Origin of the sequence: Alteromonas confluentis (assembly GCF_001757105.1) — a bacterium.
Lineage (GTDB): Bacteria > Pseudomonadota > Gammaproteobacteria > Enterobacterales > Alteromonadaceae > Alteromonas > Alteromonas confluentis.
Genome location: NZ_MDHN01000028.1, coordinates 115,343 through 173,013, shown reverse-complemented (window position 1 = coordinate 173,013; position 57,671 = coordinate 115,343). Strand labels below are relative to the sequence as shown.

At 47.6% G+C, this 57,671-nt stretch carries 55 protein-coding genes (2 of these 55 running past the window's edge); 25 read left to right on the top strand and 30 right to left on the bottom strand.

Going from position 1 to position 57,671, the window contains the following annotated elements; genetic code table 11:
* From hisS to rlmN, 5 genes are all read right to left on the bottom strand, one after another.
* On the bottom strand, window positions 1-475 hold the start of the coding sequence (gene hisS, locus BFC18_RS11630; RefSeq protein ID WP_083273039.1) for a histidine--tRNA ligase. It extends 797 nt beyond the left edge of the window; 475 of the gene's 1,272 nt are visible here — the first part of the coding sequence; the start codon lies at window positions 473-475; its stop codon lies beyond the left edge, outside the window.
* A 99-nt stretch (window positions 476-574) separates the two neighbouring features.
* Window positions 575-1,696, bottom strand: coding sequence for a flavodoxin-dependent (E)-4-hydroxy-3-methylbut-2-enyl-diphosphate synthase (gene ispG, locus BFC18_RS11625; protein WP_070125716.1), 1,122 nt, complete (start codon window positions 1,694-1,696; stop codon window positions 575-577).
* Window positions 1,697-1,698: 2 nt separating this feature from the next.
* On the bottom strand, window positions 1,699-2,688 hold the full coding sequence (rodZ, locus tag BFC18_RS11620) for a cytoskeleton protein RodZ (RefSeq protein WP_070125715.1): 990 nt from the start codon (window positions 2,686-2,688) through the stop codon (window positions 1,699-1,701).
* A gap of 17 nt (window positions 2,689-2,705) precedes the next feature.
* On the bottom strand, window positions 2,706-3,803 hold the full coding sequence (pilW, locus tag BFC18_RS11615) for a type IV pilus biogenesis/stability protein PilW (protein ID WP_070125714.1): 1,098 nt from the start codon (window positions 3,801-3,803) through the stop codon (window positions 2,706-2,708).
* Between the two features lie 27 nt (window positions 3,804-3,830).
* Window positions 3,831-4,949, bottom strand: coding sequence for a dual-specificity RNA methyltransferase RlmN (gene rlmN / locus BFC18_RS11610; RefSeq protein WP_070125713.1), 1,119 nt, complete (start codon window positions 4,947-4,949; stop codon window positions 3,831-3,833).
* A gap of 407 nt (window positions 4,950-5,356) precedes the next feature.
* On the opposite strand from rlmN, the gene BFC18_RS11605 reads away from it, so the two are divergent.
* Window positions 5,357-7,495 carry a M3 family metallopeptidase gene (locus tag BFC18_RS11605; protein WP_070125712.1) on the top strand — a complete coding sequence of 713 codons (2,139 nt, stop codon included), beginning with the start codon at window positions 5,357-5,359 and terminating at the stop codon, window positions 7,493-7,495.
* 211 nt (window positions 7,496-7,706) lie between these two features.
* The gene (locus BFC18_RS11600; protein WP_070125711.1) at window positions 7,707-8,708 is read left to right on the top strand and encodes an NADP-dependent oxidoreductase; all 1,002 of its coding nucleotides are present in this window, start codon (window positions 7,707-7,709) and stop codon (window positions 8,706-8,708) included.
* A 132-nt stretch (window positions 8,709-8,840) separates the two neighbouring features.
* On the opposite strand, the gene ndk is transcribed toward BFC18_RS11600, so the two are convergent.
* The 12 genes from ndk to trmJ form a co-directional block, all read right to left on the bottom strand.
* Complete coding sequence (ndk, locus tag BFC18_RS11595; RefSeq protein ID WP_070125710.1) at window positions 8,841-9,272, bottom strand: nucleoside-diphosphate kinase; 432 nt, start codon at window positions 9,270-9,272, stop codon at window positions 8,841-8,843.
* 165 nt (window positions 9,273-9,437) lie between these two features.
* Entirely contained in the window at window positions 9,438-9,851 is a 414-nt protein-coding gene (locus tag BFC18_RS11590) for a SufE family protein (protein ID WP_070125736.1), read from the bottom strand.
* Between the two features lie 22 nt (window positions 9,852-9,873).
* Window positions 9,874-10,395, bottom strand: a complete 522-nt coding sequence (gene sufT, locus BFC18_RS11585) for a putative Fe-S cluster assembly protein SufT (protein WP_070125709.1) — start codon at window positions 10,393-10,395, stop codon at window positions 9,874-9,876.
* Window positions 10,396-10,419: 24 nt separating this feature from the next.
* Window positions 10,420-10,776: a HesB/IscA family protein gene (locus BFC18_RS11580; RefSeq protein ID WP_070125708.1), complete on the bottom strand. Its 357-nt coding sequence runs from the start codon at window positions 10,774-10,776 to the stop codon at window positions 10,420-10,422.
* Window positions 10,777-10,788: 12 nt separating this feature from the next.
* On the bottom strand, window positions 10,789-12,006 hold the full coding sequence (locus tag BFC18_RS11575) for an aminotransferase class V-fold PLP-dependent enzyme (RefSeq protein WP_070125707.1): 1,218 nt from the start codon (window positions 12,004-12,006) through the stop codon (window positions 10,789-10,791).
* Entirely contained in the window at window positions 12,003-13,262 is a 1,260-nt protein-coding gene (gene sufD, locus BFC18_RS11570; protein WP_070125706.1) for a Fe-S cluster assembly protein SufD, read from the bottom strand. Before sufD ends, BFC18_RS11575 begins: the two co-directional genes overlap by 4 nt.
* Window positions 13,259-14,020: a Fe-S cluster assembly ATPase SufC gene (gene sufC / locus BFC18_RS11565; protein ID WP_070125705.1), complete on the bottom strand. Its 762-nt coding sequence runs from the start codon at window positions 14,018-14,020 to the stop codon at window positions 13,259-13,261. Before sufC ends, sufD begins: the two co-directional genes overlap by 4 nt.
* 2 nt (window positions 14,021-14,022) lie before the next feature.
* On the bottom strand, window positions 14,023-15,459 hold the full coding sequence (gene sufB, locus BFC18_RS11560) for a Fe-S cluster assembly protein SufB (RefSeq protein ID WP_070125704.1): 1,437 nt from the start codon (window positions 15,457-15,459) through the stop codon (window positions 14,023-14,025).
* 298 nt (window positions 15,460-15,757) lie between these two features.
* Window positions 15,758-16,921, bottom strand: coding sequence for an IscS subfamily cysteine desulfurase (locus BFC18_RS11555; protein WP_070125703.1), 1,164 nt, complete (start codon window positions 16,919-16,921; stop codon window positions 15,758-15,760).
* On the bottom strand, window positions 16,918-17,406 hold the full coding sequence (gene iscR, locus BFC18_RS11550) for a Fe-S cluster assembly transcriptional regulator IscR (protein ID WP_070125702.1): 489 nt from the start codon (window positions 17,404-17,406) through the stop codon (window positions 16,918-16,920). Before iscR ends, BFC18_RS11555 begins: the two co-directional genes overlap by 4 nt.
* A gap of 102 nt (window positions 17,407-17,508) precedes the next feature.
* Window positions 17,509-18,330, bottom strand: coding sequence for a serine O-acetyltransferase (gene cysE, locus BFC18_RS11545; RefSeq protein ID WP_070125701.1), 822 nt, complete (start codon window positions 18,328-18,330; stop codon window positions 17,509-17,511).
* 10 nt (window positions 18,331-18,340) lie between these two features.
* Window positions 18,341-19,054, bottom strand: a complete 714-nt coding sequence (trmJ, locus tag BFC18_RS11540; protein WP_070125700.1) for a tRNA (cytosine(32)/uridine(32)-2'-O)-methyltransferase TrmJ — start codon at window positions 19,052-19,054, stop codon at window positions 18,341-18,343.
* Window positions 19,055-19,262: 208 nt separating this feature from the next.
* Between trmJ and suhB the strand changes: the two genes are divergently transcribed.
* Window positions 19,263-20,042 carry an inositol-1-monophosphatase gene (gene suhB, locus BFC18_RS11535; RefSeq protein ID WP_070125699.1) on the top strand — a complete coding sequence of 260 codons (780 nt, stop codon included), beginning with the start codon at window positions 19,263-19,265 and terminating at the stop codon, window positions 20,040-20,042.
* Window positions 20,043-20,351: 309 nt separating this feature from the next.
* Here the strand turns inward: suhB and secF are convergent, their stop codons facing one another.
* From secF to BFC18_RS11505, 6 genes are all read right to left on the bottom strand, one after another.
* Window positions 20,352-21,293, bottom strand: a complete 942-nt coding sequence (secF, locus tag BFC18_RS11530; protein WP_070125698.1) for a protein translocase subunit SecF — start codon at window positions 21,291-21,293, stop codon at window positions 20,352-20,354.
* A gap of 12 nt (window positions 21,294-21,305) precedes the next feature.
* Window positions 21,306-23,150 (bottom strand): protein translocase subunit SecD, encoded by a 1,845-nt coding sequence (gene secD, locus BFC18_RS11525; RefSeq protein ID WP_070125697.1) that lies wholly within the window; start codon window positions 23,148-23,150, stop codon window positions 21,306-21,308.
* Window positions 23,151-23,203: 53 nt separating this feature from the next.
* The gene (gene yajC / locus BFC18_RS11520) at window positions 23,204-23,542 is read right to left on the bottom strand and encodes a preprotein translocase subunit YajC (protein WP_070125696.1); all 339 of its coding nucleotides are present in this window, start codon (window positions 23,540-23,542) and stop codon (window positions 23,204-23,206) included.
* A gap of 24 nt (window positions 23,543-23,566) precedes the next feature.
* Window positions 23,567-24,679, bottom strand: coding sequence for a tRNA guanosine(34) transglycosylase Tgt (gene tgt, locus BFC18_RS11515; RefSeq protein ID WP_070125695.1), 1,113 nt, complete (start codon window positions 24,677-24,679; stop codon window positions 23,567-23,569).
* A gap of 155 nt (window positions 24,680-24,834) precedes the next feature.
* Window positions 24,835-25,872, bottom strand: coding sequence for a tRNA preQ1(34) S-adenosylmethionine ribosyltransferase-isomerase QueA (gene queA, locus BFC18_RS11510; protein ID WP_070125694.1), 1,038 nt, complete (start codon window positions 25,870-25,872; stop codon window positions 24,835-24,837).
* Between the two features lie 278 nt (window positions 25,873-26,150).
* Entirely contained in the window at window positions 26,151-26,414 is a 264-nt protein-coding gene (locus BFC18_RS11505) for a DUF6471 domain-containing protein (protein ID WP_070125693.1), read from the bottom strand.
* Window positions 26,415-26,599: 185 nt separating this feature from the next.
* On the opposite strand from BFC18_RS11505, the gene BFC18_RS11500 reads away from it, so the two are divergent.
* The 9 genes from BFC18_RS11500 to BFC18_RS11460 all read left to right on the top strand — a co-directional run bounded on the left by BFC18_RS11500 (window position 26,600) and on the right by BFC18_RS11460 (window position 33,111).
* Window positions 26,600-26,989, top strand: a complete 390-nt coding sequence (locus BFC18_RS11500) for a DUF2170 family protein (RefSeq protein ID WP_070125692.1) — start codon at window positions 26,600-26,602, stop codon at window positions 26,987-26,989.
* Window positions 26,990-27,007: 18 nt separating this feature from the next.
* Window positions 27,008-27,688 carry a PspA/IM30 family protein gene (locus BFC18_RS11495; protein ID WP_070125691.1) on the top strand — a complete coding sequence of 227 codons (681 nt, stop codon included), beginning with the start codon at window positions 27,008-27,010 and terminating at the stop codon, window positions 27,686-27,688.
* Between the two features lie 133 nt (window positions 27,689-27,821).
* On the top strand, window positions 27,822-28,874 hold the full coding sequence (locus BFC18_RS11490; protein WP_070125690.1) for a potassium channel family protein: 1,053 nt from the start codon (window positions 27,822-27,824) through the stop codon (window positions 28,872-28,874).
* A gap of 3 nt (window positions 28,875-28,877) precedes the next feature.
* Window positions 28,878-29,528, top strand: a complete 651-nt coding sequence (locus BFC18_RS11485) for a YjfK family protein (RefSeq protein ID WP_070125689.1) — start codon at window positions 28,878-28,880, stop codon at window positions 29,526-29,528.
* A gap of 14 nt (window positions 29,529-29,542) precedes the next feature.
* The gene (locus BFC18_RS11480) at window positions 29,543-29,959 is read left to right on the top strand and encodes a DUF350 domain-containing protein (protein WP_070125688.1); all 417 of its coding nucleotides are present in this window, start codon (window positions 29,543-29,545) and stop codon (window positions 29,957-29,959) included.
* Between the two features lie 13 nt (window positions 29,960-29,972).
* Entirely contained in the window at window positions 29,973-30,584 is a 612-nt protein-coding gene (locus tag BFC18_RS11475; protein WP_070125687.1) for a DUF1190 family protein, read from the top strand.
* Between the two features lie 4 nt (window positions 30,585-30,588).
* Window positions 30,589-31,752, top strand: a complete 1,164-nt coding sequence (locus BFC18_RS11470) for a glutathionylspermidine synthase family protein (RefSeq protein ID WP_070125686.1) — start codon at window positions 30,589-30,591, stop codon at window positions 31,750-31,752.
* Window positions 31,753-31,822: 70 nt separating this feature from the next.
* Window positions 31,823-32,362, top strand: coding sequence for a rhomboid family intramembrane serine protease (locus tag BFC18_RS11465; protein ID WP_070125685.1), 540 nt, complete (start codon window positions 31,823-31,825; stop codon window positions 32,360-32,362).
* A gap of 44 nt (window positions 32,363-32,406) precedes the next feature.
* Window positions 32,407-33,111: a VC0807 family protein gene (locus BFC18_RS11460; RefSeq protein WP_070125735.1), complete on the top strand. Its 705-nt coding sequence runs from the start codon at window positions 32,407-32,409 to the stop codon at window positions 33,109-33,111.
* Window positions 33,112-33,205: 94 nt separating this feature from the next.
* On the opposite strand, the gene BFC18_RS11455 is transcribed toward BFC18_RS11460, so the two are convergent.
* Both BFC18_RS11455 and BFC18_RS11450 read right to left on the bottom strand, forming a co-directional pair.
* The gene (locus tag BFC18_RS11455; protein WP_083273042.1) at window positions 33,206-34,552 is read right to left on the bottom strand and encodes an alkaline phosphatase; all 1,347 of its coding nucleotides are present in this window, start codon (window positions 34,550-34,552) and stop codon (window positions 33,206-33,208) included.
* Window positions 34,553-34,674: 122 nt separating this feature from the next.
* Window positions 34,675-35,625, bottom strand: a complete 951-nt coding sequence (locus BFC18_RS11450) for a chemotaxis protein CheV (RefSeq protein WP_070125684.1) — start codon at window positions 35,623-35,625, stop codon at window positions 34,675-34,677.
* Between the two features lie 262 nt (window positions 35,626-35,887).
* Between BFC18_RS11450 and BFC18_RS11445 the strand changes: the two genes are divergently transcribed.
* The 4 genes from BFC18_RS11445 to BFC18_RS11430 all read left to right on the top strand — a co-directional run bounded on the left by BFC18_RS11445 (window position 35,888) and on the right by BFC18_RS11430 (window position 42,141).
* The gene (locus BFC18_RS11445) at window positions 35,888-37,483 is read left to right on the top strand and encodes an isocitrate lyase (RefSeq protein WP_070125683.1); all 1,596 of its coding nucleotides are present in this window, start codon (window positions 35,888-35,890) and stop codon (window positions 37,481-37,483) included.
* A gap of 247 nt (window positions 37,484-37,730) precedes the next feature.
* Window positions 37,731-38,678, top strand: coding sequence for a LysR family transcriptional regulator (locus BFC18_RS11440; RefSeq protein WP_070125682.1), 948 nt, complete (start codon window positions 37,731-37,733; stop codon window positions 38,676-38,678).
* Between the two features lie 109 nt (window positions 38,679-38,787).
* Complete coding sequence (locus BFC18_RS11435; protein WP_070125681.1) at window positions 38,788-40,959, top strand: malate synthase G; 2,172 nt, start codon at window positions 38,788-38,790, stop codon at window positions 40,957-40,959.
* Window positions 40,960-41,274: 315 nt separating this feature from the next.
* A complete protein-coding gene (locus tag BFC18_RS11430) occupies window positions 41,275-42,141 on the top strand; it encodes a PEP-CTERM/exosortase system-associated acyltransferase (RefSeq protein WP_070125680.1) in 867 nt (288 codons plus the stop codon).
* Between the two features lie 22 nt (window positions 42,142-42,163).
* Here the strand turns inward: BFC18_RS11430 and BFC18_RS11425 are convergent, their stop codons facing one another.
* Both BFC18_RS11425 and BFC18_RS11420 read right to left on the bottom strand, forming a co-directional pair.
* Window positions 42,164-43,180, bottom strand: coding sequence for an NAD-dependent epimerase (locus tag BFC18_RS11425; protein ID WP_070125679.1), 1,017 nt, complete (start codon window positions 43,178-43,180; stop codon window positions 42,164-42,166).
* A 123-nt stretch (window positions 43,181-43,303) separates the two neighbouring features.
* Window positions 43,304-44,068, bottom strand: coding sequence for a S1 family peptidase (locus BFC18_RS11420; protein ID WP_139139003.1), 765 nt, complete (start codon window positions 44,066-44,068; stop codon window positions 43,304-43,306).
* Window positions 44,069-44,189: 121 nt separating this feature from the next.
* Here BFC18_RS11420 and BFC18_RS11415 point away from each other — a divergent pair, with 121 nt between their 5' ends.
* The 9 genes from BFC18_RS11415 (at window position 44,190) to BFC18_RS11375 (ending at window position 54,823) form a co-directional block, all read left to right on the top strand.
* On the top strand, window positions 44,190-45,050 hold the full coding sequence (locus tag BFC18_RS11415; RefSeq protein ID WP_070125677.1) for a ThiF family adenylyltransferase: 861 nt from the start codon (window positions 44,190-44,192) through the stop codon (window positions 45,048-45,050).
* A gap of 154 nt (window positions 45,051-45,204) precedes the next feature.
* Window positions 45,205-45,960 carry a flocculation-associated PEP-CTERM protein PepA gene (gene pepA / locus BFC18_RS11410; protein WP_070125676.1) on the top strand — a complete coding sequence of 252 codons (756 nt, stop codon included), beginning with the start codon at window positions 45,205-45,207 and terminating at the stop codon, window positions 45,958-45,960.
* A gap of 171 nt (window positions 45,961-46,131) precedes the next feature.
* A complete protein-coding gene (locus BFC18_RS11405) occupies window positions 46,132-48,738 on the top strand; it encodes a tetratricopeptide repeat protein (RefSeq protein WP_070125675.1) in 2,607 nt (868 codons plus the stop codon).
* A gap of 68 nt (window positions 48,739-48,806) precedes the next feature.
* Window positions 48,807-49,310 carry a serine O-acetyltransferase gene (locus BFC18_RS11400; RefSeq protein ID WP_139139002.1) on the top strand — a complete coding sequence of 168 codons (504 nt, stop codon included), beginning with the start codon at window positions 48,807-48,809 and terminating at the stop codon, window positions 49,308-49,310.
* The gene (locus tag BFC18_RS11395; RefSeq protein WP_070125674.1) at window positions 49,307-50,494 is read left to right on the top strand and encodes a glycosyltransferase family 2 protein; all 1,188 of its coding nucleotides are present in this window, start codon (window positions 49,307-49,309) and stop codon (window positions 50,492-50,494) included. Before BFC18_RS11400 ends, BFC18_RS11395 begins: the two co-directional genes overlap by 4 nt.
* A complete protein-coding gene (locus tag BFC18_RS11390) occupies window positions 50,494-51,669 on the top strand; it encodes a hypothetical protein (RefSeq protein WP_083273036.1) in 1,176 nt (391 codons plus the stop codon). The genes BFC18_RS11395 and BFC18_RS11390 overlap by 1 nt, the downstream gene beginning before the upstream one ends.
* Window position 51,670: 1 nt before the next feature.
* Entirely contained in the window at window positions 51,671-52,654 is a 984-nt protein-coding gene (locus tag BFC18_RS11385) for a polysaccharide deacetylase family protein (protein WP_070125673.1), read from the top strand.
* Between the two features lies 1 nt (window position 52,655).
* Window positions 52,656-53,708, top strand: a complete 1,053-nt coding sequence (locus BFC18_RS11380) for a glycosyltransferase family 4 protein (protein WP_070125672.1) — start codon at window positions 52,656-52,658, stop codon at window positions 53,706-53,708.
* On the top strand, window positions 53,705-54,823 hold the full coding sequence (locus tag BFC18_RS11375) for a glycosyltransferase (RefSeq protein ID WP_070125671.1): 1,119 nt from the start codon (window positions 53,705-53,707) through the stop codon (window positions 54,821-54,823). Before BFC18_RS11380 ends, BFC18_RS11375 begins: the two co-directional genes overlap by 4 nt.
* A gap of 38 nt (window positions 54,824-54,861) precedes the next feature.
* Here the strand turns inward: BFC18_RS11375 and BFC18_RS11370 are convergent, their stop codons facing one another.
* The 3 genes from BFC18_RS11370 to BFC18_RS11360 all read right to left on the bottom strand — a co-directional run.
* Window positions 54,862-55,653 carry a GNAT family N-acetyltransferase gene (locus BFC18_RS11370; protein WP_170826598.1) on the bottom strand — a complete coding sequence of 264 codons (792 nt, stop codon included), beginning with the start codon at window positions 55,651-55,653 and terminating at the stop codon, window positions 54,862-54,864.
* Window positions 55,654-55,960: 307 nt separating this feature from the next.
* Window positions 55,961-57,388, bottom strand: coding sequence for an exosortase (gene xrt / locus BFC18_RS11365; protein ID WP_170826597.1), 1,428 nt, complete (start codon window positions 57,386-57,388; stop codon window positions 55,961-55,963).
* Window positions 57,389-57,460: 72 nt separating this feature from the next.
* Window positions 57,461-57,671: the end of a TIGR03013 family XrtA/PEP-CTERM system glycosyltransferase gene (locus BFC18_RS11360; protein WP_070125668.1), read on the bottom strand. 1,202 nt of this gene lie beyond the right edge of the window; the window shows 211 of its 1,413 coding nt (coding positions 1,203-1,413); its start codon lies beyond the right edge, outside the window — the gene reads right to left on this strand; it ends in the stop codon at window positions 57,461-57,463.

The following is a 57,671-nucleotide window of genomic DNA, read 5'->3' as shown; positions in this document are numbered from 1 at the left end:
CACTGATACCAAATGCTTTCCAGATACGCGCGCTGAGTAAAATCACTTCCACGTCGATATCTGGCCCGTCGATGCCGTAGGTTTCTACACCAAACTGGTGAAACTGACGATAGCGACCTTTTTGTGGGCGTTCATGGCGGAACATGGGGCCCATATACCATAAACGTTGTTGCTGGTTGTACAACAGACCATGCTCATTACCGGCACGCACGGTGCTGGCGGTGCCTTCTGGACGCAGAGTCAGGCTATCGCCGTTTCTGTCCTCGAAGGTATACATCTCTTTCTCTACGATATCAGTGACTTCACCGATAGAGCGCTTAAATAAATCCGTACTTTCCACAATAGGGGTACGAATTTCCTGATAACCGTAGTTCGCCACAACCTGGCGCAGGGTGGATTCCACTCGCTGCCATGTACCAGACACTTCTGGCAGGCAGTCATTCATTCCACGGATTGCCTGAATAGTTTTAGCCACCTGAAATTCTCATCAAACTGATAGTTAAAAGCCCCGCATTATAGGGGCTTTAACCTGAAACAACAATCTTCGCCGAAACCAGTGTCGACGATACTTCTTTTACGATTCTTTTACTGACACATCGATACGGTTGGCTTCATCCAATCGCGCCGCTTTGGCGCGAATGCGACGCTCTAGTTGGTCAACCAGGTCATCGTTTGCCAGACGTTCGCGCTGACGCTGTCCGTCTTCGTAGAAACCACTCATGTTACGGGCGCCAGTTAAGCCAAGGTCAGACACTTCAGCCTCACCCGGACCGTTCACAACGCAGCCGATAATAGACACATCCATCGGCGTGAGAATATCCTCAACACGCTGCTCTAACGCATTCACCGTGCTGATCACATCAAATTCCTGACGGGAGCAGCTCGGACAGGCAATAAAGTTGATACCACGAGAGCGAATGCGCAGGGATTTAAGGATATCGAAACCCACTTTGATTTCTTCCACGGGATCAGCCGCCAAAGACACCCGTAATGTATCGCCAATCCCCTCAGCCAGCAGCATACCAAGCCCAACCGCACTTTTTACTGCACCCGCTCGCTGACCACCGGCTTCCGTTATGCCGAGATGTAGTGGCTGTTCAATTTGCTTCGCCAGTAAGCGATAAGCTCCCACGGCCAGGAACACATCAGACGCTTTAACACTTACTTTGAACTGGTCAAAATTCAGCTTATCAAGAATGTCCACGTGGCGCATGGCGGACTCCACCAACGCTTCTGGTGTTGGCTCGCCGTATTTTTCCTGCAGATCACGTTCCAGTGAACCACCGTTTACACCAATACGAATTGGAATACTCTTGTCTCGGGCACAATCGACAACCGACTTCACCCGCTCCAGATTACCAATATTGCCCGGGTTAATACGCAGACAATCTACACCGTACTCCGCCACTTTCAGGGCGATTCGATAATCAAAGTGGATATCAGCTACCAGGGGAACCGTCACTTGCTTACGGATTTCTTTAAAGGCTTCTGCGGCATCCATGGTCGGTACAGACACACGAACAATTTCGCCACCTACCGCAATAATACGATTAATTTGCGCAACGGTCGCTGCCACATCCGTGGTTTGCGTATTGGTCATTGACTGCACGGCAATTGGCGCACCATCGCCAATGGGCACATTCCCCACATTTATCCGAATGGACTTTCTGCGTTTGATGGGACTTTCAGTAAACATGATTAATCCTGCATTGGTAACGAGAAGCGCGCAATCCTGCCATTCTGGAATGCGGAAATATCTACGGCTTCTCCATCAAAGGTTATACTTACACCTTCAGGTGCACCTAAGGTCACTTTAAACGGTGCCTGCCCGCTCACCGGCATCACCCGGCCTGCAGCTTTTACCCCATAGGCAATGGCTTCGCCTGTGGCGTCTTCAATATTAATCCAGCAATCTTCGTCGAAGGTAAACACCAGGTCGACCACGTCGCTGTATGTTTCGTTTAGTGTTTCGACGGCGACTTCCTGGCTCTGGGTCACAGCGTCACTGACAGCGGTTTCGTTTGTATCGATGCTGTCGGCCGCATCTTGTTCAGGGGCATCCGTTTCTGCACTATTTGCTTGTGCCGCGGCAGGTTGATTAACCGTGTCAAAAGATGCCGACTCGGTAGAAATGGCGGGCTCAGTAGAAGACGATTCAGGTTCAGTGGGCGCATTTGCAGCAACTTCAGGCATATTACGCTGCTGCGACGGCATAACCACCGTATTCTGTGTCTCTTCTGTAGTGTCATTATCGAGTACAGAACCGATATCCGATTGCTGATACCACCAGGTCACAAACGCAGCTAACAGTAAAAAGAGAATGACCCAGGTCACCATCATCCACCGATCATCATGGGCCTGTTTTGCCACCCGTTTTGAGAAACTTTGTAGCTTCGCTGGCGGTTTAGTGGTGGTATGAATACGATTAAACTCTGCCAGCACGACGTTTTCATCCAGCCCCAGCTGTTTGGCATACATGCGAACGTAGCCTTTTGCGAAGGTCGCTGACATTGTGTCGTCGAGATGATCGTTTTCAATATCCTTAATATTTTTCAGTTTCAGAAATATCTTGTCGGCCATTTTCTGCTGAGAAAGCCCCGCTTTTTCACGGGCATTGCGCAACATTTCTCCCGGCGTGGGGCGGCTTTCAGTATTCTGTTCGTCAACCTGACTTTCTTTTGAACTCATTAGAAACCCTGTCAGTGTTACTGGCGTGGAGACAAACGTAAACGCATGCCTACTTCGATGTCTCCCGGATCAGCGAGATCATTCCATTCTTGGATCCGAGCCATTTTAAGATTATATATCAACGATATACGATAAAGGTTTTCACCTCGCTGCACGACGTGGTAGCGCACACCGTTTTCAGAACCGCTATTCTGCGGACTCTGTCGCGAAGAAGCAACCGCGGGCTGTTCTGCCGACACCTTTGCTTGTGCAGGCGCTACTGCTGGCTGATTCGCTGGCACCAGGGCCTTGGCGGTCTTTTCACTTGGCGTCGGCTTAGGTTTCACCCGGCGCACTACCTGTGCTTCCTGATTGGCCCGTTTAATCACTTCACTACGATAAGCTAATGCAGCTTCACTCTGGGGATACATGGTTACCAGCATCTCACCGTAACCTTCAGCTGTGTCTTTATCGCCAAGCCCTTCAGCTATGGCAATGGCTAGTTGTATAGACTCGGGACTCACGCGGGACACACGCTCGTAACGACGCATGGTGGCTTCCGCTTTTTCCCACTGCGCTGTTTTCACGTACAGGTCTGCGAGCATGAAAAGGCTTTGTGTGCGTCCAGGCTGATGATTCAGCGCACTATTGAGATACTTGATGGCAGCATCGGTTCTGCCTTCTTGCAAGGCACAGATAGCCATATTTTCATAGGTTTCTGCAGAGCCCGCGTATTGCAGATTATCGAGGGCTTTTTGGAAGAAGGTTTCAGCTTTGTCATATTGTTTACGTTGACAAAGAAACGCACCGTAACTGTTGGCAATTTCTGCATTGCGCGGCGCAAGGGTCATTGCGTCGTCGTAGGAATCTTCAGCGCGTTCCCACTCTTCTACGGTTTGATAATAATAGGCAAGAGAATAATGGGCATCAGCATAGCGGGGAGCAAACTCCAACGCTTTGTCGAGGTTTACTTTTGCCTGCTGATAGTTCCCGTTCTTCAAATACGTCAGACCCAGCGAAATACGTGTCTTCGCCGCCTGTTCCATATCGAAATCATCGCCGTTCATTGCGCCCGGCTGATTCTGACTAACACATCCTGTTAATGCAATAACGAGAGCGAGTACGCTTAATCGCATGAAGCTCCTACCTCTGAAGTCAATTCGCTATTGCGCCATTTTTACCGAAATCGCTTCACCTTTCATCTGTTTCTTCAACATTCGTTTCGTTCTGTCTTTCACATCGCCTACTAATTGACCACAAGCGGCATCAATATCATCACCACGCGTCTTACGCACCACCACGGTAATGTTGTAACTCATCAGCACTTTTGCAAAGCGGTCGATGCGAGAATTGCTCGAACACAGGTACGGTGAACCGGGATACGGATTAAACGGAATAAGGTTGATTTTACACGGCGTATCTTTCAGAACCTTGGCTAACTCGTGGGCTTGGTCGGTACTATCATTGATGTTCGACAACATCACGTATTCAACGGTAACCTTGCCCTGATTTGCCTTCGACTTGCTCAGGTAACGACGCACGCCAGCCAGAAATGTTTCAATGTTGTACTTTTTGTTGATAGGTACAATTTCATTGCGCAACTCGTCAGTTGGCGCGTGAAGTGAAATAGCCAACGCCACGTCAATCTGGTCGCCCAGCATATCCAACGCAGGTACAACGCCTGAGGTACTTAACGTCACACGGCGCTTAGACAAGCCAAAGCCGAAGTCATCGAGCATCAGGTCCATTGCTGGTACCACGTTCTTCAGGTTTAACAGTGGTTCGCCCATGCCCATCATCACAACGTTGGTGATAGGACGCTTGGACGAGTCTTTTGATAGGCCAAGAAAAGTCGCCACACGCCATACCTGACCGATAATTTCACTTACCGACAGGTTGCGGTTAAACCCTTGCTGCGCCGTTGAGCAGAAGGTACATTCAAGGGCACACCCTACCTGAGAAGACACACAAAGCGTGGCGCGCTCGGTTTCCGGGATCCAAACCGACTCGACTTCCTGCCCCCCTTCAAGGGCCAGCGCAAACTTAATCGTGCCGTCTGACGCTTCCTGGTAATACGCAATTTCAGGCGCGACCACTTCGGCATATTCAAGGAGTTTGGCACGCAGGTTTTTGTTGAGGTTACTCATCTCATTAAAATCGCTGACACCCTGCTGATAAATCCACTTCATCACCTGATCAGCGCGGAAAGGCTTCTCCCCCATTTCGGCGAAAAATTCCCGTAAGCCTGCACGGTTAAGATTTAAAAGGTTTGTCTTTGCCATAAATTGTCGATGACCCCAAGGTTCTGTCGTATTCAAATTCAGTGAGTGCAAGACACCGCATCTACCGCTTTAAAAAGCGTGATGGGTTTTCCGTTCCGGTCGATTTGTCTTCCATGGAATGCACCGGGTTACCGCCCGGCGATGTCGGCTGCGTGAGAAGAGAACGAACGCCTCGCCAACAGGACTGACTTGCACAAATTTTAGCCGCGCATTCTATCATAGCGACTGTGGCGAAGAAAGCGATGAAAACGGGCTAATCGCGATAAACCTACGGTTACCCGAGACTGCAGTCATTGTAGGTAAGCTGCCCCATTGCTAGAGTAAGCTGGAATAAACCAGATAACGGGAACACTCCCGCATCACAACAACAACCCGGAACAGAATCCGGGGCATATTTGGAGAACCTAATGCGAAAGTCACTGATGGCGACAGCCGTTGCGGCAGCACTCGCCTTAACGGCCTGTAGCCCTGCGAAAGAAGAAACTAAACAGGCATCAACCCCTACAGCGAGTACTGAATCTGTGCAAACTGAGAACGTTCTGCTGAAACCCAGCACGCTGGATTATCAGACCCCTGATTTCGACAAAATCACTACCGAGAACTATGAGCCTGCATTTGAACAAGGCATGGAAGAACATGCTGCAGAAATAGATGCAATTGCTGCCAGCGAAGAGAAGCCCACTTTTGAGAACACGATTCTGGCCATGGAGACCAGCGGTGAATTGCTGAACCGCGTTGCAACCGTATTCTTTAACTTGTCGGGCATTATTTCCGACAGCGAAATCCAGCGCATCGAAGCAGAAATAGGGCCGAAACTTACCGCACACAGCGACAGTATCTTTTTAAACCCAGCCCTGTTTGCGAAAGTGAAAACCGTTTATGAAAATCGCGAATCACTGAGCGCCATCGATAAACGCTTAACCGAAAAGACCTACGAGCAATTTGTTCGCGCAGGTGCCAACCTGACTGATGAACAAAAAGCGAAAGTCCGTGAAATCAACGGCGAAATTACTAAGCTGCAAACCGAGTTTTCTCAGAACATCCTGGCCTCGTTTAAAAACGATACCATTTTAGTGACTGACGAATCTAAGCTCGCCGGCTTATCAGACGGCGACAAAGCCGCACTAAAATCTGCTGCAGAAGGTGCGGGCAAAGAGGGATATTTAATTACTCTCGTCAATACAACCCGTCAGCCAGTTTTAACCAGCTTAGAAAATCGTGAACTGCGTAAGCAAATCTGGGAAAAATCAGCCAATCGCGCCATTGACGTAAACGGCCCAATCATCCTCAAGTTGACGCATCTGCGCGCTGAGAAAGCGGCGTTATTAGGCTACGAGAATTGGGCGTCTTACACCATTGAAAATCAAATGGCGAAAACCCCGGAAAACGTGTTTAAGATCCTTGATGATCTGGCACCACAAGCCGTCGAGAAAGCCAAAACAGAAGCCGCTGACATTGAAGAAGTCATGCATGCTGATGGTGTGAAAGGTGATGTTCAACCTTGGGACTGGGCATACTACGCCGAAAAAGTACGTAAAGCGAAATACGATCTCGACGACAGTCAGGTTAAGCCTTACTTTGAACTGAACTCAGTACTGGAAAACGGTTTGTTCTTTGCCATGGAAAAACTCTACGGTATTACATTCAAAGAACGGTTTGATCTGCCAATGTACGTGGAAGATGCCCGCCTGTTTGAAGTGTTCAATGAAGACGGTTCTAACATCGGCCTGTTCTACTTCGACCCTTATGCCCGTGAAGGTAAAAACGGCGGCGCGTGGATGAGCGAGTTTGTCACGCAATCGTTCTTAAACGGCACCAAGCCAGTGGTTATTAACGAACTCAACATCGTGAAACCGGCTGATGGTGAGCCAACGCTGCTTTCCTTCGACGAAACCTCTACCCTGTTCCACGAATTCGGACACGCCGACCATGGCCTGTTTTCACAGGTTAAATACGCTAGTCTGGCTGGAACATCAACGGCCCGTGACTTCGTAGAGTTTCCGTCGCAGTTTAACGAAGACTGGGCTATCGATCCGGCAGTATTGGCAAACTATGCCAAGCACTATAAAACCGGTGAACCGATCCCTCAGGCACTGCTAGATAAGATGATGAAAGCCGTGAGCTTTAATCAGGGCTTCAACACCGTTGAATATCTGGCAGCTGCCCTGTTAGATATGGAATGGCATATGATTGGCGCAGATGAAGAAATCACCGACGTTGCCGCCTTTGAGAAAGCCGCACTGGAAAAACACGGTATCGACTATGCGCCGGTACCACCACGTTATAAATCAGCTTACTTCAGTCATACATTCGCAGGTGGCTACTCGGCCGGGTACTATGCCTACCTGTGGACAGAAGTATTGGCAGCCGATGCGTTTGCCCATATGGCAGAAAATGGCGGCCTGACCCGTGAGAACGGCGACTTGTTCCGTAAGGAAGTGCTGTCGAAAGGTAACAGCGAAGATCTGATGCAGAACTACGTGGATTTCCGCGGCCAGGAACCTACCGTCGATGCGTTATTGAAGCGTCGCGGACTGAAAGACTAAGGCCGTTAAAGACTAAGCATTTAGCCCAAAAGTTAGTCTAGATGCATAACTCTACAAGACGAGGCATAACGCCTCGTCTTTTTATTACGATCACCTTAATCGCGTTAGCGCCACCGATTCATCGATGAAGAACTTGAATATGTCCTCCGTCGCCTACATTCACTTTCCACAGTACCTCAAAAACAGTACCCCAAAATATGTGGAGACATGCATGACAACCCATAAAGAGATTTTACTGGTCAAACGTCCCGGTGAAGACAAGCAAATTGGCGAACATTTGTTTGAGGTGGTTGAACGGGAAACCCCGTCTGCCGGTGATAACCAGATCCTGATAAAACAAACTTATATGTCTTTAGATCCGGCCATGCTCGGCTGGATGGCTGAAGACCGTGAAAGCTACATTCCTCCGGTGGAGCTTGGCGAGGTAATGCGTGCTAGTGGCGTGGGCAAGGTGATTGACTCGAACCACCCTGACTTCGCTGAGGGCGACTTGGTGATGGGCATGATGGGTTGGCGAGAATACCTTGTCAGCGACGGCAAAGGACTTAACAAATTACAGCCCGGTATTAACGAACAAACCGCCCTCTGTATATTTGGCTTGCCAGGACTCACCGCAACCCAAGGCCTATTGAATATAGGCAAACCTAATACCGGAGAAACCCTGATTGTTACCGGCGCTGCGGGCTCGGTGGGCAGCATTGTTGGGCAAATAGCCAAAGCAGAAGGCCTACGCGTTATTGGTGTAGTGGGTAGCGATGAAAAAGCAGATTGGATTGTGAATGAACTGGGCTTCGACGGCGCGATTAATTACAAGACTGACGATCTGAAAAGTAAATTGAAGGCACTTACTCCCGACCGCATTGATCTGTTTTTCGAAAACACCGGCGGGCCAATTCAACATCATATCTTCAACCGCCTGAATGAACATGCTCGCATTGTAGTATGCGGTATGATTGCCGATTATCAGGCCGATGAGCCGTCTCCGGGGCCCAACTGGATCCCGCTTATAAAGAAACGGGCGAGCATTCAGGGTTTTGCCATGCCGGACCACCTGCACAAAGCCGGCGAATTAGTGCAGCAACTAGCGCCCTATGTACAGAAAGGTCAAATAAAGTATCGCTCCCATGTGCTTGAAGGACTCACCAGCGCCATGGATGGATTGAATTTACTTTTTGAAGGTAAGAATACCGGTAAATTAATGGTGAAGCTTTGATGCAGTAAGCATTATTCGGGGCAAGATAACCCATAGAGACATCTCCCCTAAATCACACTGCAAATAAAAAAAGCCTGTCAGTTCACACTGACAGGCTTTTCTTATATTTCTTCGCTTCCGCGTCGTTAAAAATTAACGAGTGCGTGGGCAGATTTCTTCGTCAGAGAAGAAGTACGCGATTTCGCGAGCAGCAGACTCTGGTGCGTCAGAACCGTGTACTGCGTTTTCGTCGATAGACGCTGCGTAATCTGAACGCAGAGTACCGGCAGCTGCATCAGCTGGGTTAGTCGCGCCCATGATTTCACGGTTTTTAACTACCGCATTTTCGCCTTCCAGAACCTGAACCATTACTGGACCAGAAGTCATGAAGTCTACCAGTGCGCCGAAGAAAGGACGCTCTTTGTGTTCTGCGTAGAAACCTTCAGCTTGTTCTTTGCTCAGGTGCAGCATTTTAGATGCAACGATGCGCAGACCAGCAGTTTCAAAACGGTTGTAAATTGCACCGATAACGTTTTTAGCTACCGCATCAGGCTTGATAATAGAAAATGTACGCTCGAGAGCCATTCTTCTGTCTCCAATGAATCATTAAAATTTTGGCCGCGAATTATAGGCAATTCCCGGGCTGTTGACCAGAGGGAATCGTCAATCCCTTTCCTGCACGATAATATGACTGAGTATTATGCCCAGTGCTTCGTGAAGAAAGTGTGACAACGCCCTGATTTATTTAGCTTAGTTAATAGAACGTCTGGCCAATTCTTGAATTTTAGCAACAATTGCGCGCAGGCCGTTTCCCCGTGTCGGCGTGATGTGCCTCTCTAAATCTAACTCAGTAAAGTATTCGTCGATGTCGAAATCGAGAATTTGTTTCGGTGTTTTATTGTTATATGCCGCCATTACCAGTGCCAGCAAACCTTGAACGATGACCGCGTCACTGTCTACCGAAAATGTTACCAAGCCGTTCTCGACCCGTGATTCCAGCCATACACTACTTTGACAACCCTTCACCAGTTTGTCTGGCGTTTTAGCGTCTTCAGGCAGACCATGAATAGATTTACCTAAATCGATAATGTACTGATAACGTTGTTCCCAGTCATCAAAAAACGCCAAATCGTCAACGATATCCTGGGTGCTGGGGAGAGACATTGTCATTGGAGACCCTTCTGTCTTAGAAAAATAAACCGGCTTCGAGCTGAGCTTCCTCGCTCATTTTATCCCGTGACCAAGGTGGATCAAACACCAGCTCTACCTTTACCTCACTCACGTTGGGCACCATACCTATGCGGTACTCTACATCCCCCACCAGAACAGGACCCATACCGCAACCAGGCGCAGTGAGCGTCATATCTACCGCGACGGTCTTTGCTGCTTGATCGATAGCAACATGATAAATGAGGCCTAATGAAACAAGGTTGATTGGGATCTCAGGATCGTAGATGGTCTCCAGCGCGTCCCATACCTGCTGCTCGCTGATGTTGCCGTCTTCCGGGGTTGTGAAATTAAGCACCATAGGTTCACGACCGATGGCATCGGCATCGGTACCATCGATACGATACATATTGCCACGCCAGGTGATGGTGTAGTTGCCACCCAGTTCTTGTGTGATGGTAACAAATTCGCCGCCGGGGATCGTTGCGATTTGACCGGCGGGGACAAGACGGGCTTTGCAGTCACGTTCCGTGACCACCATTTTTTGCGCTTTTGCCAAAATAAATTAACCGATATTGAAGCTTTCGCCGCAGCCGCATTCGTCTACGACATTAGGATTGTTATACTTGATTACGCCGTTAACACCTTCCTGAACGTAGTCAATTTCTGTATTACGAACAAACTGAACAGCGTCTTTAGAAACCGCCACCATAAGCGCGTTACTGGCTTCCACCAGCTCGTCATCGGCTTCTGGACCGTCTACCATATCAAGTACATAAGCGTAACCAGTGCAACCGCTCACTTTAGTTGATAGACGAATCACACTACCCGGCTTTTTAGCGACTTTTTTCTCGAAGTGCTTTACCGCACTGTCGGTTAATGAAATAACCGTGGTGGATGGAACAAACGTTTCTACAGCCATGTTGCCTCCTGCTTAAGCAAGCATCATATTCGCCTTGCGAAGTGCGTCATACAATTTGTCGACTTCTTCAAGGGTATTGTAAATAGAGAATGACGCCCGTGCGGTGCCTGGAATACCGAACTTTTTCATCAGTGGCTGCGCACAGTTGTCACCGGTCCGAATGGCTACGCCCTGACGATCGAGAATGAACCCCACATCAGCGGGATGGGCGTTGCCGAGCATAAAACTCATCACCCCGGCCTTCTTCGGCGCTGTACCAATGACACGCATACCATCGATAGCCGACGCCTGCTCATGTGCCGAAGCCAATAACGCTTGCTCATGAGCTTGTACTGCAGCTAAATCCAGTTCTGAGAACCAGTTTACCGCGGCGCCAAGGCCGATAACACCAGCAATATTGGGGGTACCAGCTTCAAGGCGGTTAGGCAGTTGTCCCCAGGTAGCATCCTGATAGGTAACATCGGCAATCATTTCACCGCCGGTAAGCCAAACAGGCCAGTTTTCCAGCACTGATTTGCGGCCCCACAGTGCACCAATACCTGTTGGCGCAAACAGTTTATGACCAGAAAATGCATAGAAATCACAGCCAATTGCCTGCACGTCCACGCCGCCGTGGGCAATACCCTGAGCGCCGTCTACCAGCACCAGTGCATTCACTGCTTTGGCTTTTGCAGTGAGCTCCTTTATGGGATTAACTGTACCCAACGCATTTGACACGTGGGGGAACGCGACTAAGCGCGTTTTATCGTTAAGCAGTGCACTGAAAGCGTCTACGTCGAGCTCGCCGTTTTCGAAAATCGGCGCGACTTTCAGTGTGCCCCCAGAAACCTTACAGGCTTGCTGCCAGGTCACCAGGTTGGCGTGGTGCTCCATTTCAGTAACCACCACTTCTTCACCGGCTTTCAGCAACTGGCCTAGCCCACGGGCCACCAGGTTGATAGACTCGGTAGTACCTGCAGTCCAGATCACTTCTTCACGACCGTTAGCATTGATAAATGCCGCTACGTCGTCCCGGGCCTTTTCGTAGCGACGGGTCGCTTCGTCAGACAAGAAATGGGCGCCACGATGCACATTGGCATTGGTGGTGGTGTAAAAGTCGATAATCGCGTCCAGCACTACCTGCGGCTTCTGCGTGGTTGCAGCGTTATCGAGATAGACTAGCGGTTTGCCGTCTATCTCGCGCTGTAAAATCGGAAATTGCGCCCGCAGGGCCTTTACGTCCAGAGTCATTTCACTTCCATCTGGGAAAAACGTTCACTGAGTTTTGGCAATAACCAGTCTGCGATGGCTTCTTTCGGAATTTGGGTAACCAACTCCTGAATAAAACCAAAGTTCAGCATAACCAGTGCCTTACTACGCGGAATACCACGGCTGAGCATGTAATACAGTGCGGTATCGTCGATTTCTGCAACGGTGGCACCGTGGGCACATTTCACGTCGTCGGCGTAAATCTCAAGCTCTGGCTTGGTATTAATCAGTGAGCGACGAGATAACAGCAGATTACGGTTGTTCAGTTCAGCCAGGGTTTTCTGCGCATCACGATGAATATGAATACGACCGTTAAATACGGCGCGGGCTCCGTCACCTACGATACCACGGGCGTTTTCTTCCGACGTTCCGTTAGGAACAGCATGTTCCAACGTGGTATGCAGGTCGAACAGCTCGCCTTCGGCCAGCAGATAAATCGCATTCATTTTTGCATTAGCGTGCTCACCGGCATGCCACACGTCGATATCTAAGCGGCTCAATTCACTACCGTAACCCACTAGCGTGCTGTTCAGGCTGGCTTCTTCACCCAACTTAAAATGGCTACCACCGATCTGTTTCGCTTTGCCAGTAAACAGTGCGAAACGGTAGTGCTCAAGGTGCGCGTGGTCAGCAATGCTGTATTCGGCAAACGCCGTAGTCAAACTATCTGCACTGCCCTCACCGTGTTCCATGACCGTCAGCTTTGCTGCTTCGCCTAAGCGAACCAGTACGCGGGTGTGTGCGTCGCCTGTTTGTGTACTGAGGTTAAGCACACGAACAACGGGCTTAATTTTCGCACCCGCGGCCACGTCAATGAATACGCCTTGCTTTGCAACGGCATCGTTCACCAGACCAAAAGTGTGGCGAGCAGGTTTAATCTTGGCAAAAATGCTTTTGATAGCCGCCTGTTCATCATCACCGGCTTTTTTCAGTGACTTGATTTTCAGGCCTTTAGGCAATGACAGTTCACTGATATCGGTAACCAGTTTACCGTCAGCAAATACCAAATCGATGGTATCGAGCTTGTCGATTTGTGGCACTGCAGGTTCGTCAGTGACTTTCGCTTTGATTGCTTTACGTTTTTCAACGCTGGTCAGCGGGGTAAAGCGCCATTGTTCAGCACGTTTACCCGGCCAGCCCTGCTCCTGCAGCGCTGCCAGTGACTTCTTACGTTGTGAAGAAAGGAAGTCAGAAACATCCTGAGCGTTGTCAATGACTTGTTCCAGCCATTGGCTCATGCTTCACTCTCCTCGTATTTTTTACCTAAGAAAGCGTAACCGTTTTTCTCAACTTCCAGCGCCAGAGACGCATCGCCGCTCTTGACGATTTTGCCGTCGGCAAGAATGTGTACGAAATCAGGTTTGATGTAGTCGAGCAGACGCTGATAGTGAGTTACCACGATGAAGCTGCGCTTGTCGTTGCGCTGACTGTTTACGCCGTCAGCCACAACCTGCAGGGCGTCGACGTCCAGACCAGAATCTGATTCGTCAAGAATACACAGTGACGGCTCAAGCAAAATCATTTGCATGATTTCGTTACGCTTCTTCTCACCACCAGAAAAGCCTTCGTTCACGCCACGCTTAAGGAAATCCAGCGGCAGCTGGACCTGTTTGCAGGCTTCTTTAGCTTTCTTGAGGAATTCTGCGGCAGTCAGTGGCTCTTCACCACGTTGTTCGCGCATTGCATTCACCGATTCCTTCATGAATTCCATGTTTGAAACACCCGGAATTTCTACCGGATACTGGAATGCCAGGAACAGACCTTCGCGGGCACGCTCTTCTACGTCTAAATCCAGTAAGTCTTTACCGTTCAGTTCTACCGTACCGTCAGATACTTCGTAGCCATCACGGCCAGACAGTACATAGCCCAGTGTGGATTTACCCGCACCGTTAGGGCCCATGATAGCGTGTACTTCACCTGGACCAATTTCCAGATCAAGACCTTTAATAATGGTCTTTTCTTCGACGCTGGCATGTAGATTAGAAATTTTTAGCATTATTACCCCACTGAACCTTCAAGACTAATTTCGAGCAGCTTGCCAGCTTCAACGGCAAATTCCATTGGTAGCTCTTTGAATACTTCTTTACAGAAACCATTAACGATCATCGACACGGCTTTTTCCGCGTCCAGACCACGTTGCTGGCATAAGAATAACTGCTCATCGCTCACTTTCGACGTTGTCGCTTCGTGTTCTACGATGGCGGTTGGGTTTCTGCTTTCAATATACGGGAATGTGTGTGCACCACACTGGTCGCCGATTAACAGCGAGTCACATTCGGTAAAGTTACGGGCACCGTCTGCACGGGGACCCATTTGCACCAGACCACGGTAAGCGTTATTGCTCTTACCCGCGGAGATCCCTTTCGAGATAATGGTGGAACGAGTATTTTTACCCAGATGAATCATTTTCGTGCCGGTATCGGCTTGCTGACGGCCTCGAGTCAGTGCCACTGAGTAGAACTCACCCACACTGTTGTCGCCTTTCAGCACACAAGAAGGATACTTCCAGGTGACTGATGAACCAGTTTCAACCTGCGTCCACGAAATTTTTGCATTGGTGTGACAAATACCGCGTTTGGTTACGAAGTTATAAATACCGCCTTTACCGTCTTCGTCGCCCGGATACCAGTTCTGTACCGTTGAATATTTGATTTGCGCATCGTCCATGGCGACCAGTTCAACAACCGCTGCGTGCAACTGGTTCTCGTCACGCTGAGGTGCAGTACAGCCTTCAAGATACGATACGTAACTGCCTTCTTCGGCAACAATCAGCGTACGCTCAAACTGACCGGTATTTTGTTCATTAATACGGAAATAGGTCGACAGTTCCATCGGGCAACGAACGCCTTTTGGAATAAATACGAATGAACCGTCGGTGAAAACTGCACCGTTCAGTGCCGCATAGAAGTTGTCTGTACGCGGCACCACGGAACCCAGGTATTTTTTGATGAGCTCTGGATACTTGTGAACAGCCTCAGAAATCGGGCAGAAGATTACGCCGGCATCTTCCAGCTTTTCACGGAATGTGGTTACAACAGACACTGAATCAAATACCGCGTCAACGGCTACACCCGCCAGCATTTCCTGCTCGTGCAGCGGAATGCCCAGCTTTTCGTAGGTGCGCAGCAGCTCAGGATCGACCTCGTCCAGAGACTTCGGTTTATCTTTCATACTTTTAGGCGCGGAATAATAAGAAATGGCCTGGAAATCCACTTTTGGATATTCCACATGGGCCCACTCCGGCTCTTCCATTTGCAGCCACGCGTTGTATGCTTTTAAACGCCATTCAAGCATCCACTCCGGCTCGCCCTTCATTTCTGAAATGCGGCGGATAACGGATTCGTCAAGCCCGTTTTCGAAGGTTTCGGACTCGATTTCAGAATAGAAACCGGCATCGTACTTTCGCGAAAGCGCCTGATCGATCTGTTCACTCATTATTGGATCTCACCTGTTTGCCTGAAAATGCAGATTTACCTGATTGCCGGAGCCATGTCGGTCTTGCTCTGGCGCCACTGTATGTTATTCACACACAATAGAAACCTGCACGTTAAATCGGTTTAAATTGTATAATACCTGAGTATTTCACTCAAGAATTAGCCCGGTAGCAGAACACTGGCGGACAGCTTTCATGCAAGACCGCTTAAAAAAGCGTGCGCATGATGCCCGAAACTACACAGCAGTTCAATGTTTACGCGGTTCAGCACTGCTTAAACGCTGCCGTTTACTAGCAAGATTAAGCCCCGCGAAGCCCGCTAACAACGGTTGTGACTTTATCAATCACATAATCAATATCTTGTTCGGTAGTAAACCGCCCAACACTAAAACGAATGCCACTGTGCGCTAGTTCAGCCCCCATGCCCAATGCAGCAAGTACATAGGATGGTTCGAGACTGGCAGAGGTGCAGGCAGAACCTGACGATACAGCAATATCGTTCATTGCCATCATCAGGCTTTCGCCGTCCACACCACCAAAGCTCACGTTGAGATTACCCGGCAGACGCTTTTCCTCGTGGCCGTTCAGATACACGTCATCGAGTTGGCGAATTCCCGCCCATAGCTTGTCGCGAAGCGCAGCGATTTGTGGCATTTCTTCGCTCATGTTTGCACAAGCAATAGCTATGGCCTCACCCATGCCTACTATTTGGTGCGTAGGCAATGTGCCCGAACGCATACCACGCTCGTGACCACCGCCGTGAATTTGCGCAGCAATGCGGGCTTTGGGTCGACGGCGCACATATAACGCGCCAATGCCTTTGGGGCCATAAATTTTGTGCGCTGAAATAGATAATAAATCCACATCCAACGCACTCATATCGAGGGCAAGCTTACCTACAGACTGGGCGGCATCGACATGAAATAGAACCCCTTTTTCACGGCAAATTTTGCCAATCGCGGCAATGTCTTGTATCACGCCAATTTCGTTATTGGCGTGCATTACACTCACAATTACCGTGTCGTCACGAATGGCATCTTCCACCTGCTGGGGTGTGATCATGCCTTGTTCGTCGACTTCAAGAATAGTGACGTCGCAGCCTTTTTTCGCCAGCGCATCACAGGTATCCAGCACCGCTTTGTGTTCGGTGTTCACAGTGATGATATGGCGACCTTTCTCTGCGTTTGCTTCCATTGCACCTGCAATCGCCAGGTTATCTGATTCGGTGGCGCCGGAAGTGAAAATAATTTCACGTGGGTCACAATTAATAGCATCTGCAATCTGATTACGGGCCACGTCTACCGCTTCTTCTGCTACCCAGCCATAACGGTAAGTGCGTGACGCAGGATTACCGAAATTGCCGTCGATGGTTAGACAAGCCATCATTTTTTCTGCCACCAGGGGGTCTACCGGTGTGGTGGCAGCATAGTCCAGATAAATGGGTTGTGAAACGTGATTGCTCATGACAACTGGATGCTTACCTTAATATCATCAAGTGGTTTGAGAACTGAGGTGTTTTTGTCTTGACGGCCTGCAACTTCCTGCACCTGACGCTGCGACATCAATTCGCCAAGGGTAATAGAGTCGAGGAACACGCTAATGCGGTCGCTCAAATCCTGCCACAGGCTGTGCGTAAGACAGCGTTCGCCGCCCTGGCAGTCTGCCTGACCCTGACAACGAGTGGCATCGACAGATTCATCAACGGCGCGTATAACTTCACCAACCGCAATACGCATGGCGTCACGGCCTAATAAGTAACCGCCGCCGGGTCCGCGCACGCTGTCTACCAGCTTTTCTTTGCGCAACCGAGAGAATAATTGTTCAAGATAGGAAAGCGAAATTTCCTGACGTTCTGAGATGTCCGCCAGTGGCACGGGTCCACGGGTAGAATGTAGCGCCACGTCAAGCATTGCCGTGACCGCGTAACGTCCTTTTGAGGTTAATTTCATGACTTTCTCCCAGCGTAATCAGGGCCGGAATTGTTACATTCCCGACTAAAATGGTCAAGTATTTAACCTAGTAATTTAGTCAAGTATTATCTATCAGGTTAATCAGATTTTTGGGTCAAAATCGTCGAGTACTTCACCCTGCTGTGGAATGACCGGATCGATACCGGTTTCGGCAAAATCCTCAGCTTTAATCGCTTGAAGGTTATCTGTACATACGTCACCGCCAAGGGAACGTATCACACCGCACAATTCTTCCACTTTGCTGTCCATCTGATGGATGTGCTCGAGCATTACGCCCATGGCATTGGCCACCGGGTCAGGATTGTCGGTAGCGACTGCGTAAGCATCGAATCCGTATTTTTCAGCAATTTTATGGCGTTTCGCCACGCGAGCATCATCAGGTGCAGATTTTTGCGTTTTAACAATACGACCGGGAATACCTACCACAGTGGCTCCGGCAGGCGTGTCTTTCACCACCACCGAATTTGATCCAATCTTGGCACCCTCTGAAATCACGATTGGACCGAGCACCTTGGCACCGGCACCTACCACTACATTGTTTTCCAGTGTGGGGTGACGTTTGCCTGCTTTCCAGCTGGTTCCGCCCAACGTAACGCCATGATAAATCGTCACGTCGTCACCGATAATGGCGGTTTCCCCAATCACCACGCCCATGCCATGGTCGATAAAGAAACGGCGTCCAAGGGTGGCACCAGGGTGAATTTCCACGCCGGTGAGCCAACGGCTGAACGTCGATAAACTGCGTGCCAGCCATTTAAAATCGTGGGTCCATAATTTATGACTAACACGATGCAGCCAGATAGCGTGCAGACCAGGATAGTTGGTCAGTACTTCAAAGGTATTACGAGCTGCCGGATCACGGTGAAAGACCCCTTTAACGTCTTCTTTGATTCCTGAAAACATGCTTCATGCCTCACTTCACAGACTTGTCGATGGACGACAGGATACCGCGCAGAATGTTCAGCTCCGCGCTTTCCGGGCGCGCGCGATTAAATAGGCGACGCAGTTTGGTCATCACCATGCCGGGATGGTTCTTAACAATAAAGCCTGTGCCTGTAAGCGTGCTTTCCAGGTGAGTATAAAATCGTTCGAGATCATCATTCAGTGGATAGTCGTTCTCGGTCGGCGGGAATGCTTCTTTTTCAAGCCACGCCATGCGTACTTCGTAACATAACGTTTGAACTGCGGCGGCCAGGTTCAATGAGCTATATTCCGGATTGGCCGGAATACATACGTGGAAATGACATTGCTGCAGCTCTTCATTAGTAAGGCCGTTATTTTCCCGGCCAAATACCAGCGCTACCGGATAATTTGGCACTTCTTCGATAAGTTTACGACCACAGCTACGCGGTTCGAGCATAGGCCAGGAATGCGTGCGCGAACGGGCAGACGTGCCAACCACTAATCCGCAGTCAGCCACCGCTTCCTGTAATGTGGCGACGGTTTTCGCATTTGCCAGAACATCACCCGCTCCGGCTGCCAGGGCACTGGCGTGGCCATCGGGTGCGCTTACTGGGTCAACAAGATAAAGATTACTCAGGCCCATGGTTTTCATCGCCCGGGCTGTGGAGCCGATGTTGCCGGTATGGGACGTGTTAACCAATACAATTCTGATATTCTCGAGCATGAGTAAAACCTTTCACCTGTTTTGCGGGTGGCGGATAATAGCACAATAGCAATCTGGATGGCTATTTCGCTTCACGGCATGAGGGCGTATTTTTAACCGCTTGCCATTGCATATTTTATCTTGTCTGGTAAACTTCGCGCGCTTTTGACGTGTATGGTCAAAATCCATACAGCGTTTATCCTGATCTTTTACAATTGGTGGTTTACTTATGCATCCTATGCTGAATATTGCGGTGCGCGCTGCGCGTGTTGCCGGAACAATCATTGTGCGCGGTTTTGAGAATCGTGCTGACCTGACTAAAGAAGAAAAAGGCGCCAATGACTATGTAACGCAGATCGACAGAGAAGCGGAAAAGGCAATCATTAACAAGATTCAGCAATCGTTCCCAGACCACAGCTTCCTGGGTGAAGAGACTGGCGAAACACACGGTAAGGATTCAGATTTTCAGTGGGTTATCGACCCATTAGACGGAACCACTAATTTTGTAAAAGGTATTCCTCACTTCTGCGTTTCTATTGCCCTCCTGCATAAAGGCCGTTTAGACCAGGCTGTGGTATTTGATCCTATTCGTAGCGAAATTTTCACTGCCAGCCGCGGTCAAGGTGCTCAGCTGAACGGTTATCGTATCCGTGTAACCAAGCCTCGTGATTTAACTGAAACTGTATTGGCGACAGCTCTGCCGTTTAAAAATAAGACGCAGTTTGGTGAGTACGCTATGGGCCTGAATAAAATTTTCCATGAGTGCGGTGACATTCGTCGTGGTGGTAGTGCGGCACTGGATTTGGCCTACGTTGCAGCTGGCCGTATGGACGGTTACTGGGAGCGCGGCATTAAAGCTTGGGATATCGCAGCGGGTGAATTATTAGTGCGTGAATCTGGCGGTCTGGTAACAGACTTTAAAGGCAACAACGACCCTCTTTATAAAGGCGAAATCGTTGCCGGCAGCCCGAAAGTGGTTCAGGGCCTTGTAAAACATTTAAAAGGCTAAACATCTGAAAGGCTAACCTCCTGAGAGTCTAAGCTCCTGAAAGACTACGCCGTTATACAAATTGCTGACTAGGCTTATCGGTAGATAGGTTCAGCGGCAAAAAAGCATAAAAGCCAGCGGAAACACGCTGGTTTTTTCGTTTTAGCGTTAGGCGTTCTGCTGGCTCCACGTGTGAGTCGTCAATCACAGCCCAACAGCCATTTTCAAACGTCCTTTCAACTTCCCTCCGTTTACCAGGCATTCTCGATGTTGAGCCAATAAAAAAGGCCGCTTTAAGCGACCTTTTAGAAAGTTAGTGTGCATCGCCTGTTATGGCAATGGGTCCATATCGGCACCTTCTTTCTCAACCTCTACCGGCATCAGATCTTCTTTACTGATCCCCAGTGCAAGTGCAACGGAGCTGGCAATGTAGATAGATGAATAAGTACCTACCGCAATACCGAACAGCAGCGCCGTAGCAAACCCGTGGATAAGTGCACCACCTTTATAGAACAGCGCGATCAGAACCAGCACTGTGGTCAGTGAAGTAATGATAGTACGGTTCAGCGTTTGCGACAGAGAAATATTCACAATCTCAACCGGCTCACCCTTACGGATTTTGCGGAAGTTTTCACGGATACGGTCACACACAACGATAGTATCGTTGAGTGAGTAACCGATAACCGCCAGCACGGCCGCCAGTACAGTGAGGTCGAATTCGATCTGCAGTACAGAGAACAGACCCAGCGTAAGGATAACGTCGTGAATCAGAGCGGCTACAGAGCCCAGCGCGAAGCGCCATTCAAAACGCATGGCAACGTAGACGAGGATACACAGCAGTGCGACCAGCATAGCCAGACCACCCTGCTCTGTCAGTTCGTCACCTACCTGAGGACCAACAAACTCGATACGGCGCATGTCAACGGTTTCACCGTCTTCACGTAATGCCGCTAACACCTGATCGCCAATGGCAGAGGCTTTCACACCTTCACGTGGCGCGATGCGGATAAGCACATCCTGACTGCTACCGAAATTCTGCACAACGGCATCTTCAAAATCAGCACCAGCAAGCTCAGCGCGGATTTTTTCCAGGTCTGCTGACTCTTCGTAGCCCACTTCAATCAGGGTACCGCCGGTGAAATCCAGACCCCAGTTGAGGCTGTTCATTCCCAGTGAAACCAGTGAGCCAAGAATAAGCACTGTCGACAGGACCATGGTGGCCAATCGCAGTTTCATAAAGTTAACCGTATGGTTTAATGATAAAAATTGCATGATTACGGTTCCTTAAATCGGCAGCGACGTTACCCGGCGACCACCCCAGATAGCATTGGTGATAACACGTGTAACCAGAATGGCAGTGAACATAGAAGTCGCGATACCAATCATCAGCGTGATAGAGAAGCCTTTAATCGGGCCTGTACCTACTGCGAACAGAATCATACCGGCGATAAAGGTGGTTACGTTGGCATCAAGAATGGTCGAGAATGCACTGTCGTAACCTAAGTGGATGGCCTGCTGCGGACTGCGGCCGTCACGAAGCTCTTCACGAATACGCTCGAAGATTAGAACGTTAGCGTCAACCGCCATACCTACTGTCAGTACGATACCTGCCATACCCGGCAACGTTAAGGTTGCACCCGGAATCATCGACATTACGCCAATAATAATGACCAGGTTGCTTACCAACGCCACGTTGGCAATCAGACCAAACGCCTTGTAGTAGATAATCATGAAAACGAGAACCGCAGCGAGACCCCATACGATGGCTTGCATACCCATTTCGATGTTTTCTGCACCCAGGCTTGGGCCAACGGTACGTTCTTCAACAATTTGAATAGGCGCAATCAGCGCACCGGCACGTAGCAGCAGTGACAGGTCGCGGGCTTCTTTTGGCGAGTCCAGACCAGTAATACGGAAGCTGCTACCTAACTGTGCTCGAATGGTCGCCACGCTAATTACTTCTTCATGCTTTTCAAATACCAGTTTACCGTCGGCGTTACGCTCGCCGGTGGACTTGTATTCGATAAACACGGTAGCCATAGGCTTGCCAATGTTGCTGCGTGTAGAACGGGACATCTTGTTGCCGCCTTCAGAATCCAGCGAGATGTTAACTTGAGGAATACCGTATTCATCTACGCCGCTGTTGGCGTCAGTGATGTGGTTACCGGTTAACATAATGCGTTTTTCCAGCAACTGCGGGCGACCGTTTTGATCATCAATAAGCTGTGAACCGGCAGGTACACGACCGTTTACCGCATCAGCTACGTCGTGGTCGAGGTCGACCATTCTGAATTCCAGGGTTGCAGTGGCGTTCAGGATTTCCTTCGCGCGGGCGGTATCTTGGATGCCCGGTAACTGCACCACGATACGATCAGCACCTTGCTTCTGTACCAACGGCTCGGCAACACCCAGCTGGTTAACACGGTTACGGATAATGGTGATATTCTGCTTAACCGCGTTGTCGCGGATTTCGGTCAATTTCGCTTCTGAGAATGAGGCGCGCAGGGTCATGCCCTCCACTTCTTCAAAAGTCAGGTCGCGGTTCTGATTACGCAAAAAGAATTCCGCACTTTCCAGGGTTTCCTGGTCGCGGAACTGAATATCCAGATAATTATCACGTTGGGTAACCGTGCGGTAGCGCAGTCCTTCTTCACGCAACGAGGACTTGAAACCGTTTTCGGCATCTTCCAGCGATTTTTTGATGGCTTCGCTCATGTCTACTTCCATCAGGAAGTGCACACCACCACGCAGGTCCAGGCCCAGCTTCATGGGTGAGCCACCCAGGTTCTCCAGCCACTCAGGGGTGTCCGGCGCCAGGTTCATCGCCACGTAGTAGTCAGTGCCCAGCTCTTTTTCCAGCAGCTCACGGGCGCGAAGCTGAGCATCAGAGCTGGTCAGGCGGACCAGGATTTGCTCACCTTCAAATTCGATTTTCTTGGCAGTGATATTATTTTCTGCCAACGCTTTCTCAACGCGGCTCACCATTTGTTCAGTGACTTTGCCATCGCGGCCAGCTGAAATCTGAACGGCGTTATCTTCACCGTAAATATTGGGAAGTGCGTATAAGGCACATAAGCCGATGATGACAATCGTCAGCAGCACTTTCCAGATTGAGTTTTTATTTAACACAGGAACTTCCTTTTACCGAAAAGCCGGGAAAATCCCGGCTTTGGCAGTATTACTTAGATCGATTTCATGGTGCCTTTAGGAAGTACAGCTGATACAGCGGTCTTCTGGACAACAATGTTAGTTTCGTCGTTCAGGGCGATTTCGATAAAATCTTTTTCTTCTGAAACCTTAGTGATGCGGCCCACTAATCCACCTTGGGTGAGAATTTCGTCGCCTTTACCCAGCGATGAAACTAGGTTTTTGTGTTCCTTTACACGCTTAGCCTGTGGGCGATACAGCAGAAAGTAAAAAATCAGACCAAATACACCCAGCATAATGAGCATTTCAAAGCCACCGCCCTGTTGAGCTCCACCAGCGGTTTGCGCGTAAGCATCAGAAATAAACAAGCTCATAAATTCCTCTTTAAACGTTTGTTGTTATAGTGCCGGTACCGGCATGTCTTTTTGTGCGTAAAACTCTTTCACGAAACCTTCCAGGTCGTCAGCGTCGATCGCATCGCGCAGGCCCTGCATAACACGCTGATAATAGCGGAGGTTATGAATGGTATTCAGACGCGCGCCCAGGATCTCGTTACACTTATCAAGATGATGGAGATATGAGCGTGAATAGTTTTTACAAGTGTAACAATCGCAATTCTCATCCAGCGGCGAGGTATCATTGCGGTGTTTCGCATTACGGATCTTTATCACACCTTCGGTGACAAACAAATGACCATTTCGGGCATTACGGGTTGGCATCACGCAATCGAACATATCTATGCCACGACGCACTGACTCAACCAAATCTTCAGGCTTACCTACACCCATCAAATAACGGGGTTTGTTTTCCGGAATTTTGGGCGCCGTATGCTCAATGATGCGGATCATGTCTTCTTTAGGTTCACCCACAGACAAACCACCAATGGCATAACCGTCAAAGCCGATATCTTCCAGGCCAGCCAGAGATATATCCCGCAGACCTTCGTACATGCCGCCTTGCACAATGCCAAACAATGCGGAAGGATTGTCGCCGTGGGCTTCTTTACTGCGCTTAGCCCAGCGAAGTGACAGTTCCATGGAGATACGCGCTTCCTGTTCAGTGGCTGGGTAAGGGGTACACTCATCGAAAATCATTACGATGTCAGAGCCCAGATCACGCTGCACTTCCATGGATTTTTCTGGTGTGAGCAGAATTTTCTCACCGTTGATTGGCGAACGGAAAGTCACGCCTTCTTCGGTAATTTTACGCAGATCGCCTAAGCTGAATACCTGGAAACCGCCCGAATCGGTGAGAATAGGCTTATCCCAGTGCATAAAATCATGCAGGTCACCATGCTGTTTGATGATGCCCGTACCAGGGCGCAGCATCAGGTGGAACGTATTCCCCAGACAAATATGCGCGCCACTGTCTTTAAGCTCTTCCGGCGTCATGCCTTTCACGGTGCCATAAGTGCCTACAGGCATAAAGGCCGGCGTTTCTACCACGCCTCTGTCGAAAACCAGACGACCGCGTCTCGCTTTGCCGTTGGTCTTAAGTAGTTCAAATTGCATTAAAAACGATATCCTGAACTCGTCTGCGCCCGGCCCGGACGCGTGGATAAATAAAATTTGGCGGCGATTATAACAGTTTCAGCGCACAGATCATGCTCTAGAGCGCGCCGGACGTAAAATTAACCGCAAGTCACTGTCAGTAGTACAGTGAACACCTATTCGGCTTTTTCAATAAACATGCTGTCACCGTAACTAAAGAAGCGGTATTCCTTCTCAATCGCGTCTTGATACGCAGCCATGACATGTTCACGGCCAGCAAATGCGCTAATTAACATCATCAGCGTGGATTCCGGCAAATGGAAATTGGTAAACATGGCATCGATGATTTTGAAATTGAAACCTGGATAGATAAAGATATCGGTATCGTCAAAGAATGGCGCAATCAGTTCATCACCCGCGGCTTTCGCGGCAGATTCCAGGGAACGAACGGATGTAGTACCCACTGCGATTACGCGGTTGCCAGCAGCTTTGGTATTCAACACCACATCCACCACTTCTTGTGGCACTTCTGCATATTCAGAATGCATGACATGGTCATTGATATTCTCCACGCGCACAGGCTGAAAGGTGCCCGCCCCCACATGCAGAGTCACAAACGCCAGATTCACGCCCTTAGCACGCAGCGCCGTAAGCATTTCATCATCGAAATGCAGGCCAGCAGTTGGCGCGGCAACCGCACCGGGCTTCTGATTGTATACGGTCTGATAACGTTCTTTGTCACTGCTCTCATCAGCACGGTCGATGTAGGGTGGCAATGGCATATGACCGTATTGCTCTAATTGCGACAACACCGAAGCATGCTTTTCAAATTGCAGCAGAAACAATGCCCCTTCTCTGCCGGTAACGGTCACTTTCACGTTGTCTTCAAGTAACAGTTCAGCGCCTGGCTTGGGAGATTTACTGGCTCGGACATGGGCAAGCACCTGATGGTCGTCTAAAATACGTTCTACCAGGACTTCAATCTGACCGCCGGTGGCCTTTTTGCCTCGCAGGCGGGCCGGAATAACCCGGGTATTATTGAACACCAGCAGATCGCCGGGATTCACCAGCTCGAGCATCTCTGCAAACTGGCGGTGAACTACCTCACCACTGGAACCTTTCAGGCACAGCAGGCGACTGGCACGACGTTTTTCGGTGGGATATTTGGCAATCAGACGTTCCGGCAATTCGAAACTAAAATCAGATAATTTCATTTTTCACTTCAAAATCAGTACATTAAAAATCATAAATACTTATCAGTATATTTTTTTATAACTCTTTATATTTCGCAATACGCATAAATATTATACAGCGCGCACTTAAACGGTTAAGCTTTAGAACAGATAGTGATGATGTTCTCCCAAACAAATCCTATTCTGACCCGACTGTTTAGTCGGGTTTTTTTTGCTTAAAATTAAGCAAATGCATAACAAAGCGCCTACGCAAGAGACGCGCATGTCATAGAAAAAGGTCGAAAGAACCTACCAGAAAACTAATCTGCACCACTGTTGAGATCTTGCAGAATGTCGTCCAACGCTTGCATAGCAATAGGACGGGCGTTCAGTACCATCATTATCTGTAAAAATAAATCGGCGCCCATAATACCTTTATTTACCTTGTTTCGCAGGTTATCTGCGCTCTGCTCCACGCCGATTTCCGCCAATCTGTCGCTAAGTGTCTGATATTTAAAACCTCGCATAGACATTTCCGACTTCACCAATCGAGCAACAGCTTGTCGCCAGTTGTTTTTTGCCATAATAAAACCACCATTTGTGAGTTATTTTTTACAAAAACACACTTTTTTACACATAAATGAGGTATTGATTATTGACGACTTTGCCCATACTTGTCTAGACTGAGCCTCGTGAATGTTGTCGGACACCCAAAAAGTCGTTTACAGTGTTGTCGACATTTTCGCTTCAATCGTAAAGGAGAGACATTATGACGTGGGATCTGGAAAAAATTGAATCCCTCTTGCAAGAACATGACGATTTCGTCATTACCCGTGAAGCAGGTTGTTTGCTCATTGCCAATCAGGATGGCATTGACGCCTGGCTGGCCATCAGTGGTGAGCAGATCCTGGTAGAGAGCTTGCTGTTTCCGGCATCGGAAGTGACAGACCGCGCAGCGCTAAACCATGACATCTTATCCACACACATGGTATTCCCGCTGACAACGGTAGGTATTTCCACCATTAACGACGAAGAATATTACACCGCTTTTGGCGCACTGAGTGCTCAGTCGAAACCGGAAAGTATTGTTATTGAAGTAGAAACTCTGTTTCAGAATGTAGCGTCATTCCTTGATGCCTATGAAACACATTTACAGTAAACCTGGCAGGAGAAGCGAATGTCTGTTTGGAAAAAATTAATCACCGCAGTAAAAGGTGGTGCCACTGAAGCCGCTCAGTCCGTGGCTGACAGTCAGGCTATACGGATCCTGGAACAGGAAATCCGTGAAGCAAAAGAAGAACTGCGCAAGTCTGACCATGCGAGAACTCAAATTCTGGCGAAGTGCAAATTGTCTCAGCAAAAAGTAGATAGCTTTAGTGCATCAATTGCTGAATATGAAGCGCATGCACGCAAAGCCGTTGATACAGACCGCCAGCTGGCACTGGATTGCGCACAAAAAGTGGCAGATCTGAAAGCGGAACAGGAGCAGGAACAACAGTACCTGGATCAGTTCAAGCAATCGGAAAAGCAATTAGCAGGCAATATTCAGCAAGCCAAAGCTAACCTGCGTCGCCTGGAACAACAGGTTGATATGGTGAAAGCCACTGAAAGTGTGCAAAAAGCACAGGTTGCCGTCTCTTCACGTCACATGGGCGCGAACAGCAAAATGAAAACGGCGACGGAATCTTTGTCCCGCATTCAGGACAAGCAGAAGATGCGTTCTGCTGAGCTGCAGGCGGCTGAAGAGCTGGCAGCGGAAGAATCTACCAGCGATTTGGAAAAACGTTTGGCAGACGCTGGTATCAAAGGCGGAAAAACTTCTGCCGACGATGAACTGAGCCGCATTCTCGGTAAGTAAGTACTAAATTTACAGGGCGCTGTTTAGCGCCCTTTTTAGTTATCTTGCACCACAATTCTGTTTTGCGTCATACTAGAGCCGCAAACTTGTCGCATTAACACTATCGCATTAACAAGGGACGTTACCTTTCACCATGTCGTCATGGGTTCATTTACGCAAATTAATGTTGCGCTATTTCTCCGAATCGCGCTGGTACACCATTGCCATCATTACTCTGCTGTATGGCGTTATAGCCTGGCTGTTGCTTAGTGCTGCCGGTGAAACCGCGCTTACAAACAATGAAGACTTTTTCTATTGGATGGCGGTTACCGCATCCACCGTAGGTTACGGTGATTTATCACCTGTGACACATGCGGGGAAATTAATCGTCGCGCTTTATGTCATCCCTGTCGGACTCAGTATTTTTGCCATGGTAGTCGGCCGGATTGCAGCTTGGGTAAGCCATCATTGGCAAAGAGGATTGTTAGGCATGAAACCATTACATCTGGAAAATCACATTCTGGTCATTGGCTGGAACGAGAAAAAAACACTGTTGTTACTCGATTTGTTGCTCAAAGAACGTGACGCCCTTCCTGATAAACCCGAAATCGTGCTTTGCGTAAAAGCCGATATCCATAACCCCATGCCGGATAAAATTGAGTTTGTGAAAGTAGACTCTTTTAACCGCGATGAAGATATGGATAAAGCGTGTGTTGCCACTGCGAGAACCATTTTGATGGATAACCCGCATGATGACGTAACCATGACCACCGCGCTGTATTGCACCAACCGAAATCCGGATGCCCATAAAGTGGCTTATTTCACCGACGATACCTTGGTGCCTTTGCTACAAATTCACTGTCCGAAAGTGGAATGCACCCCGTCGGTGGCGGTTGAGATGTTAGCAAAAGCGGCCTTCGATCCTGGCTCTAGTACCCTTCACCACGATCTCATTAGTGTCGATGATGGTCAGGCACAATTTTCAGTTCAGGTTCCCGACGATGTCCGTCAACTTTCTGTAGAACACGTTTTCAGTAACCTAAAGCGTTATTACAACGCGATTCTTATTGGTTATGCTCCTGGTGGTGTATACAAAAATATGGTCTTGAACCCTGACCTCTCGCACACCATATCCGGTGGAGACAAATTGTTTTATATCGCTGGCGGCCGATTAAATAATATCGATTGGCAGCGACTCGGAGACTAATTTATGTTCTCAAAATTATTCGGTAAGAAAGATAAACAGGAAAACAAGCCTAAGGCTCCGGAAATCATGGGCCTGTATTTGGGTGGCTCTTTTGAGCTAGACGATTTGAAATTAAAGTTGCTCGAACCGCAACTTACTATTGAGGGTGCCGCACGCTCTCAGCTAATTCAAGCCGCCGGTGAAGCGCCTCTCGACAGTGGCGGTACGCTACTGCGTTTTTACACCGATGATGACGGCTTTCTACAGGTAGTGACTGACGGTGGCCTGACTGAAAATCATATTACCGATGTCAAACTTTGGTACTTTTACGAAACCAAAACCATTGGCAGTGAAGCACAATGGAAAGAAGCGCTGGCGTCTGTCATATCCCAACCCACCTATACGCTAAACGGAAACGTTTTTCATCGCGTATGGGATGCGGTTGGTGAAATATCTCCTCCGGTGGCAGTGACAGAAACCACCTACGAGGAAGATGATGATGTAAGCACGACCGATCAGTTTATGATGCTTTATGAACGCCCCATCGACAACGGCAGAACTGAATCGTTACTGGTGGTAGGTGAAGAGAAAATTGTCGGTAATAATGCAGACCGCTGCCTGGTGATTAGCACCGGGTTCGACATTGAACCTGCAGATATAACAATAAACGGTTAAATAAGGACTACTACATGGAAGCCATTCTTGAATCACTCTCTGGGCTGGATAACTTCGCCCTCTACTTTGTCATCTCCATTGCGTTTCTATTCATTTTCAAAATCGTTTACGCCTTTGTCACTCCCCATGATGAGTGGAAACTGGTAAAGGAAGACAAAAATGTGGCGGCGGCTGTCGGTTTTGGTGGCGCACTGATTGGTTTTGCCATCGCCCTGTCTGGCGCGGCGTCAAACGCGGTATCCATTGTTGACTTCGCGCTGTGGGCAGTGATTGCCATTGTGGCGCAGTCTTGTGCGTTTGGTCTGCTTCGCTTTACGTTTATGCCCAAAATTGCAGAACGTATCAACAACAACGAGGTGTCTGCGGGTATCATGCTGGCAGCCATGTCTATTGCGGTAGGTTTGTTGAATTCTGCCTGTATGACTTATTAGTGGGGAGCGCATTATGACCCAGAAAAGAAGTCGTCATATCGACCTGTTTAAAATGCGTAAAGGCTTTATGCTTAAGCCGCTGGCAGTGGGTATTGCGGGCATAATGTCCTCAGGCTGTGCCGATGACCGCCAGGACGCGCAAATATACACCTCCGTGGATGATTGCAAACGTGATTACCCTGATGCGGTGGAAAAATGTGAAGCCGCCTATCAGACCGCGCTGGATGAAGCCGCCCGCACCAGTCCTCGTTTTGGCACAGAATCAGATTGTGAATACGAGTTTGGCGCCAATCAGTGCCGCGAAATGAACTCTGGCAGTGGCAGTTTCTTCATGCCGTTTATGGCCGGTTACATGGTCAGTCAGTTGTTGTCGCCGCGCCCTTATTATTCGCAGCCAATTTATACGTCTTATTCGCCATACTCACCGTTCCGCTCTCGATGGATCACTGCCGACGGCTATGTGTTTGATGGTGATATCCGTAAGCGGAATTACAAAGTCAGCCCCTCTGTTTACAAACCGAAGCCGACGGTAACCCGTACGGTGAATCGCGGTGGATTCGGCAGTTCTGTTCGCGCTAAGTCAAGCTGGGGAAGCAGCAGTCGTTCCGGTGGCTGGGGCGGCTAGATAGGTGCTTCGTATTCCTGTCAAACAGCGGCTGGACTGGCAACAGCAAGCCGCTGAGTACGGTTTTCAATTCCACACCATGTACGGTGAACCTTACTGGGATGAATCGGCTTATTATCAGTTTTCACTTCAGCAAATTGAAAATGATATTGAGGACCCTACCGCTGAGCTTCATGAAATGTGTTTGCAAGCGGTAGAGAAAATCCATGCTGATGAACAGTGGTTGCAAAAATTTCGCATTCCCGAACAGCACTGGGATTTAATTTATCATAGCTGGCGCGACGAAGAGCCTTCCTTATATTCCCGCCTTGATTTGGTTTATGACGGAAAGAGTACGGCAAAGCTGCTTGAGAACAACGCTGACACGCCCACGTCACTTTACGAATCAGGGTTTTGGCAGTGGTTATGGCTAGAACAACAGGTTGATCGGGGCAACTTGCCAAGACATGCTGACCAGTTTAATTCTGTGCAGGAAAAGCTGGTTAACCGGTTCAGCGAAATCGCGGCTTATTATCAAATTAATCAAATGCACTTTGCCTGCTGTCAGGATACCGATGAAGACCGCGGCACTGTTCAGTACTTGCAGGATTGCGCCGAAGCAGCTGGCATTCGTAGCGATTTTATCTTTATTGAGGATATCGGTTTAGGTGATACCGGTGTGTTCACCGATTTAAAAGACAACCCTATCACCGATTGCTTCAAGCTTTACCCTTGGGAGTTTATGCTGCGAGAAGCGTTTGGCGACGCCCTTTCCGAAGCGGGTACCCATTGGATTGAACCGCCCTGGAAGGCGCTATTGTCCAATAAAGCGCTGCTTCCTCTGCTATGGCAGATGTTTCCAGACCACCCTAACCTGTTACCGTCTTGGTTTGCTGAAGACACACCGGCTTTATCCACGGGCAAGTGGATCAAAAAGCCACTGTTTTCCCGGGAAGGCGCCAATATCAGCCTCATCGACAATGGTGAGCAAACCGATTTATCTGACGGTCCGTATGGAGAAGAAGGATATATTGTTCAAGCCTACCAAGCGTTGCCGCAGTTTGCTGAAAATTACACACTGATTGGCAGTTGGCTAATAGATGACATGCCTGCAGGCATTTCGGTACGGGAAGATAGCTCGATGATCACGCAGGATTTATCTCGCTATCTGCCCCACATTATCGCCTGAAGCAGCACACCGGACCAGCCGGTTAGCATGAGAAATACCTGGCATACACAGCGATGCCTGACGGAGAGTTATGTCAGTACTTAAAAGACAGTTTCGTTTTATTGCCATTGTGGCCCTGGTTCTCATTATCCTGGAAGCGATAAACGTGCTTACCGCTAACAGCTTAAACATCTTCGGTGTTATCCCCAGAGAATTGCATAGCCTGCCCTTTATTTTTACCGCCCCCTTTCTTCACGGCTCGCCGAGTCACCTCATCACTAACCTTGTGCCCCTGTTGCTGTTTATGTGGCTCATCATGCAGTGGGGCAATAAAACGTTCTGGCTTACTACACTTACGGTGTTCCTGATTGGCGGACTCGGCGTATGGTTGTTCGGACGCTCTGCCATTCATATTGGTGCCAGTGGCATCGTTTATGGCTATTTTGGCTTCTTGTTGTTAGCAGGCTTTCGAAGTAAACAGGTGCACTATCTGGTGATATCCGTATTGGTTGCCTTACTTTACGGCGGCATGTTATTCGGCATCTTCCCCACTAAAGCCTTTGTCTCCTTTGAGTATCACTTATTCGGATTTATTGGTGGCCTCATCGCAGCATGGTATTGGGTGAAGTAGCTGATTCCCGTATACTGAACCCAACGTCTTACAGATTAGATATTATGAGTAGCACCACAGAACCTCAAAAACAGCAAAACCAGGGCTTTTTTGGCAACCTGGCATTCAACATCGTCATTCCCGTCGTTATTATGTCTTACGGCAGTGGTGATGAGTACCTCGGTCCAGCCTGGAGTATCGTGGCGGCACTGGCATTCCCAATTGTTTATGGCATCTGGGATTTAAAACAGTCAGGTAAAATAAATGGATTTTCCATTCTGGGCATTGTTAGCGTAATCCTCACCGGCGGTATTAGTCTGCTAAAACTGCCCGCAGAATACATCGCCATTAAAGAAGCCACCATTCCCGCTCTGATCGGCATTGCAGTGCTGGTAACACAGTTCAGCAAAAAGCCGCTGGTGAAAATGTTGATCCTCAACGATCAGATCATCAACTGGGATAACCTTAACAAAGCGCTAGACGAAAAAGGCAAGCAAGGTGAGTTCAGGAAGAAAATTGCCATAAGCTCGTATATTGTCGCCAGCTCATTCTTCTTATCTTCCGTGCTGAACTATGCGTTAGCGAAAATAATTCTTGTGAGTGAGCCCGGAACCACGGCTTACACCGAAGAATTAGGTCGAATGACCATGCTAAGTTACCCGGTAATCGTTATTCCCAGTATGATTCTGCTGGTTACGGCCTTGTGGTATTTATTCTCGCAGATAGGCAAATTGACGGGTGAAGAACTGGACAATTTCCTTAATCAATAAGGGGCGGAGCAACAAGCCCGTTATTTTTTAACCCCATTAAAAAAGCCGCTTCAAATGATTTTGAAGCGGCTTTTTGCGATATGTGTAATTACTTTTATTTGGCTTCCAAATATTGGAAAAACGTTTTCGCAATGTCCGTATTGTCTAACTGACCCGCAAACGCGTGCGCACCTGCACCAAAAGCGAACACTTCCACATCAACCCCAGTGTGCCCGCCTGTAGTCCAGCCGGTATTGGTTTTCTCGTCAAGAAAAGCCTTCAGAGCCGTTTCCCGGGCTTCAAAATCCGGTAACGCGGCAATGTCTGTGACTCTTGCCGTGTCATCACCTTCAAAAGTAAATCCAAGCTGTGCTTCCGCATACCCTGCAGGTGAGTCTTCACTTACCATATTTACCGCGATGGACGATACCGAAGACTGCATGTTGCGCAAATATTCCGGGTGCCATTCATACACACCATTCGCACCAATGGTCAGTCCGCCCGTACTATGGTCTGCGGTTAGCACAACCAGGGTATCAGGATGAGCGGCGACGTAATCGTGCAAGTAAGACACGGTCACTGACATATCGTCCATTTCAGCCATGGCAGAGCCAATATCATTAGCATGACCTGCCCAGTCAACCTGACTCGCTTCTACCAACAGGAAAAATCCTTCCGGATTCTCCAGATGCTTGATGGCATGCTCAGTCATATAAGACAGACGATGATGATTCTCGTCATCAAGAGCGGCCGGAAGCCCCACAGGCGCAAACAATCCAATAACATCAGAACCGGCGGGGACAGAGGCTAATTCATCGTAAGCCTCTACATACTGATAACCGTTCTCAGTGAATGCCGTCACTAAGTTACGATCTTCCCGCACAAAATACTGCGTTCCTCCGCCCAGCATGACATTGGCAACGAAGTGGCCGTTTACCTTATCGTCATAAAAACTATCGGCGATGGCGTCGTAATTTTTACGACTTTCATTATGGGCAAGATAAGAGGCAGGCGTAGCATGATTAATTTGCGATGTCACCGCAACACCGGTTCGCATACCCAGCTTCTTCGCACGTTGCAGCACCGACTCGACAGGCTGTTTATTCGCATCCACCCCAATTGCACCGTTGTAAGATTTCACACCGGTCGCTAAAGCTGTCGCGGCCGCCGCTGAATCAGTGACATAGCCAGATACCGCAGCAGGATAGGTAGAGGCATTACCAACCAGGATTTCATCCAGAATACCGGTTTCTATTGCTGGCGTAGACGGATCGTCAGCATAATTGCGGTAGGCCGTGGTGTAGGCAGGCCCCATACCGTCTGCAACCACCATAATAATGTTGCGAGGAATGTGTTTGTCGTTAGTGAGTGTTACATCGCTCGTTGTGGCGATATCGGTGTTCGTACAACCCTGCACGAGAGCCAGCCCGATGATCGAGCACAGGCTTAATTTTCTGAACATCTTATTATCCATGATTTGAAACTGCGTAAAGTGTAAAACACATCTACAGCGCAACCAATGTGAATTCCGTGAGTCATCAAAAATTCACGAAAGACGATAAAATGAAGTTGGAAGTCGGGTATTTACGCGTTGCTCAGAATTTCGCGCATCCTTTGTTGCGCCACGTCCACTAACATATCTGGCTGGAATTTCGAAATAAAACGGTCGCATCCCACTTTTTCAACCATAGCTTCGTTAAAACTGCCACTTAAAGAGGTATTCAGTGCGACGAACAAGTCACTCATTCTGGGATCACCACGTACCTCAGCGGTTAGCCGATAGCCGTCCATTTCTGGCATCTCCGCATCGGTAAACATCAGCATAATTAACTCTGAGGGACGTTTGCCTTCATCTGCCCAGGATTTCAATAGTGCGAGCGCTTCTGCACCGTTAAAACACTCTAAACAAGACAGACCAATTTGTGCCAGAGTATCTTTAATTTGTTTTCTGGCTGTTGCGGAATCATCCACGACCAGCACTTGACGCCCTTTCATGGCTTCTACCACTTGCTGGTCAAGCACGCCCTGAGAAATTGAAATGTCGTAATCAATGATCTCAGCTAGCACTTTTTCCACATCAATGATTTCGACCAGTTCAGTTTTACCCTCAATTTCAATCTGACTGATGGCGGTAAGGTAGTTTGATTTACCAATCGTCTTAGGTGGCGGCTGAATGTTTTGCCAGGAAGTGTTCACGATGCTGAGTACGTCACCAATCAGGAACCCCTGAACCGAGCGATTGTATTCGGTAATAATCACATTTTTAGCGTGAGTTGAATCACCACCATTTTTCATACGAATGGCGCTACGCAAATCGATGACAGGAATAGAGGAACCACGATAATTGGTTACCCCGGTCAAATTTCCATGGGATCCGGGCATGACGTTCATCTTAGGAACGTTAATCACTTCCTTTACTTTAAACACATTCATAGCAAACGCTTGGCGGGAGCCAAGCCTGAACATAAGAAGTTCAAGGCGGTTTTCTCCTACCAGGTTGGTTCGCTGGTCGACACTATTAAGAATACTGCTCATGTTATCTCTCTTCATGCATTTCTAATCTAATAATAGGGCCTATCGCACAATATTTCTCCCTTTAAAAACCGCGGCCACTGAAACCAATAACGTCAACTTTCACAAGCACCTACATTTAACATTCATGAAACATATGATGAGAATGAAGATTATATATTTACGTTATTCTTACAACGGCACTAGGATGATTGTGAGCTAACGAGAGCGCAGTGCAGCGTAATCGCCTAAACAACATATTTGAGTTAATTCGGGAGAGACCTCTATGTCGCAATATCAGCAAGACATCGATACTATTGCTACGCTAAAAGCCGCGCAGAAAGGAAGCTGGGAAGGTATTAACCCAGAGTACGCCGCACGCATGAAAGCACAGAACCGTTTCAAAACTGGTCTGGACATTGCCAAGTACACTGCCGCTATCATGCGCAAAGATATGGAGGAGTATGATGCCGACAGTGCAAGCTACACGCAGTCTTTAGGTTGCTGGCACGGCTTCGTAGGTCAACAAAAAATGTTGGCTGTTAAGAAACATCACGGTACTACCAACAAAAGTTATCTGTACCTTTCTGGCTGGATGGTTGCAGCCCTGCGTTCTGAGTTCGGCCCACTGCCTGACCAGTCTATGCACGAAAAAACCACCGTTCCTATGCTGATTGAAGAGCTATACACTTTCCTGCGTCAAGCTGATGCACGTGAACTGGGTGATCTGTTCAAGCAATTAGATGCAGCACAGGCAAACGGTGGCGATGTAGCGGCTATCCAAGCGCAAATCGACAATTTCGAAACGCACGTAGTACCAATCATTGCTGACATCGACGCCGGTTTCGGTAACGAAGAAGCCACTTACCTGTTAGCGAAGAAAATGATTGAAGCGGGTGCTTGCTGTATCCAGATTGAAAACCAGGTATCCGATGCTAAACAGTGTGGTCACCAGGACGGTAAAGTTACCGTTCCTCATGAAGACTTCCTGGCGAAAATCAACGCTGTTCGTTACGCATTCTTAGAGCTGGGCGTAGACGACGGTGTTATTGTTGCCCGTACTGACTCATTAGGCGCTGGTCTGACACAGAAAATCCCTGTGTCTACCGCACCTGGCGACCTGGCTTCTCAGTACAACGCATTTTTGGACACCACTGAAGTTTCCGGTGCAGATGACCTGTCTGATGGCGACCTGGTTATCAAGCAAGACGGCAAACTGGTTAAGCCTGTTCGTCTGCCTAATGGTCTGTTCAAATTCAAAGACGGCTCCGGCTTCGACCGCGTGGTACTTGACTGTATTACGTCTCTGCAACACGGTGCTGACCTGCTGTGGATTGAAACAGAGAAGCCTCACGTACGTCAGATTGGTGACATGGTTGACGCTATCCGTGAAGTTATCCCGAATGCGAAACTGGTTTACAACAACTCACCGTCTTTCAACTGGACACTGAACTTCCGTCAGCAAGTATTCGATGCATGGCAGGAAGAAGGCAAAGACGTATCTGCATACGACCGTGCGAAACTGATGTCTGCAGAATATGACGACAGCGAACTGGCTGCAGCTGCAGATGCGAAGATCCAGACCTTCCAGCGCGATGCGTCACGTGAAGCAGGTATCTTCCACCACCTGATCACGCTGCCTACTTACCACACTGCGGCACTGTCTACTGACAACCTGGCGCAAGGTTACTTCGGTGACGAAGGTATGCTGGCATACGTTAAAGGTGTTCAGCGTAAAGAAATTCGTCAGGGTCTGGCGTGCGTTAAGCACCAAGCCATGGCCGGCTCTGACTTGGGTGACACCCATAAAGAGTACTTCTCAGGTGAAGGCGCACTGAAAGCTTCAGGCGACGACAACACCATGAACCAGTTTGATGTGTAAGCACATAGGTTCCTAACCTCTGGCTCCTTCGGGAGCCTTTTTTATATTCACCGATTTTATTATTTTCTGGACTATAATTACGGCAATTTTAAATCCACAGCCTGGCTGATTGTTAACTTCGTACCAAAGTATCAGTGCTTAAGGCGAACATTGGGCAGAAAATCTCCGACCATTAGTCATCTGTTCAGTGAAACCGATTCGATTATAATAGTTAGACAGAATAATCCTGATATGGGGCATTAGAAGCATGAATATAGCCAAAGTTGATCTGAATCTTCTGGTTTATCTCGACGTGTTGCTTAGAGAAGGCAGTGTGACCCGGGCAGCAAATCAGCTGAGTATTACTCAGCCAGCCATGAGCAATGGTTTGAAGCGTCTACGGGATTTGTTTAAAGACCCGCTACTGGTTCGCACCAGCGAAGGGATGACGCCAACCAAGCGAGCGCTTGAGTTACAACCGGTTATCCGCGATGTGTTGAGTAAACTGGAAAGTTCTATTCAACCAGAAACGGATTTTGACCCGGCAACCAGCGCACGCACTTTTCGTATTATGACCAGTGATTATGCTGAAAGTACCTTGCTACTTGAACTCGTTGGTCGTCTCGGCAAACTGGCACCGAATATCACCCTCGATTTAATTACCCCCAGTGACGTTACTTTTCATGATGTGGAACAGGGCAAGGTTGACATGGCGATCAACCGTTTCGATGAACTTCCCCTGTCGTTCCACCAAAAGGTAATTTGGTATGACAGTTTTAGTTGCGTACTGGCTGCCTCGCATCCACTGGCGGATTTAAAATGGGATTTAGACAGCTACCTCAGTGCTCAACATATTTGGGTAAGCAAAACCGGTTTCGGTGTCGGCGTGGGTATCGACCCCAATGAGGTACAAAAACTGGGCTGGGTAGACGCCGAGCTCACGAAGCTGGGTAAGCAGCGGGCTATCCGGGTATTCACTCGCCATTACCATGCTGCATTACAAATAGCGAAAACACAAAACCTGGTGGCCACCCTACCCAGTAAAGCGGCACGTTTGTTTAAAGACGACCCCACCGTGATTGTGAAAGAGCCACCCTTCGACATTCCACCTATTGCATTGAAGATGGCCTGGAGCGCCCTACTCCATCACGATGCAGGTCACATTTGGCTACGCCGACTCATCGGTGATCTCGCAGCTGAAATGAGCAATATGTAATCAAAGAATGCCATAATTCATAAGGATTATGGCAATCATACAAACCATAAATTAAAAATACGCTCCAATACCCTCTACACTAACCATTCATTAAAGAGTAGAGGTCATTATGAAAGGTTACATTCAACACGGAAGACTTCAGGTTGCTGAAGTACTCAACACATTCATCAATGAACAGGCAATGCCAGGCACCGGCGTAGATAGCGCGGGATTCTGGACTGGTTTCGAATCTCTGCTTGTCGACCTCGTTCCAGTCAACCAAGCGTTACTTGATAAGCGCGACCACCTGCAAGTGTTAATCGACGAATATCACAAGGCAGGCAAGCCAGCGTTCGGTGACGACTACCTGCAATTTCTTCGCGATATTGAATATTTACAACCCGAACCTGCTGACGCCACGGCGACCACCACTAATGTAGATCCTGAAATTGCCACCATGGCGGGGCCTCAACTCGTTGTGCCGATTAATAACGCCCGGTATGCACTGAATGCAGCAAATGCACGCTGGGGCAGTCTTTATGATGCACTGTACGGCACAGATGTAATCAGTGACGACGGTGGCGCAGAAGCCGGCTCAGCCTATAACCCTGTTCGTGGTGACAAGGTTATCGCTAAAGCAAAATCGCTGCTCGATACAATGTTACCGCTTGAGAATGCCTCTCACACAGGTGTCACTGCATACACCATCAGCGAGGGCAAATTGGCGGTTACCTTAAAGGACAGTGAAACTACGTTACAATCAGCGGAACAATTCATCGGCTTCCAAGGTGAAGCCGCTGCCCCTACCGCCCTGCTGTTCAAACACAATGGCTTGCACTTTGAAATTCAGATCGATGCAGAAAGTCCTATTGGGCAAGCCGATCCGGCTGGCGTGAAGGACGTTATGGTTGAAGCTGCCCTCACAACCATCATGGATTGTGAAGACTCGGTTGCAGCCGTTGATGCCGAAGATAAAACCCTGGTGTACAGCAATTGGCTTGGCTTAATGAAAGGGGATTTATCACTGACCATGAGCAAGGGCGGCAAGAAAATTGTGCGTGCCATGCAGTCAGACCGGGAATACACCGCCGCCAATGGCATTGACACAGTAACTCTCTCTGGCCGTAGCTTGATGTTTGTTCGCAATGTAGGCCACCTGATGCGTAACGATGCCATTCTGCTGGATGGCGAACCGGTATTTGAAGGCATTATGGATGGTGTGATCACCTCTCTCATCGGCAAACACGACTTATTGGGGAACGGCAAGTTCAACAATAGCCGCACCGGCAGTATTTATATCGTTAAACCGAAAATGCACGGTCCGGAAGAAGTGGCATTCGCCAATACATTATTCGGCCGTGTGGAAGACATGCTCGGTTTGAAACGTGACACCTTGAAAATGGGTATTATGGATGAAGAACGTCGAACCAGCATCAATTTGAAAGCGTGTATTGGTGCAGCATCATCGCGAGTCGCGTTTATCAACACCGGTTTCCTCGACCGCACTGGCGACGAAATTCATACCTCAATGCAGGCGGGTCCATTTGCGGCTAAAGGCACACTGAAAACCATGCAGTGGATAACCGCATACGAAAAAGCAAACGTGCAAACGGGTTTAAAATGTCAGCTCTCCGGACGTGCGCAAATTGGTAAAGGGATGTGGCCCATTCCAGATCAGATGGCCAATATGATGGAAGCTAAAGTGGGACACCCCAAAGCAGGTGCCAATACGGCGTGGGTACCTTCCCCAACCGCAGCGACCTTGCACAGCCTGCATTATCATGAAGTTGATGTATTTGGCCTGCAGTCAAAGATGGGTGAACAGGATTATGACGGCATTGCCGACATCCTCACTATTCCACTGATGCCAGAAGGCGCATCTTTAACCAGCGAAGAAATCCAACGCGAAGTTGATAACAATGTGCAGGGTATTCTTGGTTATGTTGTACGTTGGGTTCATCAGGGTATCGGTTGTTCAAAAGTGCCAGACATTAATAATGTCGGTTTAATGGAAGACCGCGCGACACTGCGGATATCTTCTCAGCACCTCGCTAATTGGTTAGTTCATGGCATTATTACCGCTGAACAGGTAGATGAGTCATTGACGCGTATGGCGACACTGGTAGACGAGCAAAATCAGGGCGACGGTGAGTATATTCCGATGACCCCTGACCTGGCCTCTTCTATTGGCTTCAAAGCCGCCCGAGAGCTTATCTTTGATGGTGTTTCACAACCTAACGGGTACACCGAACCCCTTCTGCACCAACGTCGTAAAGATATGAAAGCATCTCTGAATTCATAATTTTATGATTTCATAAACAATACATTGGTGTACTGAAAAAGCCACATTTTGTGGCTTTTTTATTGGCGTTGAAACGCTATCACTGACACTAACCAGGGGGTTCACGTATAACCCTTCACACGCAATCGGCGTAGCAAATTACCTGCAGAAAGGCGGTAAATCCATCCAATTCAAAGGCGTATAAAGAAATTCTAATTATTGCCATAAATATCAGAATCTGTCCTATAGTATCAAGAGGGATATGTATTCACGCTGTGCCAGTTTGCAGCCTTAGTGTAAGGTTGCGGTACTAGAAGTAGGAAGTAAAAATCCTTTATGGCTAATCAATCGATATTTGACACAATCAACAAAAAGTTCCGCCGGACGCGTTTCGGAAAACTCGTGTCTGGCTATCAGCAATTACGTGAGGCGAATTATATATCGTCACACTTCAGCACTTACCTCGAACCGGTGCTTGCTGTCGACGATACGTTGCGTGAGTCCGTATACAAAATACGGCACAACGTGTATTGCGATGAATTAGCTTTCGAACCCGTCAAAGAGTCAGGTCTCGAAACGGACGAATTTGATGCCTATTCCCGCCATTGTTTAATTAGACATATTGGTTCAAATGAAATGGCAGGTACGGTAAGAGCAGTACGCCCGCTGGAAGCGCATCAGCAATTGCCAATTGAAAAATACTGCCTGTCATCCATTACCCGGGAAGATCTTAGTCCGGTACGATTTAAACGCCACGAAATTTGCGAGATATCGCGATTGGCTGTTCCCAAATATTTCCGCCGACGTCGCTCGGACGACTTTGACGGTTCTGCAGTGGGTGCAATCAACCCGGTTACCTACTCTGAGACCGAATTACGGTGCTTCCCTTTCATTGCTGTTGGCCTTTATTTTGCCGCAGCCGCGTCAGCACTGGAGTTTGGTGTAAAGCATGCGTATGTCATGATGGAGCCGCGTTTGGCGAGAAGTATGGGCTATGTTGGAATAAAGTTTCAGCAAATTGGGCCGGTAGTGAATTACCATGGGAAGCGGGCGCCATACTACATCAACCGACCGTTGCTTGAGGGAAGTTTGAAGCCAGGCTTTGCCGCGATGTTAGAGGAGATCAGACTTAACCTGCGACATCAAATTCCCAATATGCCGGAGGAAAAGGAAGACTATTTGCGGCAGTTCATTAAAGATTGAGTGCCGCAAAAAAATATCTTCGTTATACCTTATAGAAATCGCGATACCAGTCGACAAACTGGCCAATACCCGTAGCGATATCAGTTTTTGGACGGTACCCAGTATCTTTTACTAAGGCTTCCACGTCCGCAAAAGTGTCAGGCACATCGCCTTTCTGCATCGGTAGCATTTCTTTTTCTGCTTTCTTGCCCAGGGCGTTTTCCAGGGTTTCAATGTAAGTCAGCAAGTGCACCGGCGTTTGCGCCCCAATATTATACACCTTCCAAGGCGCTTTACTTGAACCTGGGTTAGGCTCCTCACCTGACCAGTTGTCATCGCCTTTAGCATTGTTGTCCAGCGTGGCAATCACGCCGGCTACAATGTCATCAATGTAAGTAAAATCACGACGGTGGTTACCGTAATTGAACACCTTGATCGGCTTGTCTTCTAAAATGGCTTTAGTAAACAAGAACAGCGCCATATCAGGGCGCCCCCATGGGCCGTATACGGTGAAGAATCGCAGTCCGGTCGTTGGCAACCCGTACAAATGGCTGTAGGTATGCGCCATCAACTCGTTAGCTTTTTTGCTCGCCGCATAGAGTGATACTGGGTGATCGACATTGTCTTCTACTGCGAAGGGCATACTTTCGTTAGCGCCGTACACCGAACTAGATGACGCATACACTAAGTGTTTCACATCGTTATGACGGCACCCTTCAAGTATGTTCATGAAACCCACAATGTTCGCGTCTATATAAGCGTGAGGGTTTTCCAACGAATAACGCACCCCTGCTTGCGCCGCTAGATGCACCACTTTGTCAAACTTTTGCTCTGCAAATAGTGCTTCCATGGCCGGACGATCTTCGACGCCCATCTTTATGAAAGTAAATTTTTCTGCGCCAGGCAAAGATGTAATACGTTGCAGACGTGCCTCTTTCAACGACACATCGTAATAATCATTTAGATTATCAATGCCGACAACCTCATCCCCACGTTCAATCAGAAAAGCTGAAACATACGAACCAATGAAGCCGGCCGCCCCTGTCACTAACACTTTCATATCGTGCTCCCTAGATAAATGCTACGTGTTGAGCAAGATACTCAATCAATTTTAAAATAATACTGGAAAACCAGACTGTAAGATCGAAAGCAAAATCAACGCCGATTTTAAACCTGATTTCTTTTACAACGAAATGCCATGCTTTCTTGCTAGCGCATAAACATGCTCTACAGGAATAGCGTAAGTGATACCGCTTGGCGCAGTGATTGCTGACTCTTTGGTTTCTTTAATAAAAACTTTATTAATAACAGCAAATACTTCTCCGGTTTCCGCATTATAAACTGGGCTGCCGCTATTGCCAGGATAAGCTGTAATATCAAGCTGATACACCATAAATGGATTGCGCAAACTGGCCAGATAAGCCTCAGATAACTGGGTGCTATTTGCGGCAGAAATGACATTGGGGGAGTAAGCCGCGACGATACCTCGGTGCGTAGCTGGGTACAATCCAAGCACAGCACCGATGGGAAATCCTGTCATCGCCACGTCCGCTCCATCATCCAGGTTTTCTGTCTCTGATAGCAGACGCACGGCCGGCAATGGCTTCGTCAGTTCTAGAATAGATAAATCGTGTTCCTCATCAGTGAACACCTGTTTAACTTTCGCAATACCTGTTTGCCTGCCTTTGGGCACAAATACCACTTCATTGAACTTTATATTTTCTTCCTGAGGCACCGCTAAAATGACATGAGAATTGGTCACTACATAGCGGCCATCTCCTATCACAAAACCCGTTCCTTTGAGTTGGTGACTTATTGTGGCCATGGGCGCATAGAAGCCTACCCCAACCACGGACGGTTTAATTTTTTTTACTACATCTTTAAGTGGTTCGGCGGTAACGCTGTTTATTCCAACAATCAGCAATACTAAAATTCGAAAGTACTTCACCTCGGCATCCCTATTCTTTATTCCAGCGAATTTTAACGTGGTAACATTTTATATGTCATGATATTAACTTACCCTATAAAGGTTAAGCTAAACTGAAGCATTCAGAATAACTGAGTAACGTATGGATTTTAACTATGATGTAGCGTTTTCCCGGAACATTGGTTGGGTAACGCATGAAGAACAAGCCTCGTTGCGCAATAAGCGGGTTGCAATAGCCGGTTGCGGCGGTGTGGGCGGACTACACAGTATTACCCTTGCTAGACTGGGTGTCGGAAATCTTAACATATCCGATTTTGACCAGTTCGATATTCACAATATTAACCGCCAATCAGGCGCCTTTGTATCGACAAAAGATCAGGATAAAATCAGTGTGATGACTACCATGCTGAAGGATATTAATCCAGAGCTTCGTATTAATGAGTACCCTCAAGGCATTGATGAATCCAATGTCGACGACTTCCTCGACGGTGTAGACCTTTATATAGACAGTCTCGACTTTTTTGCACTGGCAGCCAGAAAACTGGTTTTCCGACGTTGCTATGAAAAGAACATCCCTGTAGTTACTGCTGCGCCACTAGGCATGGGCGCCGCCCTGCTCTGTTTTATGCCCGGTCAAATGACTTACGAAGAGTACTTCCGGTTTGAAGATAAAAAAACCGAAGAAGGCCAATTAATTCAGTTTCTTATTGGTTTGTCCCCCGCCATGCTTCAACGAGACTACCTGGTAGACGCAACCGCCGTTGATTTTCATGCGCGCAAAGGCCCGTCCACCGCCATGGCCGTTAGCCTGTGTGCGGGTATCGCAGAAACAACAGCACTGAAGATCTTGTTAGGCCGCGGAAAGGTACTTTCTGCTCCCCATGGCTTACATTTCGATGCCTATAAGAATAAACTAAGTAGAACTTGGTGCCCGTTTGGTAACCGCGGCATTATTCAGCGACTAAAGTTTAAGATTGCAGAGCGCGTCGTCACCGAGAAATAGCGAAAAATACTGTCAGGGATTTTTACAACGCGCTTTTCCACACTTCACCCAAAAACACAAAACCCTTTAAAAACAATGATTAAAAAAGTTGGCATCATAACTGCTACCATCTTAGCGAGGCTGATAGCCGAACGAATTTAATATGGAGATGGTCATGAAATTTAATAAAATTGTAAAATCTTTAGCTCTGACAGCTGGTTTGGTTGCTGGTTTTTCTGCTAACGCGCAAACTCCAGAGTATCTGGATTTCTCTATCGATGAGACAGACTACAACGGTACAGTTAAGACTGGTGATAAATTCAACGGTGGTTACGTTGAAGAACTGATTTTTGACGGCCAAGGCGGTTTCACTACTGGCGCAATGGCTTACCTGACTGCACTGTTCCAAAATAACGGTTCAATGCCAGTTTTCGGTACTGAACTTGCTGACTCTTACAGCCTGTACGCAGTTCTGACTGCATCTGGTACTACTTCTACCAATGCAACTGACTTCACTGCGACGCAAGCACAGTTCAGCCTGTACATCGACGTTAACCTGGATACTGGCGTAGACAGCTTGATCGACGGTACTACTACTAACAACGGCGACGACATCCTGATTGGTTCTGCGTCTGCAGTGACTAATGCCTACGGTCAGTATGCAAACGGTACTGGTAACTTCAACTTCGATTTCACTGATTTCGTGTTGACTACTGAAGGTGAAGAATACTTCGTAGACCCAATTCCGTTCTACTCACTGTTAACTGTAAATGGTGACTTCGATACGCTGGCTAACCTGCCTTCAGTAACTGGTGACTTGTCTGCTGGTTTCGTTGCAGCTCCTGTAAGCGTTCCAGAGCCATCAACTGTTGCAGTACTTGCTCTGGGCCTGGTTGGTCTGGGTATGAGTGCTCGTCGTAAGAACAAATAAGCGTTTTAACGCTTAGCGAAAAAAGGCGACCTTGTGTCGCCTTTTTTTACATCTACTCTCCCGCCTGCAATAGACCGTTCCCTTCATACTTTCCCTCAAGGTTTCATACTTTCCTTTTGATAGGAGAACGATTAAAGTAACCACTCATTTTAAGAAGGACACGCTGTATATATGGGTATAAAAAGAATAACGAAAGCGCTCACTTTTGTTGCTTCAACGATGTGGGTTGCCGCTTGCTCTCAGATGACCACAGATGAACTTTTAAATGAAGCGCAAACAGCGCTCAGCGAAGATGATTACAAACAAGCAATCATTCATTTAAAAGCAGCCGTCCAGCAATCTCCACAAGACATTAGACCAAGAATTGAGCTTGCCCGAATCTATTTTGAAGTAGGCGATATGGTCAGTTCTATCACCACGTTTGACAAAGTCTTAACCCAGCGCGGTGATATCAACGACTTTGCCGAAGAATACTTTCTCGCACTGTACTCTATGGCAGACCTTGATGTTTTCGAAGTCACCTTTGAAGAATTCAAAAGCAGCCTGAATGATGAGAACACCGTTAAGGTTGAGACCATTGCTGCCGTAATTTCAGGCCGTTCAAAATCCATTGATTCCACTAATGAACACTTACAAGCCGCGAGAGCTGCCGTCGCTAAAATCAATGCGCCTTCACAAAGCGAACGCATTGATGACGTGGAATTTATCATCAATCAGTTTTTGATTAACGAGAACGTAGACAACATTCAGGCCACTGATGCCCTGGTACAAAAGTACCCGGAGGATTGGTTAATTCGCTCTTTAATAGCAGAGATCCTTCAGGCAGCGGGAGATTTTACTGCTGCCGCTGATAACTACAAAGCGCTGTTAAAACTGAAACCCTATTTCGCACAACTCAATCTTAAAATTGGTGAAGCACTGTTAAAAGCGAAAGCGTTCCCTGAGGCCGAGAAGTACATCGACAATGTGCTTCAGATCGTACCAAACCACCCGTTGGCCAATCAGCTTAAATCCATCGCCGCTTTATCAAGACAAGACTTTGAGAGTGCGGCTAGATATATCGACGCAGTTATTGCACAAAATTTCATTTCAACTACGACAATTTATGTGGCGGGTATTTCCCACTTCCAGATTGGAAACTACGAACAGGCGCTTTCTTATTTAGAGAAACTGGTTGATAAATTTCCACCTAATCACCCTGGCCTACAAATGTACATCGCCGCCAAGCTCTCTGCTGGCGATTACATGGATGCTTATACCTTATATGAAAGACAACCGTCGCTGATTGCCAGTAATACCCGCTTGGCAGCAAAAGCCGCTTCCGCGCTTTTGTTAACCGGTGAAAATGCACAAGCCGCTAAAATTCTAAAGAATATTAAAGCTGACGATTTTGAAACCCCTGAACAACGCCAGCAACTCGGTATCATGAAACTGGGTGTGGGTGACACCGACGGTTCAGAGCTGCTTAAATCAGCCTCTGAAGAAATTGTTGCGGGTGCAGCTAGCGGCAATAGTTTTCAATCTAAGCTGATGCTTGTAGCGATGAAAGCATCGGAAGGTGACATCGATAATACCCGTGCGATCATCCAAGACTGGATAGAAGCCGAGCCAGACAATATTGAAAATTTACTTATTTTAGTTAAATTTGAAAAACTAATTGGTAACCGCGCAGCACTGGCATCGATTTATAGCAAAATCCAAGCAATCTCTCCGTCAAACCTCGAAGCAACAAAGTTTTTTGCAGACCGGGCGATGGCAGAGGGTAATGTAGAGGAAGCGCTGGACGGTTATAAAAAGGTATTAACGGACTCGCCTAACGACCATGCAGCACTTTATGGTGCATACACGGCATCCGGTGCTGTATCAGGCACGAAAAGTGGCTACAGAAGTCTGGATTCGTTGCTCGCTGGCAATGCATCAACCACCGCATTTACAAAACTGTACGCGGCTTACCTGCAGCAAGATTATAAAGAAGTCGTAAACCAGGCCCGCTCGTCTGTATTTAATTATCAGACCCAGCCTCAAGTTGATTATTTATTAGCGAAATCGCTCATGGCACTTAAACAGCCGTTAGCGGCGTTAGATACTTTACGAAATGCCATAAAATCTAATTTTGTCACTATTCCGGTTTATGAAGCGTTTTTCGAAGCAACCATGATGGCAGATGGCGACCGCGCAGCGATTCGCGCCATGAACAATGCGCCTGAGAAAATAAAAACCGACCCTCAAATCCTGCTATTGCGCAGCCATATTTTGGTAAACCAAAAAGCTTACACAGAAGCCAAACAAGTGCTGGCTTCTTTACCGGCCTCTGTAGCCAATTCACCAACGGCGCAAGAGATAGCCGGGCGAATCAGCTCAGCTGAGCAGAATTACGACGAAGCTATTCCTGCGCTCACGGCAGCGTTTAAGAATATGCGTACAACCAAATCAGCACAACTGTTATACAAAGCACTGGTTGAAACCGGCGAACCGGAAAAGGGATTGGCCGTGTTAGAAGAACTTGCCAATGAAACCCGTGGCTACGATGACGCAGATTTACTTTACGTGAGTGAGCTTTCCCATTTCCATCCTAAGAAGGCTATCGCGTTTTATGAAGGTTTGCTTGGCGAACAAACGAGAAACTGGAAAGCAATGAATAATATCGCGCTGTTACTGTTGCAAGACAAACAGCCCGATAAAGCTTACAAGTGGATTTCTCAAGCGTTGAATATCCGTCCTGGTAATCAAACATTATCAAATACAAAAAGTCTGATTGAAGACGAACTGAAAAGTTAGATTTAACGTAAACAGCCGCGGGCACACTCTTGTGCTCGCAGTTAGCGAAAATATGGAAGTACAAGTTAGTGTTAAACATTTTCAAGAGCGACCTCAAATACAAACAAGCTATCTTTGCCGACGATGGTGCTCACCTCTCACTACTCAGACTTTTATTGACTGACGGAACAAGTGCGACATTTTTGTTCCGCTTATCTCATCTGTGCAGCCGAGGATTCCTCAGTCCACTCGGACTCATTTTTCAAATTTTGAATAAATGGTTCAACGGTTGTGTTATTGGTGTGAAAGCCCAGTTCGGTAAAGGTTTGGTGATCATGCACCCTGTGGGTGTGGTGATTAACAGCAAGGTCGTAACCGGTGAGCGTGTGGTTATTGAAAGCGGCGTGGTTATTGGCGATGAAAAAGGACTGTCACCCACTATCGGTAATGATGTATTTATTGGCACTGGGGCTAAAATAATCGGTGGGGTGACCATCGGCGACAACGTAAAAATTGGCGCCAATGCGGTAGTAGTGAAAGATATACCTTCTAACTGCACTGCATTAGGCATACCAGCGAAGCCTAAACAATGACTACTATTCTCACAACCGTCTTCTGGCTAAGTGTTGGTGCAATCCTTTACACCTATACTGTGTATCCAGTTCTGCTCATTCTATTAAGTAGCTTGAAACAGGCAATCAAAGACACGAAGTTCGTACTGAGTAAACAGGGGCGCCGTAAACGCGAAAGCGAGCTCCCTGAGGTCACGGTGGTAATTGCTGCCTATAACGAAGAAAAGTGTATAAAAGCGCGGGTTGAAAACTTACTCGCGCTAAATTATCCCGCTGAAAAGTTGCGCATTCTCATTGGATCTGACGGCAGCACAGATAAGACCAATGCGCTATTAAGCGAATTTACTGACCCACGTTTTGAAGCCGTTTTATTTGAACAAAACCGCGGCAAGATTAACGTACTTAACGATTTGCTAAACCAGGTAAAAACCCCCATCACTGTTTTTTCCGATGCAAATACGTTTTTCCAGCCAGATGCAATTAACAAGTTGGTCGCTGATTTCCGTGAACCCGAAATAGGCGGCGTATGCGGCGAACTAGAGCTTGTCGACGCATTTTCTGGTAACAATAAAGACAGCCTCTACTGGAAGTATGAGCAGGTGCTTAAGTTCCATGAATCTCGCATTAACGCAATGCTCGGGGCGAACGGTGCCATTTATGCTATTCGTACTGAACTTTATGAACCCTTACCAGAGAACACCATCATTGATGATTTCTGTGTGTTTATGGGGGTAGCGCGGCAAGGATACCGGTTAACGTATAACCCGGAAGCTCGGGCCATTGAAGAAATAGCCCCTAACCTTAGCGAAGAAGCGAGCCGTAGAGTGAGAATTGGTGCCGGCAACTACCAGGCGATGAGTCGTCTTGGCTGGGTACTTAGCCCGATGGCAGGTACCCGTTGCTTTGCCTACATTAGCCATAAGATTGTGCGCTGGTTTGTGCCTCACTTCATGCTTTTGGCATTAGTAACCAATATTATGCTTGCTTTTGGCAGCCCAATTTACAGTGTTCTGATGTGCGGTCATGCCCTCTTCTATCTGGTGTATTTTTATGGTTTAAATATGTCTGAAAGCAAAAAGGGAAAACTCGCTGCCATTATTAAACTTGTCACATTTTTTGTCTCTATGAACGTTTCCCTCGGACAGGGATTCATTCGCTTTTTAACATCAAAGCAGTCTGCAACCTGGAAAAGAACGGCCCGCTAATGACTTTTTATATTCTTCTTACCTTCGTGTTTCTTTTACTGCTCGCTGTGTCCTTTGCAGTCGTGCTTATTTATAAAAAAGACATGCATCCTTGGATCCTCGGGTATTGGAGAAAAGCTTTTTTTTCCAGTAAGCCTCAAACATCCGGCACCACGCATGTCATGTTCTGTTTTGTCGATCACTACGAACCTCAGTGGTTAAATAAAGACAATATTGAGCTTGAGAGAGAGCGTGTTGATCGTTGGTTTAATGACTACCCCAAAATGGCGGAAAAATTCACTGATGCCGACGGCTGTCACCCTAAACATTCGTTTTTCTTCCCTGAAGAAGAATACCGCGAAGAACACTTGAACAAGCTGTCAGATTTATGTGCCAGAGGATTTGGTGAAATAGAGATACACCTTCACCACGAAAACGACACCAGTGATAATCTGCGTATGGTTTTGAGCAATTTTGCACAGACACTGCATGAAAAACACGGCGCGCTGGCGACCGATCCTGTAACAGGAAAGCCTGTTTACGCATTTATTCACGGTAACTGGGCTCTTGATAACTCTCATCCCAAAGGCCATTGGTGTGGCGTGAATGACGAGCTCATTGTGTTGAAAGAAACTGGCTGTTATGTCGATATGACATTCCCCTCACCAGACTCAACACAGCCGTCACTGACTAACTGTTTCTATTACGCCAAAGATGACCCAAACAAGCCCAAGTCCTATAATACCGGCAAACTTATGTATAAAAACGGCAGTGCAAGCGGTGACATGCTCATTATGCAAGGCCCTATGGGCTTCAACCGTGAAGCCTTCAAATTTGGTATTCTGCCGAAGATAGAACGCGCGGATATTCGCGATAACATGCGCCCTTCACCGGCACGTATTGATAACTGGGTAGATAAACACATTCACGTTGAAGGGCAGCCAAACTGGATTTTCATTAAAATTCATACCCACGGCGCTCAAGATGTCGATATGCCTGCACTACTCGGCGAGCCTATCGAAGCCATGCACCGTCATTTAAATGAAAAGTATAATGATGGTGAGCAATACAAATTACATTATGTAAGTGCAAGGGAAATGTACAACATCGCCAAAGCAGCCGAAGCCGGTGAGCAAGGCGAACCTAACGATTACCGCGATTTTATTTTGAAAAAGCCAGCATTTAAAAGGATGTAATGTGCTAGCCAAAAGGATACAGTCAAAAGTTGAGTCATTATTGGGCGTTTCCGACTTTCGTTGGAAACACTTGCCCAATGGTGTTTATGTACTCAATCTGCACCGGATAGGTGATGTTGCCAGCAGTAAACTGGATCCGAATGTTTATTCCTGCTCTGCAGAAAAACTTCAACAACACCTCACTTACCTCAAACAGTACTTTGATATTATTAGTCTGAGTGAGCTCATTGATTTAGTCAGCAACACATCTCGGGCTGATGGAAAGTATCTCGTTGTGACTTTTGACGATGGTTACCGGGACAATTTTGAATTGGCCTACCCAATTCTCAAGTCATTGAAAATCCCAGCGGTGTTCTTTATTGCTACGGGTCTTATAGAAAATGCAGAGCTTCCCTGGTGGGACAAGGTCGCTTATTTAATTCAGCGTTCCCATATTAAGAAGATAAAACTCCCCTACTGGAAAGAAACCGTAGAATTAACCGGTAACCGACAAATTTTTGTACGCTTAATACTCAATCAAATTAAGCAGTCTACGTCACCAATTTGCCAACAAATTACCGATATTGAGAACTTTGTAGGCAAGCCCACTGCTTACCCAAATTCAGAGTTTATGACATGGGAGCACATTCGCGAATTGAGTGCGAATGGTATGGATATTGGCGCACATTCGCATAGCCACGATATTCTCGCCAAATTGGATGATGAACAGATGCTTTTTGAGCTCAGCCATTCTAAGTCGATTTTGGAAGAGAAGCTTGGTAAGAAAGTGCGCGCTTTTAGTTATCCGGTTGGAAGTAAAAACACTTACAATGACAGTGTCATTGAAGCACTTATAAATAATGGCTACGAAATTGCCTTTAATTTTCATCCTGGCGTAAATGTGAATTTATCGAAGAACCGATATGACCTCTGTCGGTTCACCATCGAATACATGATGGATGACACAGCCCTTAAGAAAATGCTCACCTACGCCAAACGGATATAGAATGAAGACTCAAAAAATACTGCACTGTGTGAGCAGCTTTCAGGTTGGGGGTGCAGAAAAATGTGCTGTAAACCTGCTGACTTACCAACATGAGCAAGGTAATAAAGTGGCAGCTCTGAGTTATGGGCATGCAAATGATCCTTTTCAAGCTATTGTAGAAAAGCGTGGGATCAGAGTAATTAACAATACGCAAAGTGTGCTTAAGCGCCTGGCAAAAGCCAAGCGCCTCATCCGCGACTTCGACATCATTCATATCCATTCCCCTGCAGTGATACGGGCATTCATGCCCATTTTCCCATTCTTGCTGGATAAAAAGGTCATCTATACCCATCACGGTGAAGATTCTCCTTCTCAAAGAGGCATGCGTCTAAGTCACTGGATAGCCGCACTTTATATCGATCAGGACTTTGCAGTATCAGAAAAAGTGAAAGCCAGTGTGAAAGCACGCTATAACTGGTCTCCTGAAAATACTGCAGTGATCCAAAATGGTGTTATAGCAAGCTCAGCCTTACCGCAATCGCCATCTCGACCCTTCCGCTTTGGGTGTGTTGCCAGAATGGTCCCCCTTAAACAAATTGATAAAGTTGTTCATGCCTTTGCTGCATTGAACAATGAAAATGCATGTGAATTGCATCTTTTTGGTGATGGACCAGAAAGAGAAAATGTTGAGCGGGCGATTGCGCAGCACCAGTTACATAACCGGGTATTTACACACGGCAATGTGTTGGATGAAGACGAGATTTACAAGTACCTTGATTGCCTGGTTATAAATTCAACCACAGAAGGCTTGCCAATGGCGCTCATTGAAGCCCTTGCCAGAGGAATACCGGCCATATCTACCCGAGTGGGTGAAATACCCAACCTCGATCAACAACAGCACTTTTGTCTGTTTGTCGATGATACCCAGGCATCGCTCACGGCAGCGATGAATGAAATAGCAACCAATGAAATTCAATGGCAAGAACTCTCAGCCAATGGTTTGGCGCTAGTGAAATCTTCTTTTGACATTAGTCAGGTCTCTGACATTTATCTAAAAGCCGTCAATGCATTATGAAGCGCAGTGCAATTACCTATTTTACCAACTTGTATCCTTCACCCTGGGAGCCAACCAGAGCGGCATACAACTATCAAATAGTAGAGGCTTTACGCGATTTTGCAGACGTAGATGTGCTGGTTCCTGTTCCTGCCCATATTTATTTTAAGCAACTGCTAAAAGGCAAGCTAAAGCAAAGCCGTGCCTGCTTTTTCCCATTTCTTTTTCTGCCAGGTTTTGGGCGTCGCACCTATTCGCTGACCTTGCTGATTTCAATGCTTTGTTGCATTTTTCCTTTCATTAAACTTGCCCGTTCAGAGAAGATCGTTGCCAGTTGGGCGTTTCCTGAAGGTGTGGTCGCCACTTGGTTTAAGCGTATTTATGGCAACCGCGTGGTGATTCACTGCGTTGGCACTGATATCAACCTCCATTTCCAACAAAACGGTAGACAATCGCAGATGCTCAATGCTTTTCAATGCGCAGATGCAGTCATCACCGTAAGCAAAGACTTGGCTAATAAAATCTCTCAGAAAGCCACCTCTCCCCTTCCGCTCTCGACAGTGTACAACGGCGTGAGTTTTGATGCTTTTTCAGCACCCCCCGTTGCACAGCACACACCGCGTTTGTTGTTTATAGGTAATTGGCTGCGAACCAAGGGGGTATTTGAACTCATAGACGGAATGGCGCTGCTGCAAGAGAACGGCATTCAGGTGACATTAGATATCGTCGGTAAAGGCCCCGAAGAACAAGCCATGGCAGAACGGATCGCCCAATTAAACCTTGGTGATCGAATAACGCTTCGCGGCCCTGTTATGCACAAAGATATTCCCGGCGTGCTGATGAATGCGACTGCACTCATATTGCCAAGTTATCGCGAGGGAGTACCAAATGTGATTATGGAAGCACTCGCTGCCGGCATCCCACCGATAGCAACGGCCGTGGGTGGCATTCCGGAAATCATTACCGATGGCGTCAACGGGATATTAATCCATGAGCTAACGGCTTTATCCGTTGCCAATAGTGTTGAAGCTGCACTGAATAATGCCTGGGACCCAGACGCATTAAGACACTCTGTGGCCACCTATACCTGGGAAAACTGTGCGAGAGGCTTTTTGAACGCGTTTGGCGATGAGTAGCAATGTTTGATTAAGATTAGTTTCCACTCAAACTAGTTTTAATTACTGCTAGTTGAGTGTCTCGAAAGTCGTCTAATGACTTTGCATGCAGTTACCCGCAGCCTATCAATCCATTGATGTGCCTTATTATGATAAGCATTAATCCCAATTAACGGCTCGCTATTTTCAGTGAGCCGTTGTTTATAGCTATCATTGATAGACGCTCCCAAAAAGTCATACTCTTTGAAACCTCGCCGGGCTGCCTTTTGTGCTACCAGAAAATGAATAACCGTTCCTGGTGAAACATTCGGCTTAAAGTCATCATCAATACCACTTTGATAAAAATATACGGAATCTGCTGACGTCATGCCGTAAAAAGCCGCAACAGGCTGACCATCGATATCCAACGTCGCCAGAATGAGCTCACCACTGTCGAAAAAGGATTTCACAAGAGCCCGATGAAATTGTAAAAAATCACTGTTATCGAATATGGTTGGCGTGCTTGCCTTTCCCCAGCGCTTTTTATGCAAGCTGACGAGTTCATCAAAATACTGCGGCAAATCTTGCTTGTCTTCACAAATACGTAGTCGCCCGCCAAGACGGTGGGTTAGGTTAACATAACGTTTTGATTTCTTAGTGATTTTTGACTTAGCCAAGCCGTCATTTATCAGCGGGATATAATATCGTGATTGAACCTGTGCAGATTGCGTCAGTGAAGCACTATAAAGCTCCGTACATAGCCTTAGCAGCAGCGAATCCAGACGTAGGTTGGCAAGCACCAGGCCCTTGCCAGAAGCTAACAGCGCCGCTTTCAGCACCTGTAAAGCCTCTTCCTGATGTGCCTTGAGCATTAGGATATCGTGGTATTCGGTACACACTTCACTCTCTTCCGATTCCCCGGTACCAATAAAGCGAAGTTGAAACCATTCATGCTTCCGCTGATAAAGAGGTAATACGGCAACAAGTTCGTCACCGCGGAAAACAGTGTATATATTAAGCTGACGAATGTACTTTTTATACTGACGAAGCCAGCACAAATGCCATTCGGGGTGTAGAAATATTTGGCGGTTCCCAGCTGCGCTGTACAACTGACGCCACAAGGGCGCCAACTCTATTAATTCGTCAGCCGAATCGATAACTCGGACACGCATAGTGCACTCAGAACTGTTGGAAGCTGAAAGCTTGAGATACTGCCGGCCACTGTTGAATTACTGCATCACAGTTATTGGGACATTGCGCGTGTGCCCATAGTAAACCCGAACGCCGTTCCCCTTTTAGCGCCGATGAAATCCTGGCTTTTTTCATCGCCGTTTCACTGGCAACCTGCTCTGTGGGGGTTATATAGCTATAGGCGATAAAATGCTGTTCGCGGCCATTTCGAAATATGCGGATAGTCCAAGAGCCATTCTCTAACCGACGCAGCTCCTGCCACGACTCCGGCGCTAGGTGAACTTGATATTGCGTTGGCTTACCGTCGGGATCGTCACCATTGTAGAGGGCTGAAAGCGTATGATATGCAATGCCACCGGCACGTTGTTGCATTGTGCATATTGTTGGACCATAAGGAAGATACGGCGCGTATTCACTCTCCAATTGATATTGGTTGCAGTTATCTGTGTCAATTGGCGACGTTAGTACATTCAGTTGCAGTACTGAAGAAGAGAGTACAATTAAGCAGCACGCGATAATAGCATTGGGCGTATATTGACGGTACGTCTTCAGTGCCGCAGCCTCTTCTTGCTTTTGCAACACATCAGCGGGCTCTTGTTTAATCAATTTCTCGCCGTACCAAAAGAGCAATATGATGAAAGGCGCGTAGATGTACCAGCCAAAATTATTGTGGTCATGCATCAGGTCGCTTTGCATTTCGGTAAAATGGCCAATCAACACCAGCGCTACAATACGAATCCAGTTTGTTATGAGCGCGCCGATAATCGCTAACGCCATAAACTTAACCACAGAAACTCTGTTTCTAAGGTTTAGAAAAACGAACATTGACCCAATGGCGAGAGAAACAATGAAGTAACGCAGACCACTGCACCCACCGGCAATCACAAAAGTACCTTCTGGAATCATCACCGAAGTCTCTTCCACATAGGTGGGAATTCCGGTCAGGTTCATTAAGTTCATCACCGCAAAAACAGACAAATGTTGTAGCACATATTGTAATGCACCCCACATTGGGTACATGAACAACAGGAAGCCGATTGCGTAAGCCAGCCCTAACGTATAGTGGACGACAATCCAACACGCACTAGCCAGCAGTAATAAAGAGAATGTCCAATACAGCAGCGACAACTGCGCAGTAAGCGCGAAGTAAAAGCCTACAGCACAAATTATAAAAGCAAGCACTGCTGGCAAGTACACAGATTGTCGGGGCTGCAATTCTCCCCGGCGCGCGAGTACAACAAGCAGATAAACAAAAATAAAAGGAATAAGGTAGGAATGGGAGTAGGTACCATCGTCGAAACCATGTCGCCATAAAGTAAGCATGACTGGTGCATTTATCAATGCCCAGAAAAGCGCTAACCCAACAAGCGTCAGCAGTATATTTCTTGCTGGATGCTTAGCCAAAAAAGCCATCATACCCATCTCCTTATTCATACTTCTACCCTGATGTTATACAACGGCTTTTTAAGCAATGGCAATTGCGGAAAATTAGCGCCCTTTACCAAATAAAACAATTTCTACGGTACGAATTAGAATAAGAATATCCAGCAGTAAACTCTGATGTTTGACGTAATAGAGATCAAACTTCAGTTTCTCCATGGAATCCTCAACGCTCGCACCGTAGGGGTAATTTAGCTGAGCCCAGCCAGCAAGACCCGGCTTAACGTTATGACGCTGATTATAATAAGGCACTTCACGT

What these genes read in the sequence shown, in the direction of transcription:
- ispG (WP_070125716.1), bottom strand. Translation starts at nt 1,696, where the DNA reads ATGTTTACTGAAAGTCCCATCAAACGCAGAAAGTCCATTCGGATAAAT.
- rodZ (WP_070125715.1), bottom strand. Translation starts at nt 2,688, where the DNA reads ATGAGTTCAAAAGAAAGTCAGGTTGACGAACAGAATACTGAAAGCCGC.
- pilW (WP_070125714.1), bottom strand. Translation starts at nt 3,803, where the DNA reads ATGCGATTAAGCGTACTCGCTCTCGTTATTGCATTAACAGGATGTGTT.
- rlmN (WP_070125713.1), bottom strand. Translation starts at nt 4,949, where the DNA reads ATGGCAAAGACAAACCTTTTAAATCTTAACCGTGCAGGCTTACGGGAA.
- BFC18_RS11605 (WP_070125712.1), top strand. Translation starts at nt 5,357, where the DNA reads ATGCGAAAGTCACTGATGGCGACAGCCGTTGCGGCAGCACTCGCCTTA.
- BFC18_RS11600 (WP_070125711.1), top strand. Translation starts at nt 7,707, where the DNA reads ATGACAACCCATAAAGAGATTTTACTGGTCAAACGTCCCGGTGAAGAC.
- ndk (WP_070125710.1), bottom strand. Translation starts at nt 9,272, where the DNA reads ATGGCTCTCGAGCGTACATTTTCTATTATCAAGCCTGATGCGGTAGCT.
- BFC18_RS11590 (WP_070125736.1), bottom strand. Translation starts at nt 9,851, where the DNA reads ATGTCTCTCCCCAGCACCCAGGATATCGTTGACGATTTGGCGTTTTTT.
- sufT (WP_070125709.1), bottom strand. Translation starts at nt 10,395, where the DNA reads ATGGTGGTCACGGAACGTGACTGCAAAGCCCGTCTTGTCCCCGCCGGT.
- BFC18_RS11580 (WP_070125708.1), bottom strand. Translation starts at nt 10,776, where the DNA reads ATGGCTGTAGAAACGTTTGTTCCATCCACCACGGTTATTTCATTAACC.
- BFC18_RS11575 (WP_070125707.1), bottom strand. Translation starts at nt 12,006, where the DNA reads ATGACTCTGGACGTAAAGGCCCTGCGGGCGCAATTTCCGATTTTACAG.
- sufD (WP_070125706.1), bottom strand. Translation starts at nt 13,262, where the DNA reads ATGAGCCAATGGCTGGAACAAGTCATTGACAACGCTCAGGATGTTTCT.
- sufC (WP_070125705.1), bottom strand. Translation starts at nt 14,020, where the DNA reads ATGCTAAAAATTTCTAATCTACATGCCAGCGTCGAAGAAAAGACCATT.
- sufB (WP_070125704.1), bottom strand. Translation starts at nt 15,459, where the DNA reads ATGAGTGAACAGATCGATCAGGCGCTTTCGCGAAAGTACGATGCCGGT.
- BFC18_RS11555 (WP_070125703.1), bottom strand. Translation starts at nt 16,921, where the DNA reads ATGAGCAATCACGTTTCACAACCCATTTATCTGGACTATGCTGCCACC.
- iscR (WP_070125702.1), bottom strand. Translation starts at nt 17,406, where the DNA reads ATGAAATTAACCTCAAAAGGACGTTACGCGGTCACGGCAATGCTTGAC.
- cysE (WP_070125701.1), bottom strand. Translation starts at nt 18,330, where the DNA reads ATGTTTTCAGGAATCAAAGAAGACGTTAAAGGGGTCTTTCACCGTGAT.
- trmJ (WP_070125700.1), bottom strand. Translation starts at nt 19,054, where the DNA reads ATGCTCGAGAATATCAGAATTGTATTGGTTAACACGTCCCATACCGGC.
- suhB (WP_070125699.1), top strand. Translation starts at nt 19,263, where the DNA reads ATGCATCCTATGCTGAATATTGCGGTGCGCGCTGCGCGTGTTGCCGGA.
- secF (WP_070125698.1), bottom strand. Translation starts at nt 21,293, where the DNA reads ATGCAATTTTTATCATTAAACCATACGGTTAACTTTATGAAACTGCGA.
- yajC (WP_070125696.1), bottom strand. Translation starts at nt 23,542, where the DNA reads ATGAGCTTGTTTATTTCTGATGCTTACGCGCAAACCGCTGGTGGAGCT.
- tgt (WP_070125695.1), bottom strand. Translation starts at nt 24,679, where the DNA reads ATGCAATTTGAACTACTTAAGACCAACGGCAAAGCGAGACGCGGTCGT.
- queA (WP_070125694.1), bottom strand. Translation starts at nt 25,872, where the DNA reads ATGAAATTATCTGATTTTAGTTTCGAATTGCCGGAACGTCTGATTGCC.
- BFC18_RS11505 (WP_070125693.1), bottom strand. Translation starts at nt 26,414, where the DNA reads ATGGCAAAAAACAACTGGCGACAAGCTGTTGCTCGATTGGTGAAGTCG.
- BFC18_RS11500 (WP_070125692.1), top strand. Translation starts at nt 26,600, where the DNA reads ATGACGTGGGATCTGGAAAAAATTGAATCCCTCTTGCAAGAACATGAC.
- BFC18_RS11495 (WP_070125691.1), top strand. Translation starts at nt 27,008, where the DNA reads ATGTCTGTTTGGAAAAAATTAATCACCGCAGTAAAAGGTGGTGCCACT.
- BFC18_RS11490 (WP_070125690.1), top strand. Translation starts at nt 27,822, where the DNA reads ATGTCGTCATGGGTTCATTTACGCAAATTAATGTTGCGCTATTTCTCC.
- BFC18_RS11485 (WP_070125689.1), top strand. Translation starts at nt 28,878, where the DNA reads ATGTTCTCAAAATTATTCGGTAAGAAAGATAAACAGGAAAACAAGCCT.
- BFC18_RS11480 (WP_070125688.1), top strand. Translation starts at nt 29,543, where the DNA reads ATGGAAGCCATTCTTGAATCACTCTCTGGGCTGGATAACTTCGCCCTC.
- BFC18_RS11475 (WP_070125687.1), top strand. Translation starts at nt 29,973, where the DNA reads ATGACCCAGAAAAGAAGTCGTCATATCGACCTGTTTAAAATGCGTAAA.
- BFC18_RS11465 (WP_070125685.1), top strand. Translation starts at nt 31,823, where the DNA reads ATGTCAGTACTTAAAAGACAGTTTCGTTTTATTGCCATTGTGGCCCTG.
- BFC18_RS11460 (WP_070125735.1), top strand. Translation starts at nt 32,407, where the DNA reads ATGAGTAGCACCACAGAACCTCAAAAACAGCAAAACCAGGGCTTTTTT.
- BFC18_RS11455 (WP_083273042.1), bottom strand. Translation starts at nt 34,552, where the DNA reads ATGTTCAGAAAATTAAGCCTGTGCTCGATCATCGGGCTGGCTCTCGTG.
- BFC18_RS11450 (WP_070125684.1), bottom strand. Translation starts at nt 35,625, where the DNA reads ATGAGCAGTATTCTTAATAGTGTCGACCAGCGAACCAACCTGGTAGGA.
- BFC18_RS11445 (WP_070125683.1), top strand. Translation starts at nt 35,888, where the DNA reads ATGTCGCAATATCAGCAAGACATCGATACTATTGCTACGCTAAAAGCC.
- BFC18_RS11440 (WP_070125682.1), top strand. Translation starts at nt 37,731, where the DNA reads ATGAATATAGCCAAAGTTGATCTGAATCTTCTGGTTTATCTCGACGTG.
- BFC18_RS11435 (WP_070125681.1), top strand. Translation starts at nt 38,788, where the DNA reads ATGAAAGGTTACATTCAACACGGAAGACTTCAGGTTGCTGAAGTACTC.
- BFC18_RS11430 (WP_070125680.1), top strand. Translation starts at nt 41,275, where the DNA reads ATGGCTAATCAATCGATATTTGACACAATCAACAAAAAGTTCCGCCGG.
- BFC18_RS11425 (WP_070125679.1), bottom strand. Translation starts at nt 43,180, where the DNA reads ATGAAAGTGTTAGTGACAGGGGCGGCCGGCTTCATTGGTTCGTATGTT.
- BFC18_RS11415 (WP_070125677.1), top strand. Translation starts at nt 44,190, where the DNA reads ATGGATTTTAACTATGATGTAGCGTTTTCCCGGAACATTGGTTGGGTA.
- pepA (WP_070125676.1), top strand. Translation starts at nt 45,205, where the DNA reads ATGAAATTTAATAAAATTGTAAAATCTTTAGCTCTGACAGCTGGTTTG.
- BFC18_RS11405 (WP_070125675.1), top strand. Translation starts at nt 46,132, where the DNA reads ATGGGTATAAAAAGAATAACGAAAGCGCTCACTTTTGTTGCTTCAACG.
- BFC18_RS11395 (WP_070125674.1), top strand. Translation starts at nt 49,307, where the DNA reads ATGACTACTATTCTCACAACCGTCTTCTGGCTAAGTGTTGGTGCAATC.
- BFC18_RS11390 (WP_083273036.1), top strand. Translation starts at nt 50,494, where the DNA reads ATGACTTTTTATATTCTTCTTACCTTCGTGTTTCTTTTACTGCTCGCT.
- BFC18_RS11380 (WP_070125672.1), top strand. Translation starts at nt 52,656, where the DNA reads ATGAAGACTCAAAAAATACTGCACTGTGTGAGCAGCTTTCAGGTTGGG.
- BFC18_RS11375 (WP_070125671.1), top strand. Translation starts at nt 53,705, where the DNA reads ATGAAGCGCAGTGCAATTACCTATTTTACCAACTTGTATCCTTCACCC.
- BFC18_RS11370 (WP_170826598.1), bottom strand. Translation starts at nt 55,653, where the DNA reads ATGCTCAAGGCACATCAGGAAGAGGCTTTACAGGTGCTGAAAGCGGCG.
- xrt (WP_170826597.1), bottom strand. Translation starts at nt 57,388, where the DNA reads ATGATGGCTTTTTTGGCTAAGCATCCAGCAAGAAATATACTGCTGACG.